This is a genomic window from Streptomyces sp. NPDC055966 (assembly GCF_042269865.1).
Lineage (GTDB): Bacteria > Actinomycetota > Actinomycetes > Streptomycetales > Streptomycetaceae > Streptomyces.
Genome location: NZ_JBHJYK010000034.1, coordinates 7,766 through 64,069, shown reverse-complemented (window position 1 = coordinate 64,069; position 56,304 = coordinate 7,766). Strand labels below are relative to the sequence as shown.

The following is a 56,304-nucleotide window of genomic DNA, read 5'->3' as shown; positions in this document are numbered from 1 at the left end:
ACCGAGTTCAAGGTGACGGTGGAGAGCCTGCACTTCTCGCCGAAGAACTACTACTTCGGCGACAACGTCAACATGTACGGCGGCAGCGGAAACGTGGGGATCAGCGGATGACGAGCAACTACTACTACGGCGACAACGTGAACATGCACGGCGGCCAGGGCAACACGGGCATCGTCAAGAACTACGCGGCCGCCGGCGCCGGGCAGCAGGACCCGGCGCTGGCCGCGGCCCTCGCCGAACTGAACCGGCTGGTCGGCGAGTTGCGCACCCGGGTGGCGGCGCCCGACGCCCAGCTGCTGGACGACTCATTGCCCGCCCTCAGCCCCGACGCCGACGTGCCCGCGCAGCAGCGGCGCGGCGCGCTGATGGCGATCGCCGGGATCGCGAGCACCGTCGGCGCGGTCGGCCAGCCGGTCGCCGAGGCGGTGCGCGCGATCATCGGCATGATCAGCGGCTGAGCGCTCCGCTGGAAGTACCGCGATGGGCCGTCGTTCGTCTGCGGCGCCGTCGTGGCTGGTCGCGCCCACGCGGCGGAGCCGCATATTGACGGAGCCCCGCGCCCCTCCGGGGCGCGGTCGAACCGCAGCGGACCTCGCCGGCCCCGCTTGGCCCCCGCTACGGAGACGGGCTCACGTCCTCGCCCAGTTCTGCGAGGACGTGCCCGACTGGCAGGTCGCCTCGGCCACGCCGCCACCGAAGGCGAGGTCGAGGCAGCCGCCGTCGTAGACGGTGCGCAGGGAGTTGCCCGAGCCCGTCGTCCACCGCAGATTGGCGCCGCCCTGCGAGCAGTCGCCGACGAAGACGGCCTGACCGTTGCCGTTGGAGCTCAGGCAGGCGCCGGTCGAGGCGTTGACGACCTTGACGCTGCCGCCGGAGGCGCTGCGGAAGGTCCAGCGGGCGGTCGAGTCCGAGCAGGAACCGAGGCCCGTGGAGCCGTAGACCTGGATCAGGCACTTGTCGTTCTCGCCGTTCTGCAGGCGGAAGGACCCCGAGCCGCCACTGCCGCTCCCGCCGGACGAGCCGCCCGAGCCGCCCGAACTGCCGCTGCCGGAACCGGAGGTGCCTCCGCCACTCCCGCTCCCGCCGCTCCCGCCGCTCCCGGCTCCGGATCCTCCGGCCGAACCGTCCGCCCCCTGGTGACCGCCCTGGTCCTTCTTCGCGTCACCGCCGCCGCCCGCGCCGCCCTTCTTCTCCCCGTTCGTCGGGGAGGACGAGGCCGAGGACGAGGCCGAGGACGAGCCCTTCCCTGACGGCGTGGACGATCCGGAGGAGCTCGCCGAGGAGCCGCCGGGGCCGGGATCGGCCGACGCGGAGACGGAGGCGCCGGACCTTCCCGCGGCGCCCTTCCCCTGCGCGTCCGTGGCGAACGGAACCAGCTGGAAGGCCAGGGTCGCCGCACCGGCGCAGACGACGACCGGCACGACGGCCAGGACGACCCGCCTGCGCCGCCGCTCCCGCTCCGGCCGCTCCGGCCGCCGCGGCGCGTCCGGCCGTATGACGACCTCGGGCTCCTTCCCGGCCACGGTCGGCTCGGGTGCGTCCGCCGCCTCGGCCACGTCCCCCGCCGCCGGTACGTCCGCCGCGAACTCGGCCCGCCTCTCCAGGTGTTCGGTGACGGCGGCCGGCCACAGCGGGGTGCCGGCGGGGACGTGGGCGGCGGTCAGGTCGAGGAGTTCGGCCGCGCTGGGCCGGCCCTCGGGGTCCTTGTCCAGGCAGGACGCGACGACCGACGCCAACTCCGGGTCCAGGGCCCGCAGTTCGTCCAGGTCGGGCCTCTCGTGCACGATCCGGTACAGCACCGCGTGTCCGGACTCGTCGCCGAACGGCGGGCGCCCGGACCCCGCGTACGCCACCACCGAGCCGAGGGCGAAGACGTCCACGGCGCCGGTCAACCGCCTGGCTCCGGAGGCCTGTTCGGGCGACATGTAGGCGGGGGTGCCGACCACCATGCCGGTCCGGGTCAGCTGGCTCTGCTCGGCGGCGCGGGCGACGCCGAAGTCGATGAGGGTGACGCCGTCGAGGGTCAGCATCACGTTGGACGGCTTGACGTCCCGGTGCACCATGTCCAGCGCGTGCACCGCCGAGAGTCCGGCCGCCGCGCGGTGCAGCAGCAGCCACAGCGACGCGGCCGGCAGCGGGCCGCCGTGCGCGTCGACCGCCTCGCGCAGGGTCAGCCCGGGCACGTACGCGGTGGCGAACCACGGCGGCATCGCGTCCCGGTCCCCGGCGAGCAGCGGTGTGGCGGCACCTTCGGGCAGCCGGGAGAGGTTGTCCAGCTCGTGTCCGAAGCGCCGGACGAAGTCCTTGTCCTCGCCGACGACCGACGGCAGGACCTGTTTGACGGCTGCGTACTTCCCGTCGTGCACACCGAGGTAGACCCGCCCCATGCCACCGGCCCCGAGGCGTCCGACCAGCGGGATCGACCCGATCCGCCGTGGATCCGCGTCCTCCAGCGGCTCGACTCCGACCTGTTCCCCGTTCAACTCTTTCCCCCTGTGGATCAGTCGACTTCCGGCAACCTACCGTCAGCGCGCGTACGACCCGAGGCCCACCAGGCAGTAGACGTAGGAGTTGATCGTCGCGCCGTTCCACGTGTAGCGGTACGAGAAGGCGTACTGCGTCCGGGAGTTGTCGTTGCAGCGGCTCAGGTCCGTGGTCAGCGGGATGGTCTCGATGACCTGGTAGTGCGCGTCGGACGCGGAGCACGAGACCTCCTCCACGCCGCTGACGGACTGCGCGGTGGTGGAGTCCGGCAGGGTGCCGTTGAGGCAGGTGCCCGAGGTGTACGGGCTGGGCTCGGGGCTCGGGCTGCTGTACGGGTCGCCGCTGGCGTAGGGGTCGCTGCTCGGCGTGTACGGGTCGCCGGTGTAGGGATCGCCGCTCGGCGTGTACGGCGCGCTCGTCGGCGTGTACGGCGACGGCGACGAACCGGCGTCGTCGGACGAGCCGCCCCCGCCACCGCTGTGATTGATCACCACCAGCAGGATCACGACGAGGGCGACGACCCCGAGCACGCCCAGACAGGCGACGCCCTGCTTCGGCTGCTGGGACGACTGGGGCGACTGAGACGGCTGGGGTGACTGGGGTGACGACATGGGCGGCTCCCGGGTGTGAGGATGGGCAACACGAGTGTGGTGCAGCAGAGCACTGTTCTAAAATTTCTTTCTAGAAAACTATTCCAGTATGAGCCGGAAACAACAACGCGGTGAAGCGACCGTGGAGACCGTCCTGGACGCCGCCCTGCGCGTGTACGCGCAGACGGGCGACCAAGGGCTGACCGTGGGTGCCGTCACGAAGGCGAGCGGGGTGAGCCTCGGCAGCCTCTACCACCACTTCGGCAGCCTCGACGGGCTGTTGAACGCCCTGGTCATGCGCTGGCTGGAGCGGCTGCTGGGCGAGCTGGTCAAGGCCCTGGAGGGGACCCGTACCGCCCACACGGGCATCCGGGCCCTGGTCGGCGCCTACTTCGACTTCGTCCAGGAGCACCCGGCCGCCGCCCGGCTCCTGCACTCGGCCTACGCCGACCGTCAGGGCATGGCCGACGGGCAGCGGCTGCGGGACGCGCAGGAGGCCCGCCTGTCGCCGCTGGCCCAGTGGGCGCAGCGGTACGTGGACGCCGGCGAGATCGCTCCGCTGTCCGGGCCGCTGATCGAGTCGCTGGTCCTCGGGCCCGTGACCGCGGTCGCCCGCCGCTGGCTGTCCGGCACCGGGGACGTGGACCTGGACGAGGCCGCGCTGGTCCTGCCGGACCGGATCTGGCGGTCGGTCGGCGCGCAGCCGGCGTGAGCGCCGGCTGCGGCGCCTTCGGCGGGGAACAGTGACCGTATGGAACAGGAACAGGCCCGCGCCTGGCTCGCCACCGCCCTCGCCGAGGCCCGCGCCGGGCTCGCCGAGGGCGGGATCCCCGTCGGGGCGGCCCTCTACGGGCCCGACGGCACCCTGCTCGGCCGTGGCCACAACCGCCGCGTCCAGGACGACGACCCCTCGACGCACGCCGAGACGGCGGCCTTCCGGGCGGCGGGACGGCAGCGCACGTACCGCGGCACGACCATGGTCACCACCCTCTCCCCCTGCTGGTACTGCTCCGGCCTGGTCCGCCAGTTCGGCATCTCCCGGGTGGTGATCGGCGAGGCCACCACCTTCCGCGGCGGCCACGACTGGCTCGCCGCGCACGGTGTGGAGGTCCTGCTGCTGGAGGACCCGGAGTGCGTCGCGCTGATGCGCGCCTTCGTCAGGGACAACCCGGACCTGTGGCACGAGGACATCGGTGACTGACGCCTCGGTCACCCTCGGTTAATCAACCCGGCGTTCGTCCCACCACCCGATCCGCTGAAATGAACCGGCCGCGCATGTCCCCGTGCCTCCCCTCGGCATTGCCTGGAAGGGGGCCCGCAACCAGGGGCCCCTTCTGCGATGGGAGACGCGTGCGAATCACTGACATCCAGCGCTGCGAGGTCCGGCCGGGACGGCTCGTCGAGTGGACGCTGAGCCCGGCGACGGTCGCGGCGGCGACGGCGGTCCCGGAGGACACGAGGCCCCCCGCCTACATCCAGGAGTCGCACATCCGGACCGCCAAGTGCGTCCGGGAGGACGGGCTGTTCGTGCCGACCTGGCTGGGCACCGCCTTCGACATCCCGGGCGCGGTCGACCTCGATGTGCTCCAGGAGGCGCTGCGGGCCTGGACGGTACGGCACGAGACGCTGCGCAGCGGCTTCCGCTGGGCCGGAGACGCCGGTGACGAGCTGCGCCGGTTCACGCTCGACGCCGCCGACGTGTCGCTGCACCGGGAGGACGCCGGGGACTTCCCGGACTCCGAGCGGCTCGTGCGCCATCTCCAGGGCCGCTTCGACTCCGTCGCGGACGCGCTGCACTGGCCCAACCTCATCTACACGGCGGTCGTACGGCCCGACGGTGTCAGCGTGTACATGGCCTTCGACCACAGCAACGTCGACGCCTACTCCCTGCAGCGCATCCCCGCCGAGGTGCACGAGCTGTACACGGCGGGGCTGACCGGCGCCACGCCCGACTCCGGCGCCCCGGTCGCCAGTTACGTCGACTTCTGCCAGATCGAGCGGGCGGACGCGGACGGCATCGACGCCCGGCACGCGATCGTCGACCGCTGGCGCGCGTTCATCCGGCGCTGCGACGGAACGCTGCCCGGCTTCCCCGTCGATCTGGGCCTGGAGCCGGGCGGCCCGCTGCCGCGCCAGCGGATGCTGTGCGAGCCGCTGGCGGACGCGGCCGAGGCGGCGGCGTTCGAGGCGTACTGCCGGCCCTACGGCGGCAGCCAGGTCGGGCTGCTGGCCGCGACCGGGCTGATCGTGCACGAGCTGGGCGGAGCGCCCGTGTACCGGACGGTCGTGCCGTTCCACACCCGGGTGAAGTCGCGGTGGAGCGACTCGGTGGGCTGGTACGTCGGCGGCGCCCCGATCGAGGTCCCGGTCGGCCGTGCGACGGAGTTCCGGGACACCCTGCGGTCCGTGCGCGACGAGCTGCGCGCCAGCCGGCCGCTGTCCCGGATGCCGCTGGCCCGGGTGCTGAGCCTGCTCGGCGCGGACTTCCGGCCGACCTCGCCGGACCTGTACTCGATCGTCTCCTACTGCGACGCCCGCACCATCCCGGGCGCCGAGCACTGGGCCGAGCAGCGGGCGCACGGGCTGATCCGGGTGTCGTACGGCGACCAGGTGTGCGTGTGGGTGAACCGGCTGCACGAGGGGCTGTGGCTGGCCAGCCGGTACCCGGACACGGACGTGGCGGCGAAGAACCTGCGGCTGTACGCGGAGCGGCTGCGCGATCACATCGCCTCCGTCGCGCACGGGAGCCTCACCGCGGCGGTTTCCTGACCCGGAACAGACATCGCCGTTTTTCGTAACCCAACGGACACCACTGACTCTGGTCCGGAGCAACTTCCCCTTCTTACACTGCTGTTGAGGGGGCGATCGTTGAGGGGGGCGATCGGTGGGCAGACGGTTGCACGGACGCGGGGCGCTGTTCGACGCCGAACCGGCCGGTCTCGCACCACGGCTGATCGGCCTGCGCCCCCATCATCACCGCGCCACGCCCCTGGAGCACCCGGACGAGCCGCCCTTCGTCGTGCTGACCGGCACCCGGGGCCTCGGCAAGAGCGCGGTCCTCGCCGAGCTGCGGGACGCCTATCAGGGGCACACACCGGTCGCGCTGGCCGACTGCGCGGAGGAGCAGTTCGCCCGGCCGCCGGTGGACCGGCCCGCCGACTCCTGGTCGCCGCTCGCGCAGGCCCTGCTGGTGATCGCCGAGCAGCTCGCGGAGCCGGTGACCGGCGCCCGCCGGATCACCTTCCCGCGGCTGATGACGGGCCTGGTCGCGGTGGCGGCCGGCGGCTGGGGCGACGCCGACTCGGAGCGGATCCGCCGGGAGGTGGAGCGGATCCTGCTGCTGAACGAGGGCGGCTCGCGCTTCGGCGGCTTCGCCGGGCGCTGGGCCGGAAAGGTGGCGGCCAAGGTGGTCGCCGCGGCCACCGGCACCGGCCCGCTGGTCTCGGGCGCCATCGAGGCGACCCTGGAGGCGATCGCCGAGGGGTTCGCCGGCCGGCGCCACCAGAAGGCGTCCGAGTGGTACCGGACGTACCCGAACGCGGGCGGCCACGCGCAGCGCGGGCTGATCCTGCTCTCCCGGCACTTCCGCGAGGACGGCCCGGCGCGCGAGCACGCCGAGCGGTATCTGGTACGGGCCCTGCTGGCCGACCTGACCGAGGCGTACAGCGGGGTGCTGCCGAGGATGCAGCGCCTCGGCCGGCCGCTGGTGCTGCTGGACAACGCGCAGGCGGCGCCCGGTCCGGGGCTGCTGGCCGCCGTGCTGCGGGACCGGGCCGAGGGCGTCCGCGACCAGGTGGCGTTCGTCGCGGCCCGCCGCGGCGAGGGCCGGGCGGAACTGCGCAGCGCGGCCCGGCGGGAGCTGGCGGAGGTGGCCCGGCGCACGGACTGGGCGCCGGACGCGACGCCCTCCTCGCGGGCGCTGCTGGTGGCGCTGCCGCCGCTGAGCGCCGACGACACCCTGCACCTGGTCGGCTCGGTCTGCGGCGACCTGCCGGTGCCGCCCCATCTTCCGCACGCCGTGCACCGGCTGACCGGCGGCAACCCGCAGGGCATCGTGCTGCTCGCCGAGTCGGCCGCGCAGAACCTGCCCGGGGCGTCCTCGCTGGGCGAGCTGCTCACCGCGCCGGTGCGGCTCGCCGAGGACCAGCCCGGCGTCCCCGCCTACGAGGCGCTGCTGGACCGGCTGGTGCCGCCCGAGCACCTGGCGGAGCTGACCGTGCTGGCCGCGGCCCACGGCCACGGCTCGGCCGGCGCGCTGGCCTCGGCGCTGCTGCCGGACACCTTCGGCCCGGCGGACGTACGGGAGTTGCGGACCCTGCTGGCCGCGGAGGGACTGCCGGTCGTGCCGGGACGGTTCGTCGGGGACCGGTTCGTGCGCACACTGCTGCTGCTCCGGCTGCACCTGCTGGACAGCGACCACCGGTCGTGGCGCACCGCGCACGAGACGCTCGTCGCCCACTACACCGCACCCGAGCACGCCCGCTACCGGCTGCACCACGAACTCGCCCTCGGCGTCACGGAGTCCGCGGTCCGCGAGCTGCGCGACACCTTCGCCACGGCGGACGTGCGCGGCTGGCTGCGCACGCTGCGCTTCGCGGCCTCGGCCCCGTACTTCCACGCGCACGACGCCGAGGGCCGTGACTTCACCGGGCGCGGCGACGGGCGGACCGCGGTGGCACTCGGCCGCACGGACGCCGACCAGGCCGTACCCGAGGGCGCGGACGCCGTACTGCACTTACGGATACGGCGGTTGCTGCACGCCGTGTGGCAGCTGGCGGACCCGCTGGTGCTGCCGGACCCGCAGGTGTGCGACCGGCTCCGGTTCGAGCTGGAGCAGCTGTCCAACCTGCGGCCGGCGGCGGGTGCGCTGCTGTGGCGGGCCTCGCGGGACTGGCCGGCGGCGGCGCTCGCCGGGCGCCCGATGACCGGGCCCGACGACCCCGACGATCCCGAGGACGGCGGGGACGGCGGCCCGGACGACCGGAACAGGGGGGAGGCGTGATGGCGCGCAGGGGTGTGGGGACGTGGTTGCGCGAGGGCGTGTGGGAGATCCCGCTGCGCCGCTATCTGGCCCTGCTGCTGGCGGCGGCCCTGGTGACCGGCCTGGTGTTCGCGGTCCGCGTCCTCGCCCACGACGACCGCTCGTGCGCGCCCGGGGTGTCCCGGCCGCAGGGCAGCGACGAGTGCGTGGGCGTGGCCACGGGACCGGGGCCGTACGACTTCGGGCAGGACCGGCTGACCGACGCCGCGAAGGCGATCGCGCGGGAGAACGCCCGCCTGAAGCCCGGGAGTTATGTGACGGTCGCGCTGATGCTGCCGTACACCTCCGGCTCCCCGACGATGCTGAACGACATCCAGCACCAGCTCCAGGGCGCCTATCTGGCGCAGTACCAGGCCAACCACGACTCCAACGGGCAGTCCCCGCAGATCCGGCTGGTGCCGGCCAACCCGGGGGCGACGGGCACGTACTGGCAGCGGACCGTGGACCAGCTGGCGCGGATGACGACCGGCACGGACACGCTGCGCGCGGTCGCCGGCGTCGGGCAGAGCACCGCCGCCAACAAGGCGGCCGTCGCGGAGCTGACCAGGCTGCACATCCCGGTGATCGGCTCCTCCATCACCTCCGACGACCTCGCCAACGGCCAGGGCGGCAAGGACCCCTACCCCGGCCTCGCCCGGGTGGCGCCGACCAACACCGACGAGGCCCGCGCGCTGACCAAGTTCGCGCAGCTGAAGCAGGGCAAGTCGCTGCTGGTGTACGACAACCCCGGCGACCCGTACACGACCACGCTCCAGAAGTCGTTCGCGGCGCTGCTCAAGGGCTCGCGGTACGAGCCGTGGCCGTTCACCCCGCCGGCGGACCGCAGCCAGGAGGGGACGACCGCGAACACCTTCCGGCAGATCACGGACCTGGTGTGCGACACCGACCCGGGGACCGACACGATCCTGTTCGCGGGCCGGCACGTGCAGCTGCGGCAGTTCATCAACGCGCTCGGCGCCCGCGGCTGCCAGGACCGGAGGTTCACCGTGCTCACCGGTGACGAGGCGTCCTATCTGACCTACGAGAAGGACCTGAACCGGGACGCCCTGCGGCACAACCTGTCGGTGCTCTTCACCTCCCTCGCCCACCCGGACGCCTGGGTGAAGAGCCCGCCGGCGACCGGCGGCTCGCAGGCGGACTTCACCACGCTCCAGACCCTGCTGACGTCCGCCGAGCGGTCACCGGTGGGCCCCATCGGCTCGGTCGCCCTGGACGACGGGCAGCTGATCATCGGCTACGACTCCGTGCGGCTGGCCGTGCACGGCATCCGCGAGGCGGTCCAGCCCGGCAAGGCGGTCCCGGCGCTCGCGGACGTGGGCCTCCAGTGGCCGCAGGTCAAGGGCAGGACGCTGCGGGTGAACGGGGCGAGCGGCTGGATCTGCCTGGACGTGCACGGCAACCCGTACGACAAGGCCGTACCGATCGTGGAGCTGACCCCCGAGGGCAGCGCACGCTTCGTCCGGGTCGCCTGGCCGGAGGGAAAGCCGCCGTCCCCGGACTGCCTGCCGCCGGCGACCTAGCTAGCCCCGCCCCAGATATTCGATCAGTCGTTCGAACCTGGTCCGCCACACGGCCTCGTTCTCCCCTTCGCCCCGGAACTCCCGGGTGAAGCGCAGCACGCTCGCCGTGTCCCCGTCCCGCTCCAGGTGGAACCGGATCCGGCCGCCGCCCTCCAGGGTGTACTCGGCGACCCGGTCCACGTCCCAGGCCGTGACCCGGCCGGAGCCCAGCTCGGGCAGGCTGACCGCCCCGTCCAGCCGGGGCTGGAGAAAGCCGACGGCGGTGCACCACCCCGAGAGTCCCTCAGGGGTGGCCACCGCCGGCCAGACGTCCTCCATGCGCTTCGGGAGCCGCACCAGGAAGTGGAGTATGTGCGCGTTCCCGTGGGTCTGACTGGTGCCCTGTGCGATGGAACCGCTCATGACACCAGTGTCACCGACCCCGCGGTCACACGCCCGCGTACGAGTGCTTGCCCGTGACGAAGATGTTGACGCCGTAGTAGTTGAACAGCCAGCAGCCGAAGGCGATCATCGCCAGATAGGCGGCCTTGCGGCCCTTCCAGCCGGCCGTCGCGCGCGCGTGCAGGTAGCAGGCGTAGGCGACCCAGGTGATGAAGGACCAGGTCTCCTTCGGGTCCCAGTTCCAGTAGCGGCCCCAGGCGTCGCCCGCCCAGATCGCGCCCGCGATGATCGTGAACGTCCACAGCGGGAAGACGGCCGCGTTGATCCGGTAGGCGAACTTGTCCAGCGACGCCGAGGCGGGCAGCCGCTCCAGCACCGAGGTCGCGAAGGCGCCGGGCTTGCCGCCGGTCTGGAGCTTGGTCTCGTAGGAGTCCTTGAACAGGTACAGGATCGTGGCGACCGCGCCCACGTAGAAGACCGCACCGCAGAAGATGGCGGTGGAGACGTGGATGTACAGCCAGTACGAGTGCAGGGCCGGGACCAGCTGGTCGCTCGCCGTGTAGAGGACGGTGACCGCGAGGCCGAGGTCGAGCAGGACCGTGGTGATCAGGAAGAGGCCGAGCCAGCGCACGTTCTTCTTCAGGGCCAGGAGTGTGAGGTACACGCCGACGGCGACCGTGGAGAAGGTGATGTTGAACTCGTACATGTTGCCCCACGGGGCACGCTCCACGGAGGCCGCGCGGGCGACGACGCCGGCCAGCTCCACCAGGAACGCGAGCACCGTGAGGGAGACGGCGACCCGGCCGAACAGGTCGCCCTGCGCGTCACCGCCGTGCGCGCCGGGGCCGTCCGGCACGTCCCGGGCGCCGGACGCCGCGCGCACGACGACCTTCGGCCGCTCCAGCACGGCGGTGCCCCCGGCCTTCTTCACGGTGACGGCGGGTCCGCTCGCCTTCCCCTTCGCCTCGCCCTCGGCGGTCAGCGCGCTGGCCGTACGGGCCACCTTGCTGCGGCTGCCGAAGATCCATTCGAGGATGTACGCGAAGAAGGCCAGGGTGTAGACGGCCATGGACGAGTAGATGAGCGTGTTGCTCATGCTCGCCAGATGTTCGTTGGTGGCGACGGCCAGCTCGGTCGCGGCGGCGAGAGTCACTTCTCAGCCCCTTCGGGTACGACGGAAGATTCGGTGGAGTCGTCGTCGGCGTCGGGGGCTCCCGGCGCCTGGTCGTAGAGGGTTCCGGCGAGGTCGCCCAGTTCCTCGGGCACCTTGGCGGACTCGCTGCGGCCGAGCCCGGCCATCTCGACGACCGTCACGCCGTCGGCGCCGCGCACCGCGCGCACCCACACCCGGCGCCGCTGGATGAACAGGGACGCGGCCAGACCGAAGATCGCCGCGAAGGCACCGCCGAGCGCCCAGCCGCTGCCGGGCTCCTGGACGATCTCGAAGCCGGCCCACTGCTTGATGTCCTTCTCGAAGGTGATCGAGCCGGCGCCGTTCGGCAGTGTCATCGTGTCGCCGGGCTGGAGCAGCTTCTTCAGCAGCTGGCCCTTGGAGTCCTTGAACTCCTTCATGTGCGTCTTGTCGAGCTGGTACACGCTCTGCGGGATGCCCGAGTTCACGCCGAGGTCGCCGTGGTAGGCGTTCACCGCGAGCAACGGGTTCACCAGCGCCGGGAACGCCGAGAGCATCGTGCCGCTCTTCGGGTCGAAGGTCGGCACGAAGAAGGCCTGGAAGCCGAGCTGTTCCGAGACGCCCTGCCCGTTCTTGTAGCCGTCCATCACCTTGATCACGCCGTTGGAGGTGACGTTGCCGTCGAGCGGCAGCAGCGGCACGGCGTCGTGGTAGACGACCTTGCCCTTGCCGTCGCGGACGGTGACGACGGGCGCGTAGCCGTGGCTGACGAGGTAGACCTTGGAGTCGCCGATGTGCAGCGGGGAGTTGACCTTGATGGTGGCCGACTGCTCCTTGCCGTACGCGCCCTTGCTGTAGTCGATGTTCGCCTGGTAAGTGCGCGGCGTGCCGCGGTTGGGGCCGCTGACCTCGTAGGTGCCGGTGAACTTCTTCAGGTCGAAGCTGAACGGTTCGAGGTCGTCGTTCTGGAACATGCTGCCGGACTTGAAGTCGTCGTACTGGAGGATCGAGTTGGAGAACCCGTCCCCCTCGACGACCAGCTTGGTGCCGTCCGACTTGTACATCTGGCCCCAGGCGAAGGCGATCAGCAGCACGATCAGGGCGATGTGGAAGACCAGGTTGCCCAGTTCGCGCACATAGCCCTTCTCGGCGGCGACCGCGTCACCGGCGACATGGGCGCGGAACCGCTTCTTCTTCAGCAGCGCGAGCGCTGCCTCGCGGACCTTCTCGGGATCCTCGGTGGTGCGCCAGGTGGTGTAGGCGGGCAGCCGGTTCAGCCGCCTGGGCGCACCCGGCGGGCGGCCGCGCAGCTGGCCGACGAACTGCCAGGCGCGCGGGATGATGCAGCCGATGAGGGAGACGAACAGCAGGATGTAGATCGCGGAGAACCACACCGAGCTGTAGACGTGGAACAGGCCGAGCTTGTCGTAGATCGGCGCGAGCGTCTTGTGGGCCTTGCTGAAGTCGTCGACCTTGTTGAGGTCGGCGCCGGACTGCGGGATCAGCGAGCCGGGGATCGCGGCGAGCGAGAGCATCAGGAGCAGCAGCAGCGCGACCCGCATGGAGGTCAACTGCCGCCAGAACCAGCGGGCCCAGCCGATGACGCCGAGGCCGACCGGGGCGGAGAGCTCCTCCTGTGGGGCCGTGGACAGCTGGGAGCCGGCCGCGCCCAGCTCCTCCCGGTCCCGGCTGCTCTTGTCGGTGTCGGTTGCGCTCATCGGTCAGATCCCCACAGTGAAGCCGTTGGACCAGGTCTGCATCTGCTGCACCAGACTGTCCCAGGCGCCGGTCAGCAGCAGCACACCGGTCGCGATCATCATCGTGCCGCCGATGCGCATCACCCACACATAGTGGCGCTTGACCCAGCCGAAGGCGCCGAGCGCCTTGCGGAAGGCGAGGGCGGCGAGCACGAAGGGCACACCGAGGCCGACGCAGTAGGCGATCATCAGCACGGCGCCGCGGCCGGCGCTCGACTGGTTCATGGAAAGGAGGTTCACGGACGCGAGGGTCGGTCCGATACAGGGCGTCCAGCCGATGCCGAACAGGGCGCCGAGGACGGGCGCGCCGATCAGGCCGGCGGTGGGCCGCTTGTGGAAGCGGAACTCGCGCTGGGTGAGCCAGGGCATCAGCCCCATGAAGAAGACGCCCATGACGATCATGAGCACGCCGAGCACCTTGGACAGCGTGTCCTGGTACTCGCGCAGGGTGGAGCCGAAGAAGCCGAACAACGCCCCGCCGGAGACGAACACGGCGCTGAAGCCGAGCACGAACAGCGCGGCTCCGCCGATCATCCGCCCGCGCCGGGCCTCGGCCAGATCGGTGCCGGCGACGCCCGTGACGTACGAGAGGTAGCCGGGCACCAGCGGCAGCACGCAGGGCGAGAAGAAGGAGACGAGCCCGCCGAGCAGGGCCACCGGCAGGGCGACGAGCAGGGCGCCGTTGAGCACCGTCTGGTTCTCGCCCGTCGCCGCGAGCGTCACGAGGGCGCTCACGTCACTTCTCCGCGAGGACGGGCTTGAGCATCTTCAGCAGGGCGGTGTCGTCGAGCGCCTCCAGGGCCCGCGCGGCGACCTTGCCGTGCTTGTCGATGACGAGCGTCGAGGGGATCAGCTGCGGGTTGAGGGTGCCCTTCTTGAACCGGAGCATCAGCTTGCCCGTCGGGTCGTACAGGCTCGGGTAGGTGATCCCGTGTTCCTTCTCGAAGTTCACCGCGGGCGTGGTGCTGGTGTCCCGGGTGTTGATCCCGACGAACTGCACGCCCTTGCCCTCGTAGGTCTTCGAGACCTTGGCGAAGTACGACGCCTCTTCCCGGCACGGGCTGCACCACGAGCCCCAGACGTTCACGACGACGACCTGGCCCTTGAAGGAGGCCACGTCGAGCGTCTTGCCGTCGATGGTCTCGCCGGACAGGTCCGGGGCCGCGTCGCGCTTGCCGAGGGGGGCGGTGGAGATGCCGTTGTTGCCGGTGACGAAGTTGGTGTTGCCACCGCCGCCGGAGGTGCCGCCCTTGCCGCACGCGGACAGGGTCAGGGCCGCGACAGCGGCTACGGCGCTGAGCTGGGCGGCACGGCTACGGGTACTCATGTGAAAAGTTTCGCATGGCGGTTCCGGGGATTTCGCGCACCCCCCTGCCGGGCGGAAAACCGCATTTCAGGGCGTACTTACACGGGACATTTCCGGCAAGGAGGAACGCGCGCGGGACGTCAGGCGAGGAACGTCTTCCAGCCGCCGGCGGGAGCCTGCCCGGGAGCCAGGGTGCGCAGCTTGGCCAGCACCTCGGGCTTCTGCACGTCGATCCAGTCGGCGAACTGCCGGAAGGAGACGAGGCGGACGTCGGCGCCCTTCTCCTTCGCCTGCGCGATGTGCTTGAAGGCCTTCTCGACGGCGTCCATGTAAATGCCGCCGTTCCAGTGCTCGAAGTGGTTGCCGATGAAGAACGGCGCCCGGTTCGAGAAGTACGCCCGCTTGAAGCCGGCGATGTACGCCCCGGCCGCCTGCTCGCGCCAGCCCGGGTAGTTGTAGGCCGGCGCCTTGGTCGAGTTCTGCGACTGGTTGAACATCATGTTGTAGTCCATCGAGAGGACCTGGAACTTCTTGCCGGGGAACGGGACCTCCTGGAGCGGGAAGTCCCACAGGCCGTGCTTCTTCACCGGCCACATCTGCAGACCGCCGGGCGAGGAGGCGTCGTAGCGCCAGCCCAGTTCGCGGGCGGTGGGCAGCAGGTTCTCCTGGTTGAGCAGGCAGGGCGTACGGCCGCCGACGAGTTCCTTGTCGTAGTCGAACGGCAGGGCCGGCATGTCGGTGAAGCCGGTGTTGGTCTTCCAGTTCTTCACGAAGGACTTGGCCTGCTTGATCTCGCTGTGCCACTGCTCGGGCGTCCACCACTTGACGGACGTGTGGGCGTCGCCGCAGAAGTGGCCGTTGAAGTGGGTGCCTATCTCGTGGCCTTCGAGCCAGGCCCGGCGGACGTTGGTGATCGTCGCCTTGACGTGCTCGTCGTTGAGGTAGCCGATGTCGGAGGCGCCGATCCTGTTGTTCGGCGGGTTGTACATCCGCTTCTTCGACTCGGGCAGCAGGTACAGGCCCGAGAGGAAGAAGGTCATGCTCGCGCCGTGCTCCTTGGCCAGGTCAAGGAAGCGCGGGAAGAGGCCGTTGCCGACCTCGCCGGCGCCGTCCCAGGAGAAGACCACGAACTGCGGCGGGGTCTCGCCCGCCTCCAGCGGCCGGGGGGCGTCCGGCTGGTGCGGCTGCTTGCCGGTGAAGGAGGTGGAGCCGTCGCCGATGAGCTTGCCCGCGGGCGCGGCGTTCGCGCCGTCGCCGCCCTGGGCACTCGCGCCGCCGGAACCGTTCGCAGCGCCGCCCGAAGACGTGGAGGTGCCGCAGCCGGCGAGGGTGGCGGCGGCCGCAGCGCCTGCGCCGAGGCCGAGTATTCCCCGGCGGGAGAGGGGCCGGGAGACGGTGCGCATGGAAAATCCCCGATTCGTCGCGCCTGCTGGAGTGAGTCACCCACAGAGAGGGCACAGCGATCGGGGAGGTTCCGATAATTCTTATGTTTTTCGCAATAGTTGCAACAAAAACGATCAAAGTACTGTCAAACGGACCGTCAGGAAATGGCCATCAGGCTCCGAAGGCCTTGCCCTGAGCAGCGTTCTTGCCCTTCTGCGGTTTGGCTCCGGCCCGCAGATGGGCCGGGACCAGATCGATGGCGGGCTCGCTGTAGCCGACCGACACGATCTTGTCGCCGAGGTAGGTGAACGACGTCAGGGAGGCGAGGGTGCACTGCCGCTTGCGCGGATCGTGCCACAGCCGGCGCCGTTCCACATAGGACCGGACGATCCAGATCGGCAGCTGATGACTGACCAGCACCGCCTCGTGACCGCGCGCCCTGTCCTTCGCCGCGTTCAGCGCGGCCGTCATCCGCACCACCTGGTCGATGTACGGCTCGCCCCAGGACGGCCGGAACGGGTTGACGAGGTGCTTCCAGTTCTCGGGACGCTGCAGCGCGCCGTCCCCCACCCCGAAGGTCTTGCCCTGGAAGACGTTGTCGGCCTCGATGAGCCGCTCGTCGGTGTCCAGGTCGAGCCCCTGCACCTTGGCGATCGGCGTGGCCGTCTCCTGCGCCCGCTCCAGCGGCGAGGCGCAGACATAGGTGATGTCGCGGGGCGCGAGGTGCTCGGCGACCCGGTCGGCCATCTGCCGGCCCAGCTCGGAGAGGTGGTAGCCGGGCAGCCGGCCGTACAGGATCCCGGTCGGGTTCTCCACCTCGCCGTGCCGCATCACGTGAACGACGGTGACGTCCTTGCTGCCGTTGAAGGGGGTGCTCACGCGGTGGCCTCCGCAGCCGCTCGGGCCGCCGCCGGAAGGGCGTCGGCGATCTTCTGGACAGCCCGCTCGTCATGGGCCGTGGACACGAACCAGGACTCGAAGGACGACGGCGGCAGATAGACGCCGTTCGCGAGGAGGGAGTGGAAGAACGCGGTGAAGCGATGCGACTCCTGGCGCTTGGCGTCCTCGTACGTCCGCACCGTCCGGTCGGTGAAGAAGACGGAGAACATGTTGGACGCGTGCTGCACCCGGTGCGCGACGCCCTCCTTGCTCAGCGCCTCGCTGACCAGGCCCTGGATCTGCGCGGACACGGCGTCGACCGTCTCGTACGCGGCGTCGTCGAGCAGCCGCAGCTGGGCGAGCCCGGCGGCGGTGGCGACGGGGTTCCCGGACAGCGTGCCGGCCTGGTAGACGGGCCCGGCGGGAGCGAGGTGCGCCATGACGTCGGCACGCCCGCCGAAGGCGGCGGCGGGGAAGCCGCCGCCCATGACCTTCCCGAAGGTCATGAGGTCGGGCTTGACCCCCTCGACCCCGTACCACCCGGCGCGGCTGGTGCGGAAGCCGGTCATGACCTCGTCGGAGATGAAGAGGGCGCCGTTCTTGTGGCAGGCGTCCCTGAGCCCCTGGTTGAACCCGGGGTCCGGCGGCACGACGCCCATGTTGCCGGGCGAGGCCTCGGTGATCACACAGGCGATCTCACCGGGGTGCCGGTGGAAGGCCTCCTGCACGGCCTCCAGATCGTTGTACGGCAGCACGATCGTGTCGCCGGCCTGGGCACCGGTGACACCGGGGGTGTCGGGCAGCGCGAAGGTCGCGACCCCGGACCCGGCGGCGGCGAGGAGGCTGTCCACGTGGCCGTGGTAGCAGCCCGCGAACTTGATCACCTTGGACCGCCGGGTGAACCCGCGGGCCAGCCGGATGGCGCTCATGGTCGCCTCGGTGCCGCTGCTGACGAGCCGCACCTGCTCGACGGGCTCGACCCGGGCGACGATCTCCTCGGCGAGCGCGACCTCGCCCTCACCGGGCGTGCCGAAGGACGTACCGCGCGCGACGGCCTCCTGAACGGCGGCGATGACCTCGGGGTGCGCGTGCCCGAGGATCATCGGCCCCCAGGAGCACACGAGGTCGACGTACTCGCGCCCGTCGGCGTCGGTCAGGTAGGCCCCCTTGCCCGACACCATGAAGCGGGGCGTACCGCCGACGGCGCGGAAGGCGCGCACCGGGGAGTTCACACCGCCCGGCGTGACGGCGGAGGCGCGGTCGAAGAGCGCCTGGGAGACGGGCGCGTCGTAGGGATAGGGCGTTTCGCTCAGGGCACTCATGGTGTGCGGCTTCTCCGGCTTCTCGGACTCCGGTGACGTGGGTGACCTCCTCAGGGTAGGCCGCGGTTCGCCCGGCGAGCGGCCGACCTCCGGATCGAAGCCGCGCCATCTGCGAGACTGAGATCTGATACACACAGCTCATGGACACGTAGTAGTCCACGTAGTGGTCAGGAGCTGTTGAAGATCCTGCGGACTGGTGTTTCACCGCACGTTTCGGCGGGCGGCCGTGGGGGAGGTCACTGACACGATGATCGGGTTGCGCGGCGGGGGCCACGCGTCCTAGAAAAGCAGTCGGGTGGAGATATGCATCGCGGTGGCGGACTGGGCGAGGGGACTGATGACCTGGGTCCTCGACGCGCCCGGCGGGGAAGGCACCGGCGCGACGCGGAGGAGACGACCGAAGCACGTCGGGCTGACGCGCATCAGGCGCACGGCGCACCGGGCGACCGCCTCGGAGCGGGGAGCAGGAATGGTGGTCGGGTGGGGGTGACGTACAAATACTTCGGCGCGCCGGACGGCGCGACCGCGGCCCGCGTCCCCATCTCGATGCGTCCCGAGGAACTCGGCGGCGACGAGCTGGGCATGAACGGCATGTTCACCAAGATCAAGCCGGAGACGATGGCCGCGATGGTGCTGACCGGCATCGAGGGCGTCCCCCTGCACAAGGTGCCGCCCCTCGAACTGGTCGTCCTGCACCCCGACTACGCGGTCGTCAGACTCCCCATGACGGTCGTCGACCCCCTGCGCGGCATCGGCGAGGAGGCGGTCGGCGCGGCCGCCTTCATCTGGTCCACGGTCCCGGACCGCGGCGGCCCACGGGACGCCTTCAACGTGTACCAGCTGCTGCACGAATGGCAGGACTTCTCGCACCGGCTGCATGAGGCGGGGCATCAGCCGTATTGCCTGGTGTGGCCCTGAGCTGAGGGTTTCTTGCGGGTCGGGCAGGGTCTTCGGGCCTCGCCGACAGCGGACAGGCGGACTTCTCGTTCAACTGCTCGTCGCCGAGCGGCTCCTGCTCGTGGGGCTCGGACTCCGGCGGGCGGCTGAGGGGCGACGGACGACGGCACGATCCGGCGCGCCGCAGCCGTGAAGCTCTCCGGCGGCAGGTGGGGGCCTGCGCTCGACCGTCACCGACACCCACGGCGACGGCTCGACCACGAGGGTGTACAACGCGTACGCCGTCAGCCGAGGCCCGACGGGACCGGTCCTCGCCGCCGCCCGGGGTCCGCCGCCGACAACCGCCTCAACTCCCCTGCTCCAGACCGCCGTTGCCGTCGCAGCGAGCCGCAACGAGCGGGAGGACCTGCCCGTGGCGGCTGTGCTGCGGGAACAGCCCCCACCCATGCGCTCCGGCCGCCGTACCGCCTCCCCCGGGCCCGCCCGGTACGCCACACCCTCCTGCCCGTTGGGAACCGGCCGTAGTGGGGTTATCGTCGGAATCCTGGGGCCAGGACGAGGAGGACGGCCGGTGATGTCGCAGGACGAGGCCGTGATCGGCTGCATGGGCAAGGTGCTCATCGGGACCCGTGGAACCGCCGGTCCCGGCGAGGTGCTCGTGCGGGTCAGAGGCGGCTCCGAGACCTTTCTCGCCTGGTCCGAGAATCCCCTGCCCGCGGGCGCCACGGTCCTCGTGATCGAATCACGCGGATGCCGCGAGGTCGGTGTCATCGAGTGGGTGGATCCATTGGACGCGCTCGACGGAGACACCGCCGGCGCAAGCTGAGGAGTACAGGCATGTTCGGATACCGCGTTCCCGCTCCCGACGAGGCGATGCTGATCTCGGGAGGCAGGCGGGGACTGGGGGGCGCTCCGTTCCGCGTGGTCACGGGCCACGGCAAGTTCGTGCTTCCGGTCTTTCGCAAGGTCCGCTTCCTCACGCTGTCGATGTGTGAGGCGGAGGTCACCGAGACCTGTGTGACCAAGCAGGGCATCTCCCTGCACGTGCGCGCGGTCATCGCCTTCAAGGTCGGCAACGACCAGGAGAGCATCATCAACGCCGGCCAGCGCTTCCTGTCCGACCAGGAGCAGATGTCGGTGCTGACCGGCCGGATCTTCGCCGGTCACCTGCGGGCCATCATCGGCTCGATGACCGTCGAGGAGATCGTCACCGAGCGGCAGAAGCTCGCCGCCGAGGTGCTGGACACCTCGAAGGTCGAGATGGCGAAGATCGGCCTGATCGTCGACTCGCTCCAGATCCAGTCGATCGACGACGGCGACACCGGCTACATCGCCGCGATGTCCGCCCCGCACAAGGCGGCCATCCAGCGCCAGGCCCAGATCGCCCAGGCGCAGGCCACCCAGGCCTCGGTCGAGGCGGAGCAGGCGGCGGCCCGCAAGCAGGCCGAGTACGCCCGGCAGACCGCCGTCGTCCAGGCCGAGTACTCGGCCGAGGTCGACCGCGCGCAGGCGCAGGCCTCCCAGGCCGGTCCGCTGGCGCAGGCCCACGCCCAGCAGGAGGTGCTCGCGGCACAGACCGAACTGGCCCAGAAGCAGGCCGAGTTGCGGCAGCAGCAGCTGGTGGCCGAGGTCGTCAAGCCGGCCCAGGCCGAGGCCGAGCGGGTCCGGATCCTCGCCGCCGCCGAGGCCCAGCGCATGAAGATCCAGGCGGAGGCCGCGGCCTCCTACGACCGGGTCGCGCTGGACCGGATGCTGATCGACCAGCTCCCGCAGATCGTGAAGGAGGCCGCGGGCGGCCTGGCGGGCGCCAACGTCAACGTCCTCAACGGCGCCGACGGCCTCGGCGAGATCGCTGCCGGCCTGGTCTCGCAGGGCCTGACGATCCTCGACTCGGTCCGGCAGAACCTGGGCGGCCAGGACAAGGAGAAGACCGGCACCGCGGGCGCCGCCGGAGGCACCAACCCGAGCGGCCTGCTCCAGCTGCGCGCGGGCAAGGGCCGCTCCTCGGACGACGACGGCCCGGTCACCGTCGACTAGCACGTGAAGTGCCGTCGGGCCCGGGGTCCCGGCCCCGACGGCACCGCCACACGCCACCGCCACCGCGAGGCCCTCGACGCCGTCGCACACGTGAGACCTCTCCGCGGAACCGATCACGAGAACGGCCACCACCCCCACCGGTGACACCCCGGCCCGGCGCGACCACCCGGAAACCCTACGTATTGTAGGTTCCCAACCGCCAGCGGCCACACGTCTGTTCAACGGGGGACCCATGCAGGACAGCGAGACGAAAACCGGCGAGGAGGCGTGTGCGCGCAGTCTCGCGCCCACGGTGACCCTGCTGGTCGTCAGCCTGATCGTCGCCGCCGTGGGCGTGTACGAGCTGTGCGGTTTCGGCCTGCACAGCCTCGACCGGCGCCCGCACCTGTTCAGTGACGGCCTCGCCACCGGCGGGGTGATCGTCGCCGCGGTGGCGGCCGGCGCGGCGGTGGGCAACCTGGCCTGGCACCTGGCGGCGGCCCGGCGCGGCACGGGTAAATCCGGTTGATTTCCGGTAAGACGCACAGCCGGGACACAGAAAGGACCGGGTAAGGCGAGCACAGGGAGTTCCCAGGAAGGCGGGAACAGGCAGATCCAGGTAAGAGCGGATGCCGGTACGCTCCCGGTAGCCCCGGCGCTCGGACCATCGCCGTCCGCTCCGTGTGAATCCGGTGAGTGCCGCCGCATCGGGGCCGCGCACCATGCGCACCCACGCTTACCCTACGAACTGTAGGGTCGGCGTCTTCCCGTCCCTCCCACCCAAGGTGACCAGTCACCATGCCCGCACAGCAGTCGACCGTGATCGACGCGCAGGTCCCCGGCCAACGCGGCAGCCGCCGCGAGTTCCAGTTGCCCGCGCCCAGCCCCCGGCTGCGCGCGGCGGCGGCCTCGGCCACCGTCTGGTACCTGCGACTGATCGCCGTCTTCAACATCATCGCGGTGCTGTCGGTGCCGTTCCGCAAAGAGGTGCAGGAACACAACGACGGCAAGATCTTCACCGCCCGCCATGTGCACGCCCACACGCACCACGCCGGCCAGTTCTTCACGCCGTACCTGGCTACCGCGGGTCTGGCCGCGGCCGCGGCGGCGATCTTCCTGGCGCTGGTGATGCGGCGCGGCAAGCGAGCCGCGTGGGTCGTCAACATGCTGATGGCCGGCCCCCTGTTCGTGCTGTACGTCCTCGCGCTGACCCAGCACCCGTTCAGCGGCCATGTCTTCAACTGGGTCTCCACCGCCCTCACCGGCCTCTTCGTGGTCGCGCTGCTGATCGGCCGCCGTGAGTTCAACGCCGTCGGCGACCCCTCCAACCCGAAGCTCGCGCTGGCGGCGGGCGTCGGCGGGATCCTGGTGGCCGGCGGTCTCGGCACGCTGCTCGTGCACGCCACCAACAAGGTGCCGGGCGGTGGCCCCCTGTACGAGGAGCTGGCCTACACCCTGCTGCGCGGCGTCAGCGTCGGCCCCTTCGCCGACCGGGTCGACTCCGTGCACGCGCCCCGCTGGGTCGACATCATCGTCAACGTCCTGCTGGCCGCCGCCTTCTGCCTGGTCCTGTACGCCTGCTTCCGCTCCCCGCGCGGGCGCCGGCTGCTCACCGACGAGGACGAGGAGAAGCTGCGCGCGCTGCTCGACAAGCACGGCGCCCGTGACTCCCTCGGCTACTTCGCGCTGCGCCGCGACAAGGCCGCCATCTTCTCGCCCACCGGGAAGGCGGCCGTCACCTACCGCGTCGTCGGCGCCGTCTCCCTCGCCTCCGGCGACCCGATCGGCGACCCCGAGGCCTGGCCCGGCGCCATCGACGCCTGGCTGTCGGAGGCCCGCCGGCACGCGTGGACCCCGGCCGTGATGGGCGCGAGCGAGGAGGCGGGCACGATCTACGCCCGCCACGGCCTGGACGCCCTCGAACTCGGCGACGAGGCGATCGTGGACATCGCGGACTTCACCCTGGAGGGCCGCGCCATGCGTGTCGTCCGCCAGGCCCACAACCGGGTCAAGCGGGCCGGCTACACGGTCCGGGTCCGCCGCCACGAGGACATCCCCGAAGACGAGATGAACCGGCTCGTCCAGCACGCCGACGACTGGCGCGACGGCGCCACCGAACGCGGCTTCTCCATGGCCCTCGGCCGGCTCGGCGACCCCGGGGACGGCCGCTGCGTGATGCTGGAGTGCCGCGACGCGAACGACGAACCGCGCGCCCTGCTCAGCTTCGTCCCCTGGGGCGAGCACGGCCTGTCCCTGGACCTGATGCGCCGCGACCGCGACAGCGAGAACGGCCTGATGGAGTACATGGTCGTGGAACTCCTGGTCCAGGCGAAGGAGTTGGGGATCCAGCGCGTCTCGCTGAACTTCGCGATGTTCCGCGCGGTCTTCGAGCGCGGCGCCCGCCTCGGTGCCGGTCCGGTCCTGCGCCTGTGGCGCTCGGTCCTCACCTTCTTCTCCCGCTGGTGGCAGATCGAGTCCCTGTACCGGGCCAACGCCAAGTACCGCCCGGTCTGGGAACCGCGGTTCCTGCTGTTCGCCAAGTCCAGCGACATCCCGCGCATCGGCCTGGCCTCGGCCCGGGCGGAGGGGTTCCTCGAACTGCCGGGTATGGGCGGGAAGTCGTAAGGAGCGGTCGGGCGGCGGCGGACCGGCGGCAGCGGCCGACGGTCCGCCGCTTGCGCCGGTCCTCAGCCGTTCACGCGATCCCGCCGCCCACGGTGAACCCGATGACCGAGCCGCCGCCCTCGCGCCGGAAGGCGAACGGCGCCCCGCCGTGCGCCATGGCCACCTCGCGGACGATGGACAGCCCGAGGCCCGAGCCCGGCAGGGAGCGGGCGTCGGCGGCCCGGTAGAAGCGGTCGAAGATGCGGATGAGGTCGCCCTCGGCGATGCCAGGCCCCCGGTCCAGCACCTCCACCCGTACCGTCCCCGAGCGGGCCGGCCCGGTGATGTTGATCTCGATGGGCGACGTGCGGTCCCGGTCGAACTTGGCCGCGTTCTCCACCAGGTTGGACATGGCCCGCTGCAGCATCCCCGGCCGGCCGTCGGTGGTCGTGTCTCCGCTCGTGCGGAGCACGATCTCGCGCCCGGTACGGCGCTTGGCCACCCCCACCACCTCCTCGGCGATGTCGGCGAGGTCGACGCGCTGCGGCGGCTCGGTGTCGGACTGCCCGGCGGCCAGGTCGACCAACTCGTTGACCAGGTCGGTCAGTTCGCGGGCCTCCTGGCCGAGGTCGGCGACCAGGTCCTCACGGGTCTCGGGCGGGAGTTCGTCGATACGGCGCAGCAGCGAGATGTTCGTCCGCAGCGAGGTGAGCGGGGTGCGCAGCTCGTGCCCCGCGTCCTGGACCAGCCGGCGCTGGTCCTCCTCGGACTGCGCGAGCCGGCCCAGCATCCGGTCGAAGGCACGGCCCAGCCGGCCCACCTCGTCCAGCCCGGTGACCGGCACCTCGATACCCAGCCGGCGGGTGCGGGCCACGTCCTCGGCGGCGGAGGTGAGGATCACCAGGCGCCGGGTGATCCGGCGCGCCAGCCACCAGCCGAACAGACCGGCGGCCACCACGACCGCCGCCATCAGGATCAGCGTGCGCCGCTGAAGGGTGCGCAGCAGGTCCTCGGTGTCGCTGAACTCCTGGGCGATCTGCACCGCGCCCCGGCCGTCACCGAGCGAGATGGTGGCGATGCGGTACAGGTCGGAGTCCACCGGCACGTCCTTGTGCTGGACCACCTTCCCGGCGGTCTGCGCGAGGGCCATCGCCTTGTCCCGGGAGGTGACGGGCAGGCTCGGACTGCCGTGGTCCACTATCTGGCCCTGCGCGCCCAGCACCTGGACATCCGTGCGCGCCGGCCGGACCAGGTCATGCCCCGGCCGGGACGAGGAGAAGTCCTCCGGCACCATCTCGTGCTGCCGTACCTCGTCCCGTACGTCCTGCACGACCTGCGAGAACACCGACTGCTGGTCGACGCGGACCAGCCGGGCGGCGGAGCTGTACGACAGGATGCCGACGAGGATCGTGACCGCCGCGGTGACGGCCGCGAAGGAGACGACGAAGGTGGTGCGCAGGGAGACGAGCCCCGGCCGGCGCCCGGCCAGCGACCGCCTGAGCCGCTTGAGACGGCCCACTCAGTCCTCCCGCAGCACGTAACCCACGCCCCGCACGGTGTGGATCAGCTGCGGCGCGCCGGGCTCGTCGAGCTTGCGGCGCAGGTAGCCGACGTACACGGCGAGGTTCTTGGAGCCCGGACCGAAGTCGTAGCCCCAGATCCGGTCGTAGATGGTGGAGTGGTCGAGCACGATGCCGGCGTTGCGCACGAGGAGCTCCAGCAGCTCGAACTCGGTGCGGGTCAGCTCCAGCTCGCGCTTGCCGCGCCAGGCACGGCGGGCCTGGAGGTCCATACGGATGCCGGCGGCCTCGACCTGCCGGTCCGAGATCTGGACGTCGGCCCGCACGGAGTCGGTCCCGCCACCGCTGCCGTTCGCCCCGGCGGGCACCGGGAGGGTACGGCGCAGCAGCGCACGCAGCCGCGCGAACACCTCCTCCACGTCGAAGGGCTTGACGACGTAGTCGTCGGCGCCGGCGTCCAGGCCCGCGATGCGATCGGCGGTCTCCACGAGGGCGGTGAGCATGAGGATCGGGGTGCGGTCGCCCTCGGCGCGCAGCACACGGCAGACCTGGAGGCCGTCGATGCCGGGCATCATCACGTCCAGCACGAGGACGTCCGGCGGCGTCTTGTGGGCCTGGGCCAGGGCTTCCACGCCGTCGGCGACCGCCGTCACCGCATACCCTTCCAGCGTCAGCGCACGCTCCAGGGCATGGCGGATGGCACGGTCGTCTTCGGCGAGCAGCACAGTCTGGGGCACACCCCCAGTTTGCCAAGGCCTCCGGCGGTTCGGTCGGGACGGGCGGACCTACGATCACCCTTTTTACCGCTCTCTCACCGTCACAGTGGAACCCGGCCCCGCCCCTTTCCGTCCTCTCACCATCTCCGCCCCGCCCGCCAGGGCTGCCTCCCGACCGGCCGAGCCGGGTCGACGAGCGGGCGAAAAAACGGAAAGAACGGTCACCGCAACGCCGCCTCCGCGGCGCGCAGGGACCGGTGCGTGGGCGCCTCCGGCACCCCGGCCGGCCGCCCCTTGGCGAACTCCTCGCGCAGCACCGGTACGACCTCCTCGCCGAGCATGTCGATCTGCTCCAGCACGGTCTTCAGCGGCAGCCCCGCGTGGTCCATGAGGAACAGCTGGCGCTGGTAGTCACCGGCGTACTCACGGAACGCCAGCGTCTTCTCGATCACCTGCTGCGGCGAACCCACGGTCAGCGGGGTCTGGTCGGTGAAGTCCTCCAGCGAGGGCCCGTGGCCGTAGACCGGCGCGTTGTCGAAGTACGGCCGGAACTCACGCACCGCGTCCTGCGAGTTCCTGCGCATGAAGACCTGGCCGCCGAGCCCGACGATCGCCTGCTCGGGCGTGCCGTGCCCGTGGTGGGCGTACCGGGTCCGGTACAGCTCGACCATGCGCTTGGTGTGGTCGGCGGGCCAGAAGATGTTGTTGTGGAAGAAGCCGTCGCCGTAGAACGCGGCCAGTTCGGCGATCTCCGGCGAGCGGATGGAGCCGTGCCAGACGAACGGCGGTACGCCGTCCAGCGGGCGCGGGGTCGAGGTGAAGCCCTGCAGCGGCGTACGGAATTTGCCCTCCCAGTCCACGACGTCCTCGCGCCACAGGCGGTGCAGCAGGGCGTAGTTCTCGATGGCGAGGTCGATGCCCTGCCGGATGTCCTGGCCGAACCAGGGGTAGACCGGGCCGGTGTTGCCGCGGCCCGTCATCAGGTCGACGCGCCCGTCGGCCAGGTGCTGGAGCATCGCGAAGTCCTCCGCGATCTTCACCGGGTCGTTGGTGGTGATCAGGGTGGTGGACGTGGACAGGACGAGGTTCTCGGTCCGCGCCGCGATGTAGCCGAGCATGGTGGTCGGCGACGACGGCACGAACGGCGGGTTGTGGTGCTCGCCGGTCGCGAAGACGTCCAGGCCGACCTCCTCGGCCTTCAGCGCGATGGCGACCATGGCCTTGATCCGCTCGGCCTCGGTCGGGGTGCGCCCCGTGGTGGGGTCCGGCGTGACATCGCCGACCGTGAATATCCCGAACTGCATGGCCGCTCACCCTCCAGATTGTTGACCGTTAAACTATAGCCGTCCAAACGGTCACCCAACCTCGGGTATTCCACCCCCGGCGACACCCCCGCCGAGCCGGACCTCAGAAGGTGTACGCGTCCCCGGTGTCCAGCACGAGGACCTTCAGCCGGTCGTTCGACCGGTCCCTGTCCACCGCGCCGCCCGCCCACGCCGTGTCGACCTCCAGCGTGACCTCCGACGACCGCTCGCCCAGCCGCACCGGCACCCGCAGCAGCTCCCCCGCCGCGTCCACACCCACCGCGCCCGTCGCGCACAGGAGCGTGCGCTCGTCCTCCCGCACGCACCGGGCCGGCAACTGCTGCGCCGCGGCCAGCGGCACCGACCAGCGCAGCCGCACGGTCGCGTCCGGCACGGCGGCGGGGCCGCCGTTCCACGGGGTCAGCCGCAGATCGACCGCGCCCCCGTCCAGCTGCGCGACCCCGTGGAACGCCAGATCGGCCTCGGGAACAGGTTCCCGCCCGGGAGCGGCCACGGCACCCCCGCACGCCAGCACCACCCCGGCACACACGACCCCCGACACCGTCCCCGACACCACTGCCCGAGCCCGCATCCGCACGCCACTCACCTCGCACTCCGGCCGCCCTGGCTGTCGTAGGGATGTATGCCACCGCAGCCGCCGCCCAGGCGCCCTCCAACAGGTGACAAGCGGATGCCAAGCTGGGCGGCATGCCGATCCTCCGCTCCGCCGCCCTGTTCGTCGTCGCCGCGCTCTTCGAGATCGGCGGCGCCTGGCTGATCTGGCAGGGCGTACGCGAACACCGCGGCTGGCTGTGGATGGCCGGCGGAGTCCTCTCCCTGGGCGCGTACGGCTTCGTCGCCACCTTCCAGCCCGACGCCCACTTCGGCCGCATCCTCGCCGCGTACGGCGGGATCTTCGTGGCCGGCTCGATCCTGTGGGGCATGGTCGCCGACGGCTACCGCCCCGACCGGTACGACCTCACGGGCGCCCTGATCTGCCTCGCCGGCATGGCCGTGATCATGTGGGCCCCACGAAACGGCGGCTGACCCTCACTTACGCTGGACGGAGCACCGCCACCCGACCCCCGAACGAGCACAGGAGCAGCCCATGGCCCCGGCCCCCGCGTCCCGCATCGCCGTCGTCACCGGTGCGAGCAGCGGCATCGGAGCCGCCACGGCCCGGCAGCTGGCCGAGGCGGGCTACCGCGTCGTCCTCACCGCGCGCCGCAAGGACCGCATCGAGGCACTCGCCGAGGAGCTGACGAAGGCCGGCCACTCCGCGACCGCGTACCCGCTGGACGTGACCGACCGCGCGGCCGTGGACGAGTTCGCGAGCGCTTTCACCTCGATCGCCGTCCTGGTCAACAACGCGGGCGGCGCCCTCGGCGCGGACCCGGTGGCCACCGGCGACCCGGAGCACTGGCGCACGATGTACGAGACGAACGTCATCGGCACCCTGCACGTCACCCAGGCCCTGCTCCCGAAGCTGGAGGCGAGCGGCGACGGCACGATCGTGGTGCTCTCCTCCACGGCCGGCCACGGCACCTACGAGGGCGGCGGGGGCTATGTCGCCGCCAAGCACGGCGAGCACGTCCTCGCCGAGACCCTCCGCCTGGAGATCGTCGGCCGCCCGGTCCGCGTCATCGAGGTCGCCCCCGGCATGGTCAGGACCGACGAGTTCGCCCTGACCCGCTTCGGCGGAGACACGGCGAAGGCCGCCAAGGTCTACGAAGGCGTCGCCGAACCCCTCACGGCCGACGACGTCGCCGACACGATCACCTGGGCGGTCTCCCGCCCCAGCCACGTCAACATCGACCTCCTGGTCGTGCGCCCCCGCGCCCAGGCCTCCAACACGAAGGTCCACCGGGAGCTGTGATGCCGGACAACGCCGAGTCGCCCGAGCCCGCCGACGCCCTCGACTCCTTCGAGAAGTCCCTGGAACAACGCCGCCTGGCCCAGGAGAAGAAGGACGAACGCCGGGTCTGGTGGTTCCTCGGCTACTTCCTCTTCGGCATCCACATCGTGGCCTTCGTGATGATCTACGCGGTGCGGCACGGGAAGTGACCCGACCGGTGACCAACCGGACGAGGCCCCCGCCACCGGTCGGGGGCCTTTCGCGTCAGCCCTTCACGCAGACGAACTGCTTCAGCTTCGCCACGACTTCCACCAGGTCACTCTGCTGCTGCATGACCTGGTCGATGTTCTTGTAGGCACCCGGGATCTCGTCCACCACCCCGGAGTCCTTGCGGCACTCCACACCCCGGGTCTGCTCTTCCAGATCCCTGGTCGTGAAGTGACGCTTCGCCGCGTTCCGGCTCATACGCCGACCCGCCCCGTGGGAGGCCGAGTTGAAGGCCTTCTCGTTCCCGAGCCCCTTCACGATGTACGAGCTGGTGCCCATCGAGCCGGGAATGATCCCGAACTCACCGGAGCCGGCCCGGATCGCGCCCTTGCGGGTGACGAGCAGGTCCATGCCCTCGTACCGCTCCTCCGCCACGTAGTTGTGGTGGCAGGAGATCTCCGGCTCGAAGGTCGGCCTGGCCTTCTTGAACTCCTTGCGGATCACGTCCTTCAGGAGCGCCATCATCAGCGTGCGGTTGTACTTGGCGTACTCCTGCGCCCAGAACAGGTCGTTGCGGTAGTCCGCCATCTGCGGGGTGTCCGAGACGAAGACCGCGAGGTCCCGGTCGACCAGGCCCTGGTTGTGCGGGAGCTTCTGGGCCACGCCGATGTGGTGCTCGGCGAGTTCCTTGCCGATGTTCCGGGAACCGGAGTGCAGCGTGAGCCACACAACTCCCTCGGTATCGAACAAAAGCTCGATATAGTGGTTGCCCGCGCCGAGCGTCCCCATCTGCAAAGTCGCCCGCTGCCGACGGAACTTCACAGCATCGGCGACCCGGTCGAACCGCCCCCAGAAGTCATCCCACCCGGCGGTCGCCAGACCGTGGAAGTCCCCCGGCGCCACCGGATCCTCGTGCATCCCCCGCCCCACCGGGATCGCCTGCTCGATCTTCGACCGCAGGCGCGACAGGTCGCCCGGCAGGTCGTTCGCGGTCAGCGAGGTCCTGACCGCCGACATCCCGCAGCCGATGTCCACCCCGACCGCCGCCGGGCACACCGCTCCCCCCATCGCGATGACCGAGCCGACCGTCGCGCCCTTGCCGTAGTGCACGTCAGGCATCACGGCCAGGCCCTTGATCCACGGCAGGGTCGCCACGTTCTGGAGCTGGCGCAGGGCCACGTCCTCCACCGTCGCGGGGTCCGTCCACATCCGGATCGGGACCTTCGCGCCCGGTATCTCCACGTACGACATACGTTCCTCATTCCCCCGTTGGCGATAACAAAAGACTTAGAAGCGACAAAAACGATAAAGCGCAAAAGCGGCGCCATGGTCGCTGAAATGGGACAGGGGACCGGCGGGCGCGGCAGTGCGTGCGATACACATTGTCTCCAGGGGGCGCCCCGCTGCGGCAAGCGATTAACCAGCGGGGACACTGGAGCAGCAAGCGAGCGCACACCCATCCGAGAGGAGCCCGACCGTGCAGCGGAAGGCGTACGTACCCGGCGCAGCCGCCCTCCTCGCGGCCCTGCTGGCCGGCTGCACGAGCGGTTCCGGCGGCAGCGGCACGACGGACAACGCGAACCCCGGCGGCGCGGGCACGACGACGGTCGCGGCGCAGCCGGGCAAGTACCGCACGCTGCCCGAGCCGTGCGGCGCGGTCGGTCATGACAGCCTCGACACGCTGCTGCCGGGCATCAGGCAGATCACCGATCCCGACCAGCGGGACAAGGCCTACCAGGGCGACGCGGAGCTGACCTACGACACCGATCGCAAGGTCGGCTGCCACTGGAAGGTGGACTCCGAGGACGCCACCGACCGGCTGTCGGTGGACTTCGAGCGCGTGGTGTCGTACGACAACGCGGTCAGCGACGACGACCAGGCGAAGAAGCTGTTCGGGGACAAGGAGTCGGCCGCCGACCTGCCGGCGCCGAGCACGTCCCCGTCGGCCGGCGCTTCCCCCTCCGGCTCCCCCTCGCCGTCCGGCTCTGCCTCCGGCACCCCCTCCGGCTCCCCCTCGGGTTCGCCGTCCGGCTCGGCGTCCCCCTCCGGCACTCCGGCCGATCTCCAGCCGCGGGTGCTGACCGATCTCGGTGACGAGGCGTATCTGGACGACCAGCTCGCGTCGTCCGGCTCGACGGCTCAGCAGCGGACGGTGACTGTGGTGTTCCGCACGTCCAACGTCCTTGTCACGCTCGTGTACGAGGAGCAGCCGATGGCGACGGGGGCGGTCCCGGACAGCAAGGAAATGCAGGACAGGGCCCGTAATCTGGCCTCCAAGCTGGATGACACGCTGGGCGGCTGACGTCCCTGGACGCCCGTTGTTCCCTCGCTCGCAAAGAACGTGAACGGAAACCGCACGGCTCCTTCACCGCGTACGGTGGCCCCGCAGGAACCCGCACGAACACCGAGCGTAGTGAAGGAACCATGCAGCGAGCAGCCCAGCGAGACGACCGTGCCCAGACAGTGAGGCGTGGCAAGCGCCTGAGCCGTGCGCTTGTCTGCGCGGCAGCCGTTCCCGCGGTGCTGATCACCGCCGCCTGTTCGTCGGGCTCGGGCGACGCGAAGAGCAAGGGCGGCGACAGCAGCGCCAAGCAGTCGGCGGGCGCGTCGGGTTCGTCGTCGTCGGCGAGCGCGTCCCCGACGGTGCAGGCGGCCGCGTACAAGAATCTTCCGGACCCGTGCGGCGTGTTGTCGAAGGGCACGCTGTCGGATCTGGTGCCGAAGGGCACGTCGGGCAAGAAGGGCGGTTCGGACGACACGTCGTCGCGTTCGTCCTGCTCGTGGAGCAGCCTGGACAACAACGGTGTGAAGGGCTCGCAGTTCCGCTGGCTGAACGTGTCGCTGCTGCGCTTCGACTCGGACACGACGCGCGGCACCGGTGAGGCGCAGGCGCACACGTACTTCGCGCAGCAGGTGAAGGACGCGGAGGCGGTGGACAGCGCGAAGAACACCAAGGAGGTGCCGCTGTCCGGCACGGGTTCGGAGGCGACGGCGGTGCGCTACGACCTGCAGAAGAAGGAAGGCCTCTTCAAGCAGCAGACGGTGGTGGCCCGGGTCGAGAACGTGGTGATCACGCTCGACTACAACGGCGCCGGTCTCGCGGGCGACCAGACCCCGAACGCGGACGACCTGACGCAGTCGGCGACGAAGGCGGTCAAGGAGGTGGTCGCGTCGGTCACGAAGGCCAACGGCGGCTCCGCGTCGTCCGGTTCGTCGTCCTCGTCCTCGGCCTCGCCGTCCGCGTCGCCCTCTTCGAGCGCGTCCCCGTCCAAGTCGGCGGACAAGAAGGGCTGATCACCGGCCCGTTTCGTCCGTTTTCCCCGGCCTGTGGCCGCCGGCCGGGGAGCGGCGGATCTCCCGACCGGTGCCACGTTCTCCGTACGCGTGTGCCACCCTGTTGCGCGCAACAACAGGCAAGGGGAGGGGAGTACGAGTGGCCGCGCCACCGCAGCTGACTCGATTGCACCGGATACTCATCGGCGTGGTGGTGTCCGGCGCCCTGATCATCGCCGGCATCGGTTTCGCCGGCTCGTACGCGGCGGTCCGTGAGCTGGCCATCAAGAAGGGCTTCGGGAACTTCTCCTACGTGTTCCCGGTCGGCATCGACGCGGGTATCTGTGTCCTGCTGGCCCTGGACCTGCTGCTGACCTGGATACGCATCCCCTTCCCGCTGCTGCGGCAGACGGCGTGGCTGCTGACGGCGGCGACGATCGCGTTCAACGGCGCGGCCGCCTGGCCGGACCCGCTGGGCGTGGGCATGCACGCGGTGATCCCGATCCTGTTCGTGGTCGCCGTCGAGGCGGCCCGGCACGCGGTCGGCCGGATCGCGGACATCACGGCCGACAAGCACATGGAGGGCGTCCGCATCACGCGCTGGCTGCTCTCGCCGGTGCCGACGTTCCTCCTGTGGCGCCGTATGAAGCTGTGGGAGCTGCGCTCCTACGACCAGGTGATCAAGCTGGAGCAGGAGCGTCTCGTCTACCAGGCCCGCCTCCACTCCCGCTTCGGCCGCGGGTGGCGCAGGAAGGCTCCGGTGGAGTCGCTGATGCCGCTGCGGCTGGCGCGGTACGGCGTGCCGCTGACGGAGACGGCTCCGGCGGGCCTGGCGGCGGCGGGTATCGAGCCGGTGCTGCTGCCTCCGGTGCCGCAGCAGCCGCAGTTGCCGGCGGCCGGGCCGGTCGCGGCCGCCACCGACGCCGCACCGGCCGTGGCCGGAGCCGTGCCCGTTCCGCAGCAGGCGGCGCCTGCGGGCGACCAGCGCCAGGGACCCCCCGTGGACGACCAGAGCCCGTGGTTCCAGGCCCAGCAGCAGGCCGAGTACCACGGCGGCTACGACCCCGCCTTCACGCCGCCCCCGGAGCCGCAGTACGTACCGGAGGAGGAGTACGGCGAGTGGTACGAGGAGCAGCAGCCGGAGGACTTCCAGCAGCCCTCACCGGAGGAGACCGGCAGCTTCCCCATCCCGGTGAGCCCCGGCCGCACCCGTGAGCTGGGCGAGGGCGGCGGCACCCCGGAGCCGCAGCCGACGGAGGAGGACTTCTACCTGGTCTTCCGCAAGTCCATAGACGGCAGTTACCCGACCGGCGCGCAGTTCAAGGACGACGTGGAGGCGACGTTCGGCATCACGCTCGCGGCGAACGACGCCAACCGGATGGTCAATCGCTTCACCAACCGCCACACCGCGGAACTGGAAGAGGACCACATCGCTTAACCGGCATCGGAACCCGGCATCAAAACCGGCATCGAAACCGGCGTCGGAACCCGGCATCGAAAAGGGGCCCTCCGGGAAGAGGGCCCCTTTTCCTTACCTGTTTACTGATCCGGCCTTACGTGCCGGGTTCCTACGCGCCGAGCAGGCGCCGCACCCGCTCCTGTCCCACCGCGAGCAGCAGCGTGGGCAGGCGCGGGCCGGTGTCGCGGCCGACGAGCAGGTGGTAGAGCAGGGCGAAGAAGGTCCGCTGGGCGGTCTTGATCTCCGGCGGCAGTTCCTTCGGCGTGGCGTCGGCGGAGAAGCCGGCCTGCACCTTCGGGACGCCGTAGACGAGGTGGGTCAGCCCGTCCAGGGACCAGTGCTCGACGAGGCCGTCGAGCAGCAGCCGTACGGACTGCTGGGAGGCCTCGTCGAGGGACTTCAGCAGCTCGGTGTCGGGCTCGTCCCGGACGATGGTGCGCTGGTCGGCGGGGACGTGCGTGTTGATCCAGGACTCGGCCTTGTCGTAGCGCGGCCGGGCCTCGTCGAGGGTGGCCAGCGGCTGCTCCGGGTCCAGCTCGGAGAGGATGCGCAGGGCCTGGTCCTCGTGTCCGGCGGTGATGTCGGCGACGGAGGCGAGCGTGCGGTACGGCAGCGGGCGCGTGGTCTTCGGCAGCTCACCGGCTGCGGTGCCGACGGCCCGGGTGTACGCGGCGACGTCGGCTGGCAGCGCGGAGCCGTCCGCCACCTTCCCGGCCAGCTTGTCCCACTCGTCGTAGAGCCGCTGGATCTCCTGGTCGAAGGCGATCTTGAAGGACTGGTTGGGCCTGCGGCGGGCGTAGAGCCAGCGCAGGATCTGCGGCTCCATGATCTTCAGCGCGTCGGCGGGCGTGGGCACGCCGCCCCGCGAGGACGACATCTTCGCCATGCCGCTGATGCCGACGAACGCGTACATCGGGCCGATGGGCTGCTTGCCGCCGAAGATCCCGACGATCTGGCCGCCGACCTGGAACGACGACCCCGGGGACGAGTGGTCGACACCGCTCGGCTCGAAGATCACGCCCTCGTACGCCCAGCGCATCGGCCAGTCGACCTTCCAGACCAGCTTGCCGCGGTTGAACTCGCTCAGCCGGACGGTCTCGGTGAAGCCGCAGGCGGTGCAGGTGTAGGCCAGCTCGGTGGTCTCGTCGTCGTACGACGTGACCGTCGTGAGGTCCTTCTCGCAGTTGCCGCAGTACGGCTTGTACGGGAAGTACCCGGCGGAGCCGGACGAGCCGTCGTCCTCGCTCGCCGCGCCCGAGCCCTCCTCGGCCTCCAGCTCAGCCTCGTCCACGGCCTTCTGCTGGGGCTTCTTGCCGGTCTTCGGCTTGGTGCGGTACTGGGCGAGGACCGCGTCGATGTCGGCGCGGTGCTTCATGGCGTGCAGGATCTGCTCGCGGTAGACACCGGAGGTGTACTGCGCGGTCTGGCTGATGCCGTCGAACTCGACGCCCAGTTCGGCGAGCGAGGCGGTCATCGCGGCCTTGAAGTGCTCGGCCCAGTTCGGGTACGACGAGCCCTTGGGCGCCGGGACCGAGGTCAGCGGCTTGCCGATGTGCTCGGCCCAGGAGTCGTCGACGCCCGCGATGCCGGCCGGGACCTTGCGGTAGCGGTCGAAGTCGTCCCAGGAGATCAGGTGCCGGACCTGGTACCCGCGGCGGCGGATCTCGTCCGCGACCAGGTGCGGGGTCATCACCTCACGGAGATTGCCCAGGTGGATCGGGCCGGAGGGGGAGAGACCGGACGCGACGACCACGGGTTTGCCGGGGGCCCGGCGCTCCGACTCCTCGATGACGTCATCCGCGAAACGGGAGACCCAGTCGGCGGTCTCGGTGCTCTGAGCCACGATCGGCACGTCCTTCTTTCTGGAACGGGGAGGCACTCCATCTGATCGGGGTGACACCTCATTCTCACAGACCGGATCGCGCCCGCGAAAACCCCTTTACCCTCCGTGGGATACTGGCTGGGAGTATCCATCCCCACGAGGAGAACGGCACCCATTCCTATGGCCTCGGTCACGTCCCTCAGCGATTCCGTCCAGCAGCACCTCGCGTCCGCCCTCTCGGCCACCCTGCCGGAGGCCGCCGGAGCGGACCCGCTGCTGCGACGTAGCGACCGGGCCGACTTCCAGGCCAACGGGATCCTGGCCCTGGCCAAGAAGGCGAAGGCGAACCCGCGGGAGCTGGCGACGACGGTCGTCGCCCAGGTGGTGACCGGCGACGAGCTGATCAAGGACGTCGAGGTCTCGGGCCCCGGCTTCCTGAACCTCACGATCGCGGACCGCGCGATCACCGCGAACCTGGCCGCGCGGTACGCGGACGACACGGGCCGCCTCGGCGTGCCCCTCGCCGCGCACCCGGGCACGACGGTGATCGACTACGCGCAGCCGAACGTGGCGAAGGAGATGCACGTCGGCCATCTGCGCTCCGCGGTGATCGGCGACGCCCTGCGCGCCATGCTGGACTTCACCGGCGAGAAGACGATCGGCCGGCACCACATCGGCGACTGGGGCACCCAGTTCGGCATGCTCATCCAGTACCTGTTCGAGAACCCCGGCGAGCTGGCCCCCGCGGCCGACGTCGACGGCGAGCAGGCCATGTCGAACCTGAACCGGGTGTACAAGGCCTCGCGCGCGGTCTTCGACGCGGACGAGGAGTTCAAGGAGCGGGCGCGCAGGCGGGTCGTCGCCCTGCAGTCCGGCGACAAGGAGACGCTGGAGCTGTGGCAGCAGTTCGTGGACGAGTCGAAGGTCTACTTCTACTCGGTCTTCGAGAAGCTGGACATGGAGATCCGTGACGAGGAGATCGTCGGCGAGTCCGCGTACAACGACATGATGGCCGAGACGGCGCGGCTCCTTGAGGAGTCGGGTGTCGCGGTCCGCTCGGAGGGCGCGCTCGTCGTCTTCTTCGACGACATCCGCGGCAAGGACGACCAGCCGGTGCCGCTGATCGTGCAGAAGGCGGACGGCGGCTTCGGGTACGCGGCCTCCGACCTCTCGGCGATCCGCAACCGCGTCTTCGACCTGCGGGCGAGCACCCTCCTCTACGTGGTCGACGTGCGGCAGTCGCTGCACTTCCGCATGGTCTTCGAGGCGGCCCGCCGCCAGGGCTGGCTGAACGACGACGTCACCGCGCACAACATGGGCTACGGCACGGTGCTGGGCGCGGACGGCAAGCCGTTCAAGACGCGTGAGGGCGAGACCGTACGGCTGGAGGACCTGCTCGACGAGGCGGTGCAGCGGGCCGCCGAGGTGGTGCGGGAGAAGGCTCAGGACCTCACCGAGGACGAGATCCAGGAGCGGGCCGCCCAGGTCGGCATCGGCGCCGTGAAGTACGCGGACCTGTCGACGTCGCCGAGCCGGGACTACAAGTTCGACCTGGACCAGATGGTCTCCCTGAACGGCGACACCTCCGTCTACCTCCAGTACGCGTACGCCCGTATCCAGTCGATCCTGCGCAAGGCGGGAGAGGTACGCCCCGCCGCCCACGCGGAGCTGGAACTGCACGCGGCGGAGCGGGCGTTGGGCCTGCACCTGGACGCGTTCGGCGACACGGTCTTCGAGGCGGCGGCGGAGTACGCCCCGCACAAGCTGGCGGCGTACCTCTACCAGCTGGCGTCCCTGTTCACGTCGTTCTACGACAAGTGCCCGGTGATCAAGCCGCAGCCGCCGCAGGACGTGGCGGAGAACCGCCTCTTCCTCTGCGACCTGACGGCCCGCACCCTGCACCGGGGAATGGCCCTGCTGGGCATCAGGACGCCGGAGAAGCTCTGACCCGTACGGGCACGCGTGATCGGACGCGGCTGTCGGAAAGCCGTGACAGCGGCTATCCGGAAGCCGTGTCCCCCGCCTGCGCGTTCTCCTCGGCCAGTTCCCGTGCCCGCCGCGCCAGAGCCTCCCGTACCGACTCCGGCGCGAGGACCCGCAGCGGCGTTCCCAGGCCCAGCAGATAGCGGGCGAGGCCGTCCGGGTCCGGGCCGCCGATCTCGACGGTCGTCGCGTCGGGGCCGTCGGGGTGGTGGGTGCCGATCGTGGCGGGGACGAGCCGTAGCGCCTTGCGCAGCGGGAGCGGGAGGCGGATGGTCGCCGTCAGCGGGTAGGGGCCGGTGGCGATGTTGCGGGAGACCAGGCGGGCCGGGTCGGGCGCGTCGGTGAGGTCGGCCGGCCGGCCGGTGGGCTGGAGGCGGTCGACCCGGTCGGCGCGGAAGGTGCGCCACTGGTCCCGGGCGACGTCCCGCGCGACGAAATACCAGAGCCGGCCGGTGTGGACCAGGCGGTAGGGATCGATCTCCCGGACGGTCGACCGGCCCTCCCCGTCCGTGTACGACAGCCGGGCGCGCTCGCCGCGCCGGCACGCCGCCGCAAGCTCCAGCAGCAGGCCGGGGCGGAGCGGGGGCGCGTCGGTGCCCGGCAGGCGTACGAAGGCGTCGTCCAGGTCGCCGAGGCGGTCCGCGACCCTGCGCGGCAGCACCTGGCGCAGCTTCAGCATGGCGGACAGGGCCGCCTGGTCGCCGCCCAGCGCGGCCTCGCCCAGCCCCACCGCCACGGCCAGCGCCTCCTCGTCGTCGAGGATCAACGGGGGCACGTGGGACCCGGCGCGCAGGCGGTACCCGCCCCAGGGCCCGGCCTCGGAGTCCACCGTGTAGCCGAGTTCCCGGAGCCGCGCCACGTCCCGGCGGACCGTGCGGTCGGTGACCTCCATGCGCTCGGCCAGTTCGGCGCACGTCCAGGACGGGCGGGAGGAGAGGAGCGACAGCAGCCGCAGCAGGCGGGCGGACGCGGCGATCACGGTCGAAGTCTCGCACACGGTCGTACACAACCAGGACCGGAACTGTCCTGGTCATGTCCTACCGTCTCCGCCATGAGCACAGACACCACTCCCGCACCCGCGTTCCGCTACGCCGCCGTCACCTTCGACTGCGCCGACCCGGCCGAACTCGCCCGCTTCTACGGTGAGTTGCTCGGCTATCCGACCCTGTTCTCCACCGACGACTTCTTCTTCCTCGGCAAGGAGGGCGCGTCCGGTCTCGGCTTCACGCGCGTCGCCGACTACCGCCCGCCGACCTGGCCGGACCCGGCGCAGGGGAAGCAGGCGCACATCGAGCTGGGCGTGGACGATCTGGACCTCGCCGAGAAGCACGTGCTCGAACTGGGCGCCACGAAGCCGGAGTTCCAGCCGCAGCCGGAGCGGTGGCGGGTGCTGCTGGACCCGGCGGGGCATCCGTTCTGCATCACGACCCTCGTCTGACGGAACCGTACGGCGGGGGCGCGTGGCGGAGCGTTCCGCCCGGGCCCCGCCGTCAGTGGACGGCCCCTCCCACCGGCCGTCCCTGCATCTCGTTCCCGCCGCCCTGGCCGGGGACCGGCCCCGGGTCGCGGGCCCGACGGCCGCCCCGCCGCCCCCGTGGCGTGCGCTGCGGCCACAGCAGGACGTACGCCGCCGAGCCGATGCAGAAGGCCAGCCGGATGAGGCCCTGGGTGGAGTCCGAGGGGATCACCAGGACGCTGCCGTAGAGCGCGATCAGGGCGATCCAGCTGACCCAGGGGACCAGGCGGCGCTGGCCGATCGAGTCCCAGATGAGCGTGCCCAGCAGGACCGAGGCGTTGTAGTACGTGTACACGCTCGGGTCCAGCATGATGCGGGCGTCGGCGGCGAGGAAGACGACCGCCGGCCAGCGGCCTCGGCGTACGGCCAGTGCGCCGAGGGCCAGGCCCAGGGCCATCTGGGCGGGGCGGTCCCACGGCGGTGTCGCGGGGTCGTTCACGCCGAACCAGCGCAGGGCGGACGCCGGCTGGTTGGGGATGGTGAAGCGGGCCGCCGCGAAGGTATTCAGGTGGCTCAGGTAGAAGGGCAGCCAGGCCACCGCCACCAGGCCGAAGGCCCAGGCGGCCGAGCGCAGGCGGACCCCTCGGGGCAGGGCCAGCAGAAGCGGCAGGAAGCCCACCGCCCACGGTTTCGAGTCGACCGCCAGGGCCAGGAAAACGCCCACCGCCGTCGCGTTTCCGCGTACCAGCGCGCGGACCGCGAGCGTCGTGAAGAACAGGGCCATGACGTCGTCGAGATGGGCGAAGCGGACCGAGACCTCCACCCACATCGGGATGAAGGCGGCACCGGCTATCAGGACGCGTTGCTGCAGGCGTTTGTGGTTGAGGCCCGTGCCCCGGTTGTAGTCGGCGGCGGCCCGGCCGATCAGGACCAGCATGTACAGGCCCAGGCCGGACATGAACGCGTCGGCGAGTTTCTCGCCGACGGCGAGGGGGAAGGGTGCGAAGAGCCCGGCGACCAGGAAGCTGACGGGGCCGATCTGGAGTTCGGGGTGGTTGGCGTAGAGGGCCAGCCCGCCGCCGGCCTTCTGGTTGAAGAGCAGTTGCTGGCCCGTTCTGAGGTAGTGCCAGGACACGGGCGCGTGGCGTTCGGCCACCAAGAACCAGACGATCGTCCACAAAGTGAGCAGGACGATGTGCCACCGCACCGGGTTATGCCCGAACCGCACGTTCCGCTTCCGTCCTTCCCGTCACCGCACCACCTGCTAAGAGGGGCTGCCGGAGCAGGTGGTTCATCGGGTCGGTCCGCCAACAGGATTGTCAGTGGGGCACCCTACAGTCACCCTCATGGCGACTCTTCCCAACCCTCTGCCCCAGCTGGCCCTCGACCCCAGCGGCCGTTCGCTGGGACTGCGGCTTCCTCCGGGCCGGCTGGTCGACGCGACCGACGAAGGCTCCTGGCACGAACCCCTGCTGTGGCAGGCGGAGAAGCCGGCCGCGCCCGGCACCTGGAAGGCCCTGGGCGCGCCCGGCGCCCGGGTCGGTCTGCTGCCCGTGCTCGTGGACCTGGGCGGCTCCGAGGCGGGCGGCCCGCAGAACTGGGGGCTGCTGCCCGGCGAGACCTCGTATCCGGGCGACCACGACGCCGAGGACGTCCTCGCGGAGTACTGGGAGGACTGGGCCGAGGAGGAGGGCTGGGCCGAGGAGGAGGGCTGGGCCGAGGAGGGCACGGACGGGCAGACCGAGCCGTTCGGGTCCGACTGGCCGGGGCTCGCGCCCGCGCCGACCCCGACCGCCGACCCGGACACACGCGCGGCCCAGGTGGCGGACTCGCTGACGGACAAGGCGCCCGAATGGTTCGAGGAGGCACATCTCGCCCTGGTCCCGGCCCGCCGCTCCGCCGACATACCGGCGGCGATCGGCTGGACCGGGCCGCAGTACCACGACGGTGACGTGGCCCGGCCGTGCGCGGTCCTGCGCTCGTGGGAGGACCGCTTCGGAATACGGGTGGTCGGGCTCGGCTTCGACGTCCTGGTCGTGTCCGTCGCGGCCCCGCCCGCCACGGTCGCCGACGCGGAGATCCTCGCCGCCGAGCACTTCGCCTTCTGCCCGGACCTCGCCGAGGGCGGCCCGGGCGGCCTGCGGGAGTACGCCAAGGGCCTGGTCGGCGGCCACACCTGGACCTTCTCCTGGGACTGACCCCGGCGTCCAGAGGGGGCGGGCGGGTCAGTTCGTCCCCGCCGCCGGTTTCCAGGCGTCGCCGCCGAGCGGAAAGGCGTACGCGGGCCGCCCGTTGTCGCCGCTGGTGCGGAACGGCCGGCCCTCGTCCCCGATCAGCAGCGTGCCGTGCCGGCCCCCGCTCGACCATGCCAGCTCCAGGTACCAGCTGACGTCGTACGCCGACGCGTCGGCCGTGACGTGGAGGACCTCGGGGTCCGTCCGGCTCACCTTGAACGGGAAGTCCTGGTGCCCGGACTCCGGTACGACCTGGGGGCGCAGGGCGTCGAGAGCGACCGTGAAGGCGCGCGTCGGCACGCCCCCGCCGCAGCCCACGCCCGGATAGCCCATGGCGTAGTCGTTCCAGGCGAGCGGCGCCCGCCGGCCCGCCATGCGCACGGACAGCCCCTCCAGGACCACGGTGTTCCCGCCGGTGCCCTGCACGGTGAGCGTGACGAACTGCTCCCCCGCCGACACCGCCCTGTGCACGGCCACCCAGGCGGGCGCGTCCTGCTCCAGCGGCGGCGGGGAGACGTCGCTCGGCGCCCGGTCGATCAGATAGTGCTGGGAGCAGGGGCTCTCCCAGGAGTAGGGGTGGGTGGTGACCGCGAGGGGCGGGGCGGCGCTGTCCGCCCCGCCGGAGGAGCCGGAGGCGGAGTGCGAGGCGCTCGGACCGCCGGCGGACGAGGTGCCGGACGGGGAGGCGGGCGCCGCGCCGGAGGAGCCGGTGGCGTGCGGGGCACCGGCCGTCGGCGTGTGCTGCCGTGCCGGGTCGGAGCCCGTGGCGGCCACGGCCCCCGGCCCGGCACCCCTGCCGTCCGCCTCCGCCCCGCCGGAGGGCAGGGTGAGGGCGAGCGCCGCCGTACCGAGCAGAGCCGTGACGGCGACGGCGGCGAGGAGGACGGTCCGGGTACGGCGGCGGGGCCGGGGGCCATCGGCCGGCACCGGCCCGGGGACGTCCGACACCGGCGGCACCAGCTCCTGGAGCTCCTGCACGGGCTCCGCCTCCGGCGCTGTCTCCTGGGCCGGCGCCGGTTCCCTCCGCCCCCGCCCCGCATCCGCCAGCACCCACCTGCGGTGCAGCTCCACCAGCTCCTGCGGCGTCGCCTTGCACAGGCGGGCGAGGCGCTCGACGGGGGCGTAGTCGGCCGGTACGGCGTCCCCGTTGCAGTAGCGGTGGAGCGTCGACGTACTCATGTGGAGCCGCTTGGCGAGCGTTCCGTAACTGTGGCCTGAGCGGTTCTTCAACTCCCGCAGGAGCTCCGCGAAACCGCTCTCCGTACTGCCGTCCGCCACCCTCTCCCCCTCCCCCCTCGTCCCATCCCGGCGTTCCAGGCAGGGACTGTTTTCGCAGGTCAATGCCTGTGCCGGCGTTCCAGCGTCCCGGATCGGCCGTGATCTGTGGCCGCCGGGACGGGACCGCGCACAGGCTGTGACTCATCCAAACACGTCAACAGGCCCAGCCCGAAAGAGGACTTGCCATGCGTATGCGCCACATCCGTCTGCTCGCCGCCGCTGGCACCGCGGTGACCGCCCTCGCGCTCAGCGCGTGCGGTGCGGGCGGGACGGGGACGAAGGACGAGGGCGCCTCGCGGTCGGTGTCGCCGACGGCTGCGACGGCGACGGCGGCCGACAAGGCCCCGGGAAAGACGTCCGCCGGCACGCCCGCGACCCGCGCCCACACGCCGCCCGGCAAGGCGGGCGGCACGAGGAACGGCGGCAGCGGGACCACGTCCGGAACCGCGTCCGGATCCTCCGGCACCTCCGGCTCCTCGCCCGTGCTGTGCAACGGCGCGAACACCCGCGTCACCGCCCGGCCGATGAGCCGCCCCCTGAACCACATGCTGCTCACGGTGACGAACACGGGCCGCAGGACCTGCGAGCTGACGTACTACCCGATCGTGCGCTTCGACGAGATGCAGTGGGCGCCGCAGGCGGACAAGGACACCCAGCCGCAGGCGGTGACGACGCTGAAGCCGGGCGAGTCGGGGTACGCGAGCATGCGGCTGTCGGCCGCCGACGGCAGCGGCGAGGGCGGGACGACCGCCCGCAAGCTGACGCTGATGTTCCAGGGCATGACCCCGAACAGCGACGGCGGCGCCACCGCGACCCCGACCCTGCCGGCGAAGGGCGTCTACTACGACAGCTCGCTGACGGTGACGTACTGGCAGCAGAGCCTGGACGACATCGCCGCCTGGTAAGCCCGGCAAGGGGCTTGAGGTCAGCGCAGCTTCCGCGCGGCCTCGGTCGCCCAGTAGGTGAGGATGTTCCGGGCGCCGGCCCGCTTGATGCCCGTCAGGGTCTCGACGATGGCCCGGTCCCGGTCCACCCAGCCCTTCTCGGCGGCGGCCTCGATCATCGCGTACTCGCCGGAGATCTGGTACGCGGCGACCGGCACGTCCACGGCGTCCGCGACCCGGGCCAGGATGTCGAGGTACGGCCCGGCCGGCTTGACCATGACCATGTCGGCGCCCTCGGCCAGGTCCAGCTCCAACTCCCGCAGCGACTCACGCCAGTTGGCGGGATCCTGCTGGTACGTCTTCCGGTCCCCGGTCAGCGAGGAGGCGACGGCCTCGCGGAAGGGGCCGTAGAAGGCGGACGAGTACTTGGCGGTGTAGGCGAGGACGGCGACGTCCTCCCGCCCGATCTGGTCGAGCGCGTCACGGATGACGCCGATCTGGCCGTCCATCATCCCGCTGGGGCCCACGACATGGGCTCCGGCGTCGGCCTGCACCTGGGCCATCTCGGCGTACCGCTCCAGGGTGGCGTCGTTGTCGACCCGCCCCTCGGCGTCCAGCACCCCGCAGTGCCCGTGGTCGGTGGTCTCGTCCAGGCACAGGTCGGACATGACGAGCAGATCGTCGCCGACCTCGGCCCGCACGTCGCGGATGGCGACCTGGAGGATCCCGTCGGGGTCCGTCCCCGCCGTCCCGAGGGCGTCCTTCTTCGACTCCTCCGGCACGCCGAACAGCATGATCCCGGAGATCCCGGCCTCCACGGCCTCCAGCGCGGCCTTCTTCAGGCTGTCGCGCGTGTGCTGCACGACCCCGGGCATGGTCGCGATGGGCACCGGCTCGCTGACGCCCTCGCGGACGAACGCCGGGAGGATGAAGTCGGCGGGGTGCAGGCGGGTCTCGGCGACCATCCGGCGCATGACGGGCGAGGTCCGCAGCCGCCGGGGACGCGTACCGGGAAAAGATCCGTACTTCGTCATGCCTTCTACGCTACGCCCGCCCGGATACCGCCTTTGCCAACACCGTGTCGGCCGCCAAGAGGCCCCAACCGGGGCATAGCGGCGCCCTGATACCAAGTTTTTGCGCTCCCCTGGACGTCCCTGGAACCGCACGCCTCCCCAGCGTTCTACGCGCGTGGTGTCATGCACGCGCCACCCCCTCCCGTGAGCTCACCCCAGGAGTCACGCATGCTGTGGAAGGTCCTCGGCCGGGCGGGCGTCGCCCTGGCCGCCGGCGCCGTCGTCGTCGCCACCGCCATCCCCGCGAACGCCGCGAGCTACTCCGCGTTCGCCTTCTCCCAGAGCGGCAGCCAGCCCGCCGTCTACGACTTCATCAACTCGGCCACCACCACGCTCGACATGACGCTGTACGAGCTGGAGGACACGACCGCCGTCAACGACCTCATAGCCCTGAAGAACAAGGGCGTGACGGTCCGCGTCATCCTCGACCGCCAGCACCAGAGCGCCAACGGCTCGGCGTACACGTCCCTGAAGAACGCGGGCATAGGCGTCGTCTGGTCCTCCTCCGCCTACGTCTACACCCACCAGAAGACGATCACGGTCGACGGCGTGAAGTCCCTGATCATGACGGGGAACCTGACGTCCCAGTACTACACGACCAGCCGGGACTACGGCGTCTTCACCGACGACACGAGGGACGTGGCGGCGATAGAGAAGGTCTTCGACGCCGACTACACGGCCACGTCGGTCACCCCCACCGACGGCGACCACCTCCTGTGGTCCCCCACGGACTCCCGCAGCCGCCTGGTGTCCTTCGTCAACTCCGCGACCAAGACCCTCGACGTGGAGGAGCTGGAGTTCAGCGACAGCACGGTGGTCAACGCGATCGTCGCCCGCGCCAAGGCCGGCGTGAAGGTCCGGGTCGTCCTGGAGACCCCCGCCAGCTACTCCGGCGAGGTCTCCGAGATCAAGGCGGCGGGCGGCACGGTGGTCGGCTACTCCGACCCCAACGGCTTCTACATCCACGCCAAGGCGATGGTCGCCGACTACGGCCTGTCCACCCAGGCGGTCGAGGCCGGCTCCATGAACATCAGCAGCAACTCCCTCAGCAACAACCGGGAGCTGGGCATCATCCTCACCGGCACGGGCGTGGCCCAGCCGGTGGCCCAGACGATCGAGACGACGTTCGCGAGCGACTACGCGGGCGGCACGGCGGCCTGACCGGAGAGGGGCGGGTGGGTGCCGGGCCGGCTCCCACCCGCCCCTCAGCGTCCGCCGAACCTCGCGAGCACGCGATCGGCGATCTCCCTGCGGTCGTTGGCGCGGAGCAGCCCGGAACGGAACTGCTCCAGGCGGCGGACCACGCTGAGCGGAACCTGCTCCGCCTCCAGGTCGTCCACGCATCTGCCGACCGCCTGGAGCGCCCAGTACTGGTTGAAGGGCAGCGGCTCGCCGGCGGCCGCGTCCACCAGCGCGCCGAGCACCTCCGGCTCCGGCAGCGCGTACAGGCGCGCGTAGGCCGCCAGGCGCAGTCCGGCGTCCTGGGAGCCGAGCAGCGTACCGGCGTCGAAGTCACGCACCCGCTGGGTCACGCGCACCAGGCGGGCGAAGATCTGGTCCATCCGGTGGTTGCGCGCCGGACCGCTGCGCTGCTGCAGGCGTACGTTCACGTATTCGGCCGCCAGTTCCCGGACCGCGTCCCAGGCGGCGGTGTCGTCCACGGTCCCGCCCTCAGGGCCGTCACCGACGAGCGCCGCGTTCGCCGTCCGCTGGACGGCGTCGATCCTGCGCTCGATGTCCCGGAACTCGATCCTGCCGATGCCCGGCACCTCGATGCTGCGGAACAGGTCTCCGAGCCACGGCACGACCGCCACCGCGAGCAGCATCACCGTGACGCCGTCGATCCTGAGGCCGGGCGCCAGGACATGGAGTACAGCCGCTCCCACCCCGATGCACGTCAACACCACCGCGACGGCACGACGCCGTATCCAGGCCGTCCGCTCACGCCCCCGACCCCGATCCCCCTCAGTCATACCGGCCAGCATGGCAGACACAGGCATCGGTGACGGAGAGTTCGGGGCGGGCGCCGCGAAGGGTCGGGGAGAGGACACGGCGGAGTGCCCCGGCAAGGAGCACTCCGCCGTACTTCGTCAGGTCGTGGACCGCCGCCGCCGTGCCCCCGGCCGGCGCTCGCTCGGCCGGGTCACCGGGTCGCCGGCCTCCACCGCGGCCGCGCGCCGCTTCATGCCGAACTCGGCCAGGGCCTCGGCCAGCTTGTGCACCGACGGCTCCGGGGCCATGACGTCGACCCGCAGGCCGTGTTCCTCGGCGGTCTTCGCGGTCGCCGGGCCGATGCAGGCGATCACCGTCACGTTGTGCGGCTTGCCCGCGATGCCCACCAGGTTGCGGACGGTCGAGGAGGACGTGAAGAGCACGGCGTCGAAGCCGCCGCCCTTGATCGCCTCCCGCGTCTCCGCCGGCGGCGGCGAGGCGCGCACGGTCCGGTAGGCCGTGACGTCGTCGACCTCCCAGCCCAGCTCGATCAGGCCGGCGACCAGGGTCTCCGTGGCGATGTCCGCGCGGGGCAGGAAGACGCGGTCGATCGGGTCGAAGACCGGGTCGTACGGCGGCCAGTCCTCCAGCAGGCCCGCGGCCGACTGCTCCCCGCTCGGCACCAGGTCCGGCTTCACGCCGAAGGCGACCAGCGCCTTCGCCGTCTGCTCGCCCACGGCCGCGACCTTGATGCCCGCGAAGGCACGCGCGTCGAGGCCGTACTCCTCGAACTTCTCCCGGACGGCCTTCACCGCGTTGACCGACGTGAACGCGATCCACTCGTAGCGGCCCGTCACCAGGCCCTTGACCGCCCGCTCCATCTGCTGCGGGGTGCGCGGCGGCTCCACCGCGATCGTCGGGACCTCGTGCGGCACGGCGCCGTAGGACCGCAGCTGGTCGGAGAGCGAGGCCGCCTGCTCCTTCGTCCGCGGCACGAGCACCTTCCAGCCGAACAGCGGCTTGGACTCGAACCAGGACAGCTGGTCGCGCTGGGCGGCGGCGGAACGCTCGCCGACCACGGCTATCACCGGCCGGCCGCCGTCCGGCGACGGCAGGACCTTCGCCTGCTTCAGGGTCTGCGCGATCGTGCCCAGGGTGGCGGACCACGTGCGCTGGCGCGTCGTCGTACCGGCGACCGTCACCGTCAGCGGGGTGTCCGGCTTGCGGCCCGCGGACACCAGCTCGCCCGCCGCTGCCGCCACCGAGTCCAGCGTCGTGGACACGACGACCGTGCCGTCGGAGGCGCCGACCTCCGTCCAGCAGCGGTCGGAGGCCGTACGGGCGTCCACGAACCGGACGTCCGCGCCCTGCGCGTCCCGCAGCGGCACACCGGCGTACGCCGGCACACCGACCGCGGCCGCCACGCCCGGGACGACCTCGAAGGGCACCCCGGCGGAGGCGCAGGCGAGCATTTCCTCGGCCGCGTACGTATCAAGTCCCGGGTCCCCGGACACCGCACGGACGACCCGCCTGCCGGACCGTGCGGCCTCCATGACAAGATGAGCCGCATCCCGGGCAGGAGACGGGGCAGCGGCGGTTGTTGACGTGCCGTCAACGACCGTGAGCTGCGGCGTGCCCGTGCCCGGCGGCGACATGGAAGCGTCCGTCGGTACGACGGAGACGCCCTGCCGCGCGTGCGTCCGGATCACGTCGAGCACCTCGTGCTCGGCGATCAGGACATCCGCGTGCGACAGCGCCTCCACGGCGCGCAGAGTCAGCAGTCCCGGATCCCCGGGTCCGGCACCGAGGAAGGTGACGTGCCCGTGATCGAGGCCGGCGGGAAGGGTGGTGGGGCTCACTGTGCTCGCTCCCCCATCAGACCGGCCGCGCCCTGGGCGAGCATCCCGGCCGCGAGGTCGCGGCCGAGGGCGATCGCCTGGGTCTCCGTCTGGGGCACGGGACCGGTGGTGGACAGCTGCACCATGCGGGTGCCGTCGGTCGTGCCGACGACGCCGCGCAGGCGCATTTCCTTGACAATCTGCCCGTCGGCCAGAAGGTCGGCCAGCGCGCCCACAGGGGCGGAGCAGCCGGCCTCCAGGGCGGCGAGCAGTGACCGCTCGGCGGCGGTGGCGGCCCGCGTGAGCGGGTCGTCGAGCTCACCGAGCGAGGCGATCAGCGACGCGTTGTCCGCGGCGCACTCGATCGCCAGTGCCCCCTGGCCGGGGGCGGGCAAAACCGTGTCGACCGACAGGAAGTCGGTCACCTCGTCGCTGCGGCCGATCCTGTTCAGTCCGGCGGCGGCCAGCACGACCGCGTCCAGCTCGCCGTCCCGGACGTACCGGATGCGCGTGTCGACGTTGCCGCGGATCGGGACCGTCTCGATGTCCAGGCCGTGCGCGCGGGCGTACCCGTTCAGCTGGGCCATGCGCCGCGGCGAACCGGTGCCGATGCGCGCGCCCCGCGGCAGGTCGGTGAACTTCAGCGCGTCCCGGGCGACGATCACGTCCCGCGGGTCCTCGCGCTCCGGTATGGCCGCCAGGACCAGCGCCTCCGGCTGCGCGGTCGGGAGGTCCTTGAGCGAGTGAACCGCGAAGTCGACCTCGCCGCGCACCAGCGCGTCGCGCAGCGCCGTGACGAACACGCCGGTGCCGCCGATCTGCGCGAGGTGCTCGCGGGAGGTGTCGCCGTAGGTGGTGATCTCGACCAGCTCCACGGGCCGCCCGGTCACCTGGCGGACGGCCTGCGCCACCTGCCCGGACTGGGCCATGGCGAGCTTGCTGCGCCTGGTCCCCAGCCTCAGTGCCTTCTCAGTCATGCCGGTCGGTCCTTCGTGTCTGTGCTGTCCACGGCCCGGGAGACGGAGGCGACCGTCTCGGGGTCGAGGTCGAACAGGGTGCGCAGCGCGTCCGCGTACCCGGCGCCGCCGGGCTCGGCGGCGAGCTGCTTGACCCGTACGGTCGGCGCGTGCAGCAGCTTGTCCACGACCCGGTGCACGGCCTGGCGGATCTCGCCGCGCTGGCGGTCGTCCAGGTCGGGCAGACGGCCGTCGAGCCGCGCGATCTCACCGGCGACGACGTCGGCGGCCATGGTGCGCAGCGCGACCACGGTCGGCGTGATGTGCGCCGCCCGCTGTGCCGCGCCGAAGGCCGCGACCTCGTCGGAGACGATACGCCGGACCAGGTCCACGTCGGCCGCCATCGGGGCGTCCGCCGAGGACTCCGCGAGCGACTCGATGTCGACCAGCCGCACCCCGGCCAGCCGGTGCACGGCCGCGTCGATGTCGCGGGGCATGGCCAGGTCGAGGAGGAAGAAGAAGGGCGCCGGACGCTCGGCCGGCGGCTCGGGCCTGCGCCGCTCGGGGATCCGGCCGACCGTGGCGGCGGTCGCGGCGAGCGCGGTGATCAGCTCGGCGTCGGCCTCGGGGCTGCGGCGGCCGGGACGCTCGATGGTCCCTCCCGCGACCCAGGCCGCGTGCTGCTCCAGGGTGGCCGCGTCCATGCCGGCCACGGCGGCCTCGCCCATGACGGAGAAGCCGGTCGGTACGGCGGCCAGGTCCAGCGGGCAGTTCTCGTCGCCGGCGCCGGCGGTCGGCAGCGGGATCTCGGGCTCCACGTCCGGGGAGGCGGCGACGGCGGGCTGCCCGGTGCGGCCCTCGACCGCCTGCGCGACCGCTTCCGCCGTGAGCACCAGACCCGTCGCCCCGGTACAGGAGACGACGACGTCGGCACGTGTCAGCTCGCCCGGCACGGCGCTCATCTCGACCGCGCGCGCGGTGACCGCGTTGTCGTCGGCCTCGGTCAGTATCTGCGCGAGGCGCTCGGCGCGCTCGTAGGTGCGGTTGGCGACGACGACCTCGGCGACCCCGGCCCGCGCGAGCGTGGCGGCGGCCAGCGAGGACATCGACCCGGCGCCGATGACCAGGGCCCGCCTGCCGCGCGCCCAGGCCGGGACGTCCGCGGCGGCGGCCAGCTGCTCCAGGCCGAAGGTGACCAGGGACTGGCCCGCGCGGTCGATGCCGGTCTCGGAGTGGGCGCGCTTGCCGACCCGCAGGGCCTGCTGGAACAGGTCGTTCAGGAGTCGGCCGGCGGTGTGCAGGTCCTGCGCCCTGGCCAGGGAGTCCTTGATCTGGCCGAGGATCTGCCCCTCGCCGACGACCATCGAGTCCAGGCCGCAGGCCACCGAGAACAGGTGGTGGACGGCCCGGTCCTCGTAGTGCACGTAGAGGTAGGGGGTCAGCTCGTCCAGGCCGACGCCGCTGTGCTGGGCGAGCAGCGTGGACAGCTCGGCGACACCCGCGTGGAACTTGTCCACGTCGGCGTACAGCTCGATGCGGTTGCAGGTGGCGAGCACCGCGGCCTCGCCGGCCGGTTCGGCGGCGACCGTGTCCTGGAGCAGCTTGATCTGGGCGTCCATGCTCAGCGCGGCCCGCTCCAGCACGCTCACCGGCGCGCTGCGGTGGCTCAGTCCGACGACGAGGAGGCTCATGCCGGCATCACGGCGGGTACGTCCCCGTCGGGTCCCTGGTCTGCGGATGCGGCAGGCGCGGCGGTCGATGCCGCTTCGCGGGGGGTGGCGGCGGGCTGCGCGCCGTCGCCCACGGCGGTCTCCAGGGCGGGCTCCTCGCCGGCCTTGCGCTGCTCGTGGAAGGCGAGGATCTGGAGTTCGATCGAGAGGTCGACCTTGCGCACGTCGACGCCGTCCGGGACGGACAGCACGGTCGGCGCGAAGTTCAGGATGGAGGTGACCCCGGCGGCCACGAGCCGGTCGCAGACCTGCTGGGCGGCGCCGGCCGGGGTGGCGATGACGCCGATGGAGACCCCGTTGCCCTCGATGATCTTCTCAAGGTCGTCCGTGTGCTGCACCGGGATGCCCGCGACGGGCTTTCCGGCCATCGCCGGATCCGCGTCGATCAGCGCGGCCACCCGGAAACCACGGGAGGCGAACCCGCCGTAATTGGCCAGCGCGGCGCCGAGGTTACCGATACCGACGATGACAACCGGCCAGTCCTGGGTCAGACCCAGTTCACGGGAGATCTGGTAGACGAGATACTCCACGTCGTAGCCGACACCGCGCGTTCCGTAGGAGCCCAGGTACGAGAAGTCCTTGCGCAGCTTGGCGGAGTTGACCCCCGCGGCGGCCGCCAGCTCCTCGGAGGAGACCGTGGGTACCGAGCGCTCCGACAGCGCGGTCAGCGCGCGGAGGTACAGCGGAAGCCTGGCGACGGTGGCCTCGGGAATCCCTCGGCTACGGGTCGCCGGTCGGTGTGTTCGGCCAGTTGCCACGGTGCTCCTGCGGGTAGAGCGGGGCTGTAGGCGGTCATACGTCCCCAGACCGCCCCGTCGAATGCAGGCTATGTCTTTGTGAACGCGTGCACAAAGATGGTGTCCGATTTGCCCGGCAGAAGTGACCGGGGTCACGCAACCGGAGCGCCCTCGACGGGAACCGGCGCACACCCGCGCGCGTTCCTTCGGTATTGGGGGCAAAATCGCACACTCTCCTCACAAATCCCGCCCCCGAGACCAAACCGCCGTCGATCCTAAGCGACTTTCGGGCCGGTTTGGACTAGTCGGTCAGTGCCCGGCGCAGCCGCTCCTCGTTCACGCGCCAGAAGGTGTGCTGTTCACCGTCGACGAGTACGACGGGAATCTGCTCCCAGTACTGGTCGTGCAGCGCCTTGTCGTGGGTGATGTCCTTCAGCTCGAAGGGCACCCCCAGATCGCCGGCCACCTTCTCGACCACCTGCTGCGCGTCGTCGCACAGATGGCAGCCCGGCTTGCGGACGAGAGTGATCAGCCGCTCATGTGGGGCGGCCTTGCGTCGGAAGAGAGGACTCATGCCGGCCATTCTCCCGCCCCTTCCCCGCCCCCTTAACGGCCCGGTAGCGGAGAGTTCACACCCTTCCAACCTCTCGACTCCGGAAGCACCGAACAAACTGGCTATGCTCACGACATGGCCGCTCTCGGATGGCTCACTCCCCGTAGGCGCTCCGCCACGGCGCGGAGCGTGTTGGCAGGCGAGGCCTCGGCAGAGGCCGCCCGCAAGTCCTCGCAGGAGGCGCAGACAGCCCAGGAGGCTCCACCGGGCGCACCGGAGGAACCGGAGTTCCCCGTCATCGGCGACACCAGGGCAGCCGCGTTCTTCGACCTCGACAACACCGTGATGCAGGGCGCCGCGCTGTTCCACTTCGGCCGCGGCCTGTACAAGCGGAAGTTCTTCGAGACCCGCGACCTCGCCCGGTTCGCCTGGCAGCAGGCGTGGTTCCGGCTGGCCGGCGTCGAGGACCCCGAGCACATGCAGGACGCCCGCGACTCGGCGCTGTCGATCGTCAAGGGCCACCGGGTCGCCGAGCTGGAGTCGATCGGCGAGGAGATCTACGACGAGTACATGGCCGACCGCATCTGGCCCGGCACCCGCGCGCTCGCCCAGGCCCACCTGGACGCGGGCCAGAAGGTGTGGCTGGTCACGGCGGCCCCGGTGGAGATCGCCCAGGTGATCGCCCGCCGCCTCGGCCTCACCGGCGCGCTCGGCACCGTCGCGGAGTCGGTCGACGGCGTCTACACCGGCAAGCTGGTCGGCGAGCCGCTGCACGGCCCGGCGAAGGCGGAGGCGGTCCGCGCGCTGGCCGCCGCGGAAGGCCTGGACCTGGCCCGCTGCGCCGCGTACAGCGACAGCCACAACGACATCCCGATGCTCTCCCTGGTCGGCCACCCCTACGCCATCAACCCGGACGCCAAGCTCCGCAGGCACGCCCGGGAGAAGGACTGGCGCCTGCGCGACTACCGCACCGGGCGCAAGGCGGCGAAGGTGGGCATCCCCGCGGCGGCCGGCGTCGGCGCCGTCGCCGGCGGCACGGCGGCCGCCATCGCGATCAGCCGACGGCGCCGATAGGCACCGCCCCCGCACTCCGAACCCCAGCACGACACCCACTGGCCGCGCGCGCCCGAATTATGCCGCGGCCATTTCAACACGCCCTGTACCTCACCGAAACAGGCCTGTTTTCGATCAACAACCGATCAGGCTACGGCACTTGATAGGACGTCAATCGGTAACAGAAGCGACGCAATCGATGATTTGAGCAACTCGGTGTAGCAGTGCCTGCACGAAGCGTTATTCTCCTCAGACGCAAACCGGTACCTCTCCGTCGCTACGACGGGTGAACGGTCCCGCACTGCACGTGATGGAAGCTCTGCCTCTGGGAGTCCCGTGTACCCACACGTCGGGGTTGACGCCTCGGGCCTGGCTACGCTGCGCGCAACACTCGCAACGGTCAAAGAGACGCTGCGCGGCCTCGTCCCCACCGCGTACGCCGTCCCCGCCTTCGCCGCCGCCATGCCCGTCGGCCCGTGCTACGCACTGGCCGACGGCAGCGCCACCGTGGGCAGACGAGGCCGCGCCACGGGCGCGGCCACCGCCCGCCGACCGGCCGCCGACAGCGACAGCGCCCGGATGATGGACCTGGTCGAGCGCGCCCAGGCCGGCGAGGCCGAGGCCTTCGGCCGGCTCTACGACCAGTACAGCGACACGGTGTACCGGTACATCTACTACCGCGTCGGCGGCCGCGCGACGGCCGAGGACCTCACGAGCGAGACCTTTCTGCGGGCGCTCCGCAGGATCGGCACGTTCACCTGGCAGGGCCGCGACTTCGGCGCCTGGCTGGTGACGATCGCCCGGAACCTCGTCGCCGACCACTTCAAGTCCAGCCGCTTCCGCCTGGAGGTCACGACCGGCGAGATGCTCGACGCCAACGAGGTCGAGCGCTCCCCGGAGGACTCCGTCCTGGAGTCGCTGTCGAACGCCGCGCTGCTCGACGCCGTGCGCCGACTCAACCCCCAGCAGCAGGAGTGCGTGACGCTCCGCTTCCTCCAGGGCCTCTCGGTCGCCGAGACCGCCCGCGTCATGGGCAAGAACGAGGGCGCCATCAAGACCCTCCAGTACCGCGCCGTCCGCACCCTCGCCCGGCTCCTGCCGGACGACGCACGCTGAACCGATCGCGACCGCGGGCGACCGCCAACTCACGTTGCGTGAAAGCCCGTTGTCTTTCCGATCCGCCCATCCGCCGTCCGTAACCCAAGTGCCGCGCCAGTCGTTGTGCGGGATACAGGCTCCCTGTGGTCACGTCCTGGCCGACCCTGATCACTCGATCGTGTGGATCGGTCACGGGCGTGCAACCCTCAGGACCCCCTGGGGAGTCGACCGTGATGACGAGAGGAGGTGCCGCCAGTGATCGCGAACGTATCGGCGCACCGGCGGGCGAACGCCTTCGCCCAGGCCCTGGATGAGCAGTCCGACCGGGACACGGCGGCCGAGCAGCCAGCACCGGCGGGCGGACCGCCGGCCACCGAGGAGTCCGGGCAGGGCGAGCTGCTCGCCCTCGCCTCGGGCCTCGGCGCACTGCCCAAGCCACAGCTCGACCCCGAGGTCAAGGTCGTCCAGCGCGCCCAGCTGGTGGCCGCGATGGAGGCCATGCTCCAGGAGGGAACCGGAGCGGCGGATGCGTTGGTACCCGAACAGCGTTCTTCCCACTCCAGGGGCGCACACCGGGCGAGCCCGCTGAGCAAACTCCGCCCACGCAGCCGGCTGACCAAGGGGCTCGCCGCGGGCGGGCTCAGCGTCGGCGTGGCCGCGGGAGCCTTCGGCGGAGTCGCCGCGGCCAGCTCGGACGCCCTGCCCGGTGACTCCCTGTACGGCCTCAAACGCGGCATCGAGGAGTTCAAGCTCAACTACCTGTCCGACGGCGACGACCAGCGCGGCCAGACCTACCTCGACCAGGCCTCCACCCGGCTCAGCGAGGCCCGGCGGCTGCTGGAGCGAGGCCGCGGCGGACACCTCGACCACGAGTCCCTCGGTGAGATCCGCCGCACGCTCTCCGGCATGCAGCGCGACGTCACCGAAGGCCACCGCCTGCTCCACGAGGCGTACGAGGCCGACCCGGACTCCCTGGGCCCCATCCAGGCCCTGTCGACCTTCGCCCGGTCCCACCGCGAGGCCTGGAGCGCGCTGAGCGGCAAACTGCCGGTGCAGCTCGGGGACGTCAAAGAGCAGGTGACGTCGGTGTTCGCCGCCATAGACCAAGAGGTCGCGCCGCTGGAGGCCCGTCTCCCGAAGCCCGGGGCCCACCCCGGCACCGGCACGCGCCAGGGCTCCGGCTCGGCCTCGACGGGCTCGGGCGCCCACCGCGGCGCCACCTCGCCCAGCTCCTCCGGCTCGACCCCCGCCACCGGCAAGCACGCCCGCACGGACGACCCGAGCGGCTCGCTCACCGGCGACAACGGCGAGGGCCTGCTCGGCGGCAACACCGGCGGCCTGCTCGGCCCTCCGAAGACGGGCAACGGCGCCAGCACCTCGCCCACCACCAAACCCACGACCCCGACAGCCCCGGACGTCACCCTCCCCCCGCTCCTCCCCGGCCTCCTCCCGGGCCTGGGCATCGAGGGCGAGAACAACACCAACTAGCGAGAGTCGCGGCAGCGGGGCACCCACCCGAGCGGGCGCCCCGCTGTCGCGCAGACACTCAAAAGAACACCGACCGCCGCTGCACGAGCAGCTTGTACAGCGTGTGCTGGATCTGCTCACGCACCTGGTCGGTCAGGTTGAACATCAGCATCGGGTCCTCCGCCGCCTCCGGCGGATAGCCGTCCGTCGGGATCGGCTCACCGAACTGGATCGTCCACTTCGTCGGCAACGGCACCGCCCCCAGCGGACCCAGCCACGGAAACGTCGGCGTCAACGGGAAGTACGGGAAGCCCAGCAACCGCGCCAGCGACCCATTCACATTGCCGCCCTCGCACCGCTTCGCGGGCTTCGGACGGCTGCGCCGGACTCCGTCCGCCGACTCCCGGCCTCCGGGATCGAGCGCTCCCGAACAGCCGGCTCCACAACCACCTCGCGTCAGAAGAACACTGACCGCCGCTGCACGAGCAGCTTGTACAGCGTGTGCTGGATCTGCTCACGCACCTGGTCGGTCAGGTTGAACATCAGCATCGGGTCCTCCGCCGC

General features: G+C 71.2%; 52 protein-coding genes and 2 pseudogenes (1 of these 54 running past the window's edge). 26 read left to right on the top strand and 28 right to left on the bottom strand.

The window, feature by feature from the left end; translation table 11 throughout:
• Both ACFC8N_RS44420 and ACFC8N_RS44415 read left to right on the top strand, forming a co-directional pair.
• Positions 1 to 111: the end of a DUF6232 family protein gene (locus tag ACFC8N_RS44420; protein WP_356037736.1), read on the top strand. 552 nt of this gene lie to the left of the window's left edge; 111 of the gene's 663 nt are visible here — the last part of the coding sequence; the start codon falls outside the window, past its left edge; its stop codon occupies positions 109 to 111.
• A complete protein-coding gene (locus ACFC8N_RS44415; protein ID WP_356037739.1) occupies positions 108 to 458 on the top strand; it encodes a hypothetical protein in 351 nt (116 codons plus the stop codon). Before ACFC8N_RS44420 ends, ACFC8N_RS44415 begins: the two co-directional genes overlap by 4 nt.
• A 171-nt stretch (positions 459 to 629) precedes the next feature.
• Here the strand turns inward: ACFC8N_RS44415 and ACFC8N_RS44410 are convergent, their stop codons facing one another.
• On the bottom strand, positions 630 to 2,483 hold the full coding sequence (locus ACFC8N_RS44410; protein WP_376295374.1) for a protein kinase: 1,854 nt from the start codon (positions 2,481 to 2,483) through the stop codon (positions 630 to 632).
• A 42-nt stretch (positions 2,484 to 2,525) separates the two neighbouring features.
• Positions 2,526 to 3,095: a hypothetical protein gene (locus tag ACFC8N_RS44405; RefSeq protein WP_356037744.1), complete on the bottom strand. Its 570-nt coding sequence runs from the start codon at positions 3,093 to 3,095 to the stop codon at positions 2,526 to 2,528.
• Between the two features lie 88 nt (positions 3,096 to 3,183).
• Here ACFC8N_RS44405 and ACFC8N_RS44400 point away from each other — a divergent pair, with 88 nt between their 5' ends.
• The 5 genes from ACFC8N_RS44400 to ACFC8N_RS44380 all read left to right on the top strand — a co-directional run bounded on the left by ACFC8N_RS44400 (position 3,184) and on the right by ACFC8N_RS44380 (position 9,635).
• A complete protein-coding gene (locus tag ACFC8N_RS44400; RefSeq protein ID WP_356037747.1) occupies positions 3,184 to 3,786 on the top strand; it encodes a TetR/AcrR family transcriptional regulator in 603 nt (200 codons plus the stop codon).
• A 39-nt stretch (positions 3,787 to 3,825) separates the two neighbouring features.
• On the top strand, positions 3,826 to 4,275 hold the full coding sequence (locus tag ACFC8N_RS44395) for a nucleoside deaminase (RefSeq protein WP_362823588.1): 450 nt from the start codon (positions 3,826 to 3,828) through the stop codon (positions 4,273 to 4,275).
• A 149-nt stretch (positions 4,276 to 4,424) separates the two neighbouring features.
• On the top strand, positions 4,425 to 5,843 hold the full coding sequence (locus tag ACFC8N_RS44390; RefSeq protein WP_376295373.1) for a condensation domain-containing protein: 1,419 nt from the start codon (positions 4,425 to 4,427) through the stop codon (positions 5,841 to 5,843).
• Positions 5,844 to 5,958: 115 nt separating this feature from the next.
• A complete protein-coding gene (locus ACFC8N_RS44385) occupies positions 5,959 to 8,076 on the top strand; it encodes a hypothetical protein (RefSeq protein ID WP_362823587.1) in 2,118 nt (705 codons plus the stop codon).
• Positions 8,076 to 9,635 (top strand): ABC transporter substrate-binding protein, encoded by a 1,560-nt coding sequence (locus ACFC8N_RS44380; RefSeq protein ID WP_376295372.1) that lies wholly within the window; start codon positions 8,076 to 8,078, stop codon positions 9,633 to 9,635. The genes ACFC8N_RS44385 and ACFC8N_RS44380 overlap by 1 nt, the downstream gene beginning before the upstream one ends.
• On the opposite strand, the gene ACFC8N_RS44375 is transcribed toward ACFC8N_RS44380, so the two are convergent.
• From ACFC8N_RS44375 to hemL, 8 genes are all read right to left on the bottom strand, one after another.
• Positions 9,636 to 10,037, bottom strand: a complete 402-nt coding sequence (locus tag ACFC8N_RS44375) for a hypothetical protein (protein WP_356037760.1) — start codon at positions 10,035 to 10,037, stop codon at positions 9,636 to 9,638.
• Positions 10,038 to 10,062: 25 nt separating this feature from the next.
• Positions 10,063 to 11,169 (bottom strand): c-type cytochrome biogenesis protein CcsB, encoded by a 1,107-nt coding sequence (gene ccsB, locus ACFC8N_RS44370; RefSeq protein ID WP_356037763.1) that lies wholly within the window; start codon positions 11,167 to 11,169, stop codon positions 10,063 to 10,065.
• On the bottom strand, positions 11,166 to 12,866 hold the full coding sequence (locus ACFC8N_RS44365; RefSeq protein ID WP_376295369.1) for a cytochrome c biogenesis protein ResB: 1,701 nt from the start codon (positions 12,864 to 12,866) through the stop codon (positions 11,166 to 11,168). The genes ccsB and ACFC8N_RS44365 overlap by 4 nt, the downstream gene beginning before the upstream one ends.
• 3 nt (positions 12,867 to 12,869) lie before the next feature.
• Positions 12,870 to 13,640 (bottom strand): cytochrome c biogenesis protein CcdA, encoded by a 771-nt coding sequence (locus ACFC8N_RS44360; protein WP_356037768.1) that lies wholly within the window; start codon positions 13,638 to 13,640, stop codon positions 12,870 to 12,872.
• Between the two features lies 1 nt (position 13,641).
• Positions 13,642 to 14,232 carry a TlpA disulfide reductase family protein gene (locus ACFC8N_RS44355; protein ID WP_356037771.1) on the bottom strand — a complete coding sequence of 197 codons (591 nt, stop codon included), beginning with the start codon at positions 14,230 to 14,232 and terminating at the stop codon, positions 13,642 to 13,644.
• 119 nt (positions 14,233 to 14,351) lie between these two features.
• Positions 14,352 to 15,614: a hypothetical protein gene (locus ACFC8N_RS44350; protein WP_356037774.1), complete on the bottom strand. Its 1,263-nt coding sequence runs from the start codon at positions 15,612 to 15,614 to the stop codon at positions 14,352 to 14,354.
• Positions 15,615 to 15,765: 151 nt separating this feature from the next.
• The gene (locus ACFC8N_RS44345; RefSeq protein WP_356037786.1) at positions 15,766 to 16,425 is read right to left on the bottom strand and encodes a histidine phosphatase family protein; all 660 of its coding nucleotides are present in this window, start codon (positions 16,423 to 16,425) and stop codon (positions 15,766 to 15,768) included.
• Between the two features lie 44 nt (positions 16,426 to 16,469).
• Positions 16,470 to 17,786 (bottom strand): glutamate-1-semialdehyde 2,1-aminomutase, encoded by a 1,317-nt coding sequence (gene hemL, locus ACFC8N_RS44340; protein WP_356037789.1) that lies wholly within the window; start codon positions 17,784 to 17,786, stop codon positions 16,470 to 16,472.
• Between the two features lie 312 nt (positions 17,787 to 18,098).
• Between hemL and ACFC8N_RS44335 the strand changes: the two genes are divergently transcribed.
• From ACFC8N_RS44335 to ACFC8N_RS44315, 5 genes are all read left to right on the top strand, one after another.
• Positions 18,099 to 18,713 carry a hypothetical protein gene (locus tag ACFC8N_RS44335; RefSeq protein WP_356037777.1) on the top strand — a complete coding sequence of 205 codons (615 nt, stop codon included), beginning with the start codon at positions 18,099 to 18,101 and terminating at the stop codon, positions 18,711 to 18,713.
• Between the two features lie 553 nt (positions 18,714 to 19,266).
• Positions 19,267 to 19,518 carry a hypothetical protein gene (locus ACFC8N_RS44330; protein WP_356037780.1) on the top strand — a complete coding sequence of 84 codons (252 nt, stop codon included), beginning with the start codon at positions 19,267 to 19,269 and terminating at the stop codon, positions 19,516 to 19,518.
• Between the two features lie 11 nt (positions 19,519 to 19,529).
• A complete protein-coding gene (locus ACFC8N_RS44325; RefSeq protein ID WP_356037783.1) occupies positions 19,530 to 20,729 on the top strand; it encodes an SPFH domain-containing protein in 1,200 nt (399 codons plus the stop codon).
• Positions 20,730 to 20,961: 232 nt separating this feature from the next.
• On the top strand, positions 20,962 to 21,237 hold the full coding sequence (locus ACFC8N_RS44320) for a hypothetical protein (protein ID WP_362823352.1): 276 nt from the start codon (positions 20,962 to 20,964) through the stop codon (positions 21,235 to 21,237).
• A gap of 269 nt (positions 21,238 to 21,506) precedes the next feature.
• Entirely contained in the window at positions 21,507 to 23,333 is a 1,827-nt protein-coding gene (locus ACFC8N_RS44315; protein ID WP_362823353.1) for a phosphatidylglycerol lysyltransferase domain-containing protein, read from the top strand.
• A gap of 70 nt (positions 23,334 to 23,403) precedes the next feature.
• Here the strand turns inward: ACFC8N_RS44315 and ACFC8N_RS44310 are convergent, their stop codons facing one another.
• The 4 genes from ACFC8N_RS44310 to ACFC8N_RS44295 form a co-directional block, all read right to left on the bottom strand.
• A complete protein-coding gene (locus tag ACFC8N_RS44310; protein WP_356035977.1) occupies positions 23,404 to 24,831 on the bottom strand; it encodes a HAMP domain-containing sensor histidine kinase in 1,428 nt (475 codons plus the stop codon).
• Positions 24,832 to 25,569, bottom strand: a complete 738-nt coding sequence (locus ACFC8N_RS44305; RefSeq protein ID WP_356035975.1) for a response regulator transcription factor — start codon at positions 25,567 to 25,569, stop codon at positions 24,832 to 24,834.
• Between the two features lie 200 nt (positions 25,570 to 25,769).
• Positions 25,770 to 26,852: an LLM class flavin-dependent oxidoreductase gene (locus ACFC8N_RS44300; RefSeq protein ID WP_376295366.1), complete on the bottom strand. Its 1,083-nt coding sequence runs from the start codon at positions 26,850 to 26,852 to the stop codon at positions 25,770 to 25,772.
• Between the two features lie 103 nt (positions 26,853 to 26,955).
• The gene (locus ACFC8N_RS44295; protein ID WP_356035984.1) at positions 26,956 to 27,444 is read right to left on the bottom strand and encodes a hypothetical protein; all 489 of its coding nucleotides are present in this window, start codon (positions 27,442 to 27,444) and stop codon (positions 26,956 to 26,958) included.
• Between the two features lie 116 nt (positions 27,445 to 27,560).
• Here ACFC8N_RS44295 and ACFC8N_RS44290 point away from each other — a divergent pair, with 116 nt between their 5' ends.
• The 3 genes from ACFC8N_RS44290 to ACFC8N_RS44280 all read left to right on the top strand — a co-directional run bounded on the left by ACFC8N_RS44290 (position 27,561) and on the right by ACFC8N_RS44280 (position 28,916).
• Positions 27,561 to 27,899, top strand: a complete 339-nt coding sequence (locus ACFC8N_RS44290) for a YnfA family protein (protein ID WP_071375560.1) — start codon at positions 27,561 to 27,563, stop codon at positions 27,897 to 27,899.
• 61 nt (positions 27,900 to 27,960) lie between these two features.
• Entirely contained in the window at positions 27,961 to 28,728 is a 768-nt protein-coding gene (locus ACFC8N_RS44285; protein WP_356035970.1) for an SDR family NAD(P)-dependent oxidoreductase, read from the top strand.
• Positions 28,728 to 28,916, top strand: a complete 189-nt coding sequence (locus tag ACFC8N_RS44280; RefSeq protein WP_356035968.1) for a hypothetical protein — start codon at positions 28,728 to 28,730, stop codon at positions 28,914 to 28,916. The genes ACFC8N_RS44285 and ACFC8N_RS44280 overlap by 1 nt, the downstream gene beginning before the upstream one ends.
• Positions 28,917 to 28,971: 55 nt before the next feature.
• Here the strand turns inward: ACFC8N_RS44280 and ACFC8N_RS44275 are convergent, their stop codons facing one another.
• Complete coding sequence (locus ACFC8N_RS44275) at positions 28,972 to 30,165, bottom strand: RtcB family protein (protein ID WP_356035966.1); 1,194 nt, start codon at positions 30,163 to 30,165, stop codon at positions 28,972 to 28,974.
• A gap of 226 nt (positions 30,166 to 30,391) precedes the next feature.
• Here ACFC8N_RS44275 and ACFC8N_RS44270 point away from each other — a divergent pair, with 226 nt between their 5' ends.
• The 3 genes from ACFC8N_RS44270 to ACFC8N_RS44260 all read left to right on the top strand — a co-directional run bounded on the left by ACFC8N_RS44270 (position 30,392) and on the right by ACFC8N_RS44260 (position 33,625).
• Complete coding sequence (locus ACFC8N_RS44270) at positions 30,392 to 31,216, top strand: DUF3558 domain-containing protein (RefSeq protein ID WP_376295364.1); 825 nt, start codon at positions 30,392 to 30,394, stop codon at positions 31,214 to 31,216.
• A 218-nt stretch (positions 31,217 to 31,434) separates the two neighbouring features.
• Positions 31,435 to 32,208, top strand: coding sequence for a DUF3558 family protein (locus ACFC8N_RS44265; protein WP_376295362.1), 774 nt, complete (start codon positions 31,435 to 31,437; stop codon positions 32,206 to 32,208).
• A 139-nt stretch (positions 32,209 to 32,347) separates the two neighbouring features.
• Positions 32,348 to 33,625, top strand: a complete 1,278-nt coding sequence (locus tag ACFC8N_RS44260) for a DUF2637 domain-containing protein (protein ID WP_376295361.1) — start codon at positions 32,348 to 32,350, stop codon at positions 33,623 to 33,625.
• Positions 33,626 to 33,755: 130 nt separating this feature from the next.
• Here the strand turns inward: ACFC8N_RS44260 and lysS are convergent, their stop codons facing one another.
• Positions 33,756 to 35,498 (bottom strand): lysine--tRNA ligase, encoded by a 1,743-nt coding sequence (gene lysS / locus ACFC8N_RS44255; RefSeq protein ID WP_376295359.1) that lies wholly within the window; start codon positions 35,496 to 35,498, stop codon positions 33,756 to 33,758.
• Positions 35,499 to 35,648: 150 nt separating this feature from the next.
• On the opposite strand from lysS, the gene argS reads away from it, so the two are divergent.
• Complete coding sequence (gene argS / locus ACFC8N_RS44250; RefSeq protein WP_376295357.1) at positions 35,649 to 37,415, top strand: arginine--tRNA ligase; 1,767 nt, start codon at positions 35,649 to 35,651, stop codon at positions 37,413 to 37,415.
• 52 nt (positions 37,416 to 37,467) lie between these two features.
• On the opposite strand, the gene ACFC8N_RS44245 is transcribed toward argS, so the two are convergent.
• Positions 37,468 to 38,430: a helix-turn-helix transcriptional regulator gene (locus ACFC8N_RS44245; protein ID WP_376295356.1), complete on the bottom strand. Its 963-nt coding sequence runs from the start codon at positions 38,428 to 38,430 to the stop codon at positions 37,468 to 37,470.
• Positions 38,431 to 38,502: 72 nt separating this feature from the next.
• On the opposite strand from ACFC8N_RS44245, the gene ACFC8N_RS44240 reads away from it, so the two are divergent.
• Complete coding sequence (locus ACFC8N_RS44240; protein WP_356035947.1) at positions 38,503 to 38,889, top strand: VOC family protein; 387 nt, start codon at positions 38,503 to 38,505, stop codon at positions 38,887 to 38,889.
• Positions 38,890 to 38,941: 52 nt separating this feature from the next.
• Here ACFC8N_RS44240 and ACFC8N_RS44235 read toward each other — a convergent pair whose 3' ends face one another.
• Positions 38,942 to 40,135: a hypothetical protein gene (locus ACFC8N_RS44235; RefSeq protein WP_356035944.1), complete on the bottom strand. Its 1,194-nt coding sequence runs from the start codon at positions 40,133 to 40,135 to the stop codon at positions 38,942 to 38,944.
• Positions 40,136 to 40,253: 118 nt separating this feature from the next.
• On the opposite strand from ACFC8N_RS44235, the gene ACFC8N_RS44230 reads away from it, so the two are divergent.
• The gene (locus tag ACFC8N_RS44230; protein ID WP_376295354.1) at positions 40,254 to 41,105 is read left to right on the top strand and encodes a DUF4253 domain-containing protein; all 852 of its coding nucleotides are present in this window, start codon (positions 40,254 to 40,256) and stop codon (positions 41,103 to 41,105) included.
• A gap of 27 nt (positions 41,106 to 41,132) precedes the next feature.
• Here the strand turns inward: ACFC8N_RS44230 and ACFC8N_RS44225 are convergent, their stop codons facing one another.
• A complete protein-coding gene (locus tag ACFC8N_RS44225; protein WP_376295352.1) occupies positions 41,133 to 42,419 on the bottom strand; it encodes a helix-turn-helix domain-containing protein in 1,287 nt (428 codons plus the stop codon).
• A gap of 191 nt (positions 42,420 to 42,610) precedes the next feature.
• On the opposite strand from ACFC8N_RS44225, the gene ACFC8N_RS44220 reads away from it, so the two are divergent.
• Positions 42,611 to 43,324, top strand: coding sequence for a DUF4232 domain-containing protein (locus tag ACFC8N_RS44220; protein ID WP_376295351.1), 714 nt, complete (start codon positions 42,611 to 42,613; stop codon positions 43,322 to 43,324).
• 20 nt (positions 43,325 to 43,344) lie between these two features.
• Here the strand turns inward: ACFC8N_RS44220 and hemB are convergent, their stop codons facing one another.
• Complete coding sequence (hemB, locus tag ACFC8N_RS44215; RefSeq protein ID WP_356035933.1) at positions 43,345 to 44,337, bottom strand: porphobilinogen synthase; 993 nt, start codon at positions 44,335 to 44,337, stop codon at positions 43,345 to 43,347.
• Positions 44,338 to 44,544: 207 nt separating this feature from the next.
• Between hemB and ACFC8N_RS44210 the strand changes: the two genes are divergently transcribed.
• Entirely contained in the window at positions 44,545 to 45,537 is a 993-nt protein-coding gene (locus tag ACFC8N_RS44210; protein ID WP_376295350.1) for a phospholipase D-like domain-containing protein, read from the top strand.
• Between the two features lie 44 nt (positions 45,538 to 45,581).
• On the opposite strand, the gene ACFC8N_RS44205 is transcribed toward ACFC8N_RS44210, so the two are convergent.
• The 6 genes from ACFC8N_RS44205 to ACFC8N_RS44180 all read right to left on the bottom strand — a co-directional run bounded on the left by ACFC8N_RS44205 (position 45,582) and on the right by ACFC8N_RS44180 (position 52,152).
• A complete protein-coding gene (locus tag ACFC8N_RS44205) occupies positions 45,582 to 46,262 on the bottom strand; it encodes a hypothetical protein (protein ID WP_356035927.1) in 681 nt (226 codons plus the stop codon).
• Positions 46,263 to 46,466: 204 nt separating this feature from the next.
• On the bottom strand, positions 46,467 to 48,167 hold the full coding sequence (locus ACFC8N_RS44200) for a bifunctional uroporphyrinogen-III C-methyltransferase/uroporphyrinogen-III synthase (RefSeq protein ID WP_356035924.1): 1,701 nt from the start codon (positions 48,165 to 48,167) through the stop codon (positions 46,467 to 46,469).
• On the bottom strand, positions 48,164 to 49,123 hold the full coding sequence (gene hemC / locus ACFC8N_RS44195; RefSeq protein WP_376295348.1) for a hydroxymethylbilane synthase: 960 nt from the start codon (positions 49,121 to 49,123) through the stop codon (positions 48,164 to 48,166). Before hemC ends, ACFC8N_RS44200 begins: the two co-directional genes overlap by 4 nt.
• The gene (locus ACFC8N_RS44190; RefSeq protein ID WP_376295347.1) at positions 49,120 to 50,793 is read right to left on the bottom strand and encodes a glutamyl-tRNA reductase; all 1,674 of its coding nucleotides are present in this window, start codon (positions 50,791 to 50,793) and stop codon (positions 49,120 to 49,122) included. The genes hemC and ACFC8N_RS44190 overlap by 4 nt, the downstream gene beginning before the upstream one ends.
• The gene (locus tag ACFC8N_RS44185) at positions 50,790 to 51,590 is read right to left on the bottom strand and encodes a redox-sensing transcriptional repressor Rex (RefSeq protein ID WP_376295346.1); all 801 of its coding nucleotides are present in this window, start codon (positions 51,588 to 51,590) and stop codon (positions 50,790 to 50,792) included. The genes ACFC8N_RS44190 and ACFC8N_RS44185 overlap by 4 nt, the downstream gene beginning before the upstream one ends.
• Before the next feature lie 280 nt (positions 51,591 to 51,870).
• On the bottom strand, positions 51,871 to 52,152 hold the full coding sequence (locus tag ACFC8N_RS44180; RefSeq protein ID WP_356035914.1) for a glutaredoxin family protein: 282 nt from the start codon (positions 52,150 to 52,152) through the stop codon (positions 51,871 to 51,873).
• Positions 52,153 to 52,257: 105 nt separating this feature from the next.
• On the opposite strand from ACFC8N_RS44180, the gene ACFC8N_RS44175 reads away from it, so the two are divergent.
• The 3 genes from ACFC8N_RS44175 (at position 52,258) to ACFC8N_RS44165 (ending at position 55,761) form a co-directional block, all read left to right on the top strand.
• Positions 52,258 to 53,196 carry an HAD-IB family hydrolase gene (locus tag ACFC8N_RS44175; protein ID WP_356035911.1) on the top strand — a complete coding sequence of 313 codons (939 nt, stop codon included), beginning with the start codon at positions 52,258 to 52,260 and terminating at the stop codon, positions 53,194 to 53,196.
• A 315-nt stretch (positions 53,197 to 53,511) separates the two neighbouring features.
• Positions 53,512 to 54,291, top strand: coding sequence for an ECF subfamily RNA polymerase sigma factor, BldN family (locus ACFC8N_RS44170; RefSeq protein ID WP_376295345.1), 780 nt, complete (start codon positions 53,512 to 53,514; stop codon positions 54,289 to 54,291).
• A 237-nt stretch (positions 54,292 to 54,528) separates the two neighbouring features.
• Complete coding sequence (locus ACFC8N_RS44165) at positions 54,529 to 55,761, top strand: DUF5667 domain-containing protein (protein WP_376295344.1); 1,233 nt, start codon at positions 54,529 to 54,531, stop codon at positions 55,759 to 55,761.
• 58 nt (positions 55,762 to 55,819) lie between these two features.
• Here ACFC8N_RS44165 and ACFC8N_RS44160 read toward each other — a convergent pair.
• A pseudogene (locus tag ACFC8N_RS44160) lies at positions 55,820 to 56,071 on the bottom strand (glycerol acyltransferase); the annotation flags it as partial.
• Between the two features lie 125 nt (positions 56,072 to 56,196).
• Positions 56,197 to 56,304, bottom strand: a pseudogene (locus tag ACFC8N_RS44155) (glycerol acyltransferase); the annotation flags it as partial.

Bases quoted from the DNA above. Each gene is read 5' to 3' on its own strand.
- ACFC8N_RS44415 (WP_356037739.1), top strand. From the start codon at position 108: ATGACGAGCAACTACTACTACGGCGACAACGTGAACATGCACGGCGGC.
- ACFC8N_RS44405 (WP_356037744.1), bottom strand. From the start codon at position 3,095: ATGTCGTCACCCCAGTCACCCCAGCCGTCTCAGTCGCCCCAGTCGTCC.
- ACFC8N_RS44400 (WP_356037747.1), top strand. From the start codon at position 3,184: ATGAGCCGGAAACAACAACGCGGTGAAGCGACCGTGGAGACCGTCCTG.
- ACFC8N_RS44395 (WP_362823588.1), top strand. From the start codon at position 3,826: ATGGAACAGGAACAGGCCCGCGCCTGGCTCGCCACCGCCCTCGCCGAG.
- ACFC8N_RS44380 (WP_376295372.1), top strand. From the start codon at position 8,076: ATGGCGCGCAGGGGTGTGGGGACGTGGTTGCGCGAGGGCGTGTGGGAG.
- ACFC8N_RS44375 (WP_356037760.1), bottom strand. From the start codon at position 10,037: ATGAGCGGTTCCATCGCACAGGGCACCAGTCAGACCCACGGGAACGCG.
- ACFC8N_RS44365 (WP_376295369.1), bottom strand. From the start codon at position 12,866: ATGAGCGCAACCGACACCGACAAGAGCAGCCGGGACCGGGAGGAGCTG.
- ACFC8N_RS44355 (WP_356037771.1), bottom strand. From the start codon at position 14,232: ATGAGTACCCGTAGCCGTGCCGCCCAGCTCAGCGCCGTAGCCGCTGTC.
- ACFC8N_RS44350 (WP_356037774.1), bottom strand. From the start codon at position 15,614: ATGCGCACCGTCTCCCGGCCCCTCTCCCGCCGGGGAATACTCGGCCTC.
- ACFC8N_RS44345 (WP_356037786.1), bottom strand. From the start codon at position 16,425: ATGCGGCACGGCGAGGTGGAGAACCCGACCGGGATCCTGTACGGCCGG.
- ACFC8N_RS44335 (WP_356037777.1), top strand. From the start codon at position 18,099: ATGCATCGCGGTGGCGGACTGGGCGAGGGGACTGATGACCTGGGTCCT.
- ACFC8N_RS44330 (WP_356037780.1), top strand. From the start codon at position 19,267: ATGTCGCAGGACGAGGCCGTGATCGGCTGCATGGGCAAGGTGCTCATC.
- ACFC8N_RS44325 (WP_356037783.1), top strand. From the start codon at position 19,530: ATGTTCGGATACCGCGTTCCCGCTCCCGACGAGGCGATGCTGATCTCG.
- ACFC8N_RS44320 (WP_362823352.1), top strand. From the start codon at position 20,962: ATGCAGGACAGCGAGACGAAAACCGGCGAGGAGGCGTGTGCGCGCAGT.
- ACFC8N_RS44315 (WP_362823353.1), top strand. From the start codon at position 21,507: ATGCCCGCACAGCAGTCGACCGTGATCGACGCGCAGGTCCCCGGCCAA.
- ACFC8N_RS44300 (WP_376295366.1), bottom strand. From the start codon at position 26,852: ATGCAGTTCGGGATATTCACGGTCGGCGATGTCACGCCGGACCCCACC.
- ACFC8N_RS44295 (WP_356035984.1), bottom strand. From the start codon at position 27,444: ATGCGGGCTCGGGCAGTGGTGTCGGGGACGGTGTCGGGGGTCGTGTGT.
- ACFC8N_RS44290 (WP_071375560.1), top strand. From the start codon at position 27,561: ATGCCGATCCTCCGCTCCGCCGCCCTGTTCGTCGTCGCCGCGCTCTTC.
- ACFC8N_RS44285 (WP_356035970.1), top strand. From the start codon at position 27,961: ATGGCCCCGGCCCCCGCGTCCCGCATCGCCGTCGTCACCGGTGCGAGC.
- ACFC8N_RS44280 (WP_356035968.1), top strand. From the start codon at position 28,728: ATGCCGGACAACGCCGAGTCGCCCGAGCCCGCCGACGCCCTCGACTCC.
- ACFC8N_RS44275 (WP_356035966.1), bottom strand. From the start codon at position 30,165: ATGTCGTACGTGGAGATACCGGGCGCGAAGGTCCCGATCCGGATGTGG.
- argS (WP_376295357.1), top strand. From the start codon at position 35,649: ATGGCCTCGGTCACGTCCCTCAGCGATTCCGTCCAGCAGCACCTCGCG.
- ACFC8N_RS44240 (WP_356035947.1), top strand. From the start codon at position 38,503: ATGAGCACAGACACCACTCCCGCACCCGCGTTCCGCTACGCCGCCGTC.
- ACFC8N_RS44230 (WP_376295354.1), top strand. From the start codon at position 40,254: ATGGCGACTCTTCCCAACCCTCTGCCCCAGCTGGCCCTCGACCCCAGC.
- ACFC8N_RS44220 (WP_376295351.1), top strand. From the start codon at position 42,611: ATGCGCCACATCCGTCTGCTCGCCGCCGCTGGCACCGCGGTGACCGCC.
- hemB (WP_356035933.1), bottom strand. From the start codon at position 44,337: ATGACGAAGTACGGATCTTTTCCCGGTACGCGTCCCCGGCGGCTGCGG.
- ACFC8N_RS44210 (WP_376295350.1), top strand. From the start codon at position 44,545: ATGCTGTGGAAGGTCCTCGGCCGGGCGGGCGTCGCCCTGGCCGCCGGC.
- hemC (WP_376295348.1), bottom strand. From the start codon at position 49,123: ATGACTGAGAAGGCACTGAGGCTGGGGACCAGGCGCAGCAAGCTCGCC.
- ACFC8N_RS44190 (WP_376295347.1), bottom strand. From the start codon at position 50,793: ATGAGCCTCCTCGTCGTCGGACTGAGCCACCGCAGCGCGCCGGTGAGC.
- ACFC8N_RS44180 (WP_356035914.1), bottom strand. From the start codon at position 52,152: ATGGCCGGCATGAGTCCTCTCTTCCGACGCAAGGCCGCCCCACATGAG.
- ACFC8N_RS44175 (WP_356035911.1), top strand. From the start codon at position 52,258: ATGGCCGCTCTCGGATGGCTCACTCCCCGTAGGCGCTCCGCCACGGCG.